Annotated in this window: 47 protein-coding genes, 1 other RNA gene and 1 pseudogene; 17 read left to right on the top strand and 32 right to left on the bottom strand. The window is 64.0% G+C overall.

Features of this window, described 5'->3' with window-relative positions:
- Nucleotides 1–90: 90 nt before the first annotated feature.
- A complete protein-coding gene (locus ABF648_RS01155; RefSeq protein WP_415630456.1) occupies nt 91–843 on the bottom strand; it encodes a ferritin-like fold-containing protein in 753 nt (250 codons plus the stop codon).
- A gap of 131 nt (nt 844–974) precedes the next feature.
- Here ABF648_RS01155 and ABF648_RS01160 point away from each other — a divergent pair, with 131 nt between their 5' ends.
- A complete protein-coding gene (locus ABF648_RS01160; RefSeq protein ID WP_415630457.1) occupies nt 975–2,627 on the top strand; it encodes a DEAD/DEAH box helicase in 1,653 nt (550 codons plus the stop codon).
- Between the two features lie 181 nt (nt 2,628–2,808).
- Here ABF648_RS01160 and trpS read toward each other — a convergent pair whose 3' ends face one another.
- From trpS to ABF648_RS01190, 6 genes are all read right to left on the bottom strand, one after another.
- A complete protein-coding gene (gene trpS, locus ABF648_RS01165) occupies nt 2,809–3,939 on the bottom strand; it encodes a tryptophan--tRNA ligase (protein WP_415630458.1) in 1,131 nt (376 codons plus the stop codon).
- Nucleotides 3,940–4,042: 103 nt separating this feature from the next.
- Entirely contained in the window at nt 4,043–5,863 is a 1,821-nt protein-coding gene (locus ABF648_RS01170; protein WP_415630459.1) for a biotin carboxylase N-terminal domain-containing protein, read from the bottom strand.
- Nucleotides 5,863–7,596, bottom strand: a complete 1,734-nt coding sequence (locus ABF648_RS01175) for a carboxyltransferase domain-containing protein (RefSeq protein ID WP_415630460.1) — start codon at nt 7,594–7,596, stop codon at nt 5,863–5,865. The genes ABF648_RS01170 and ABF648_RS01175 overlap by 1 nt, the downstream gene beginning before the upstream one ends.
- A gap of 2 nt (nt 7,597–7,598) precedes the next feature.
- Nucleotides 7,599–8,429: a putative hydro-lyase gene (locus ABF648_RS01180; protein ID WP_415630461.1), complete on the bottom strand. Its 831-nt coding sequence runs from the start codon at nt 8,427–8,429 to the stop codon at nt 7,599–7,601.
- Complete coding sequence (locus ABF648_RS01185; protein ID WP_415630462.1) at nt 8,426–9,211, bottom strand: LamB/YcsF family protein; 786 nt, start codon at nt 9,209–9,211, stop codon at nt 8,426–8,428. Before ABF648_RS01185 ends, ABF648_RS01180 begins: the two co-directional genes overlap by 4 nt.
- 82 nt (nt 9,212–9,293) lie before the next feature.
- Nucleotides 9,294–10,565 carry an NRAMP family divalent metal transporter gene (locus tag ABF648_RS01190; RefSeq protein ID WP_415630463.1) on the bottom strand — a complete coding sequence of 424 codons (1,272 nt, stop codon included), beginning with the start codon at nt 10,563–10,565 and terminating at the stop codon, nt 9,294–9,296.
- Nucleotides 10,566–10,804: 239 nt separating this feature from the next.
- Here ABF648_RS01190 and ABF648_RS01195 point away from each other — a divergent pair, with 239 nt between their 5' ends.
- Nucleotides 10,805–11,461 (top strand): GntR family transcriptional regulator, encoded by a 657-nt coding sequence (locus ABF648_RS01195; protein WP_415630464.1) that lies wholly within the window; start codon nt 10,805–10,807, stop codon nt 11,459–11,461.
- Nucleotides 11,462–11,518: 57 nt separating this feature from the next.
- Here ABF648_RS01195 and ABF648_RS01200 read toward each other — a convergent pair whose 3' ends face one another.
- The 3 genes from ABF648_RS01200 to ABF648_RS01210 all read right to left on the bottom strand — a co-directional run bounded on the left by ABF648_RS01200 (nt 11,519) and on the right by ABF648_RS01210 (nt 17,978).
- Entirely contained in the window at nt 11,519–11,962 is a 444-nt protein-coding gene (locus ABF648_RS01200) for a VOC family protein (RefSeq protein ID WP_415630465.1), read from the bottom strand.
- A gap of 49 nt (nt 11,963–12,011) precedes the next feature.
- Nucleotides 12,012–12,893, bottom strand: coding sequence for a PHP domain-containing protein (locus tag ABF648_RS01205; RefSeq protein ID WP_415630466.1), 882 nt, complete (start codon nt 12,891–12,893; stop codon nt 12,012–12,014).
- Nucleotides 12,894–13,163: 270 nt separating this feature from the next.
- Nucleotides 13,164–17,978: an NAD-glutamate dehydrogenase gene (locus tag ABF648_RS01210; protein ID WP_415630467.1), complete on the bottom strand. Its 4,815-nt coding sequence runs from the start codon at nt 17,976–17,978 to the stop codon at nt 13,164–13,166.
- A 255-nt stretch (nt 17,979–18,233) separates the two neighbouring features.
- Between ABF648_RS01210 and ABF648_RS01215 the strand changes: the two genes are divergently transcribed.
- On the top strand, nt 18,234–18,707 hold the full coding sequence (locus ABF648_RS01215) for a DUF2505 domain-containing protein (protein ID WP_415630468.1): 474 nt from the start codon (nt 18,234–18,236) through the stop codon (nt 18,705–18,707).
- Between the two features lie 85 nt (nt 18,708–18,792).
- On the opposite strand, the gene ABF648_RS01220 is transcribed toward ABF648_RS01215, so the two are convergent.
- Both ABF648_RS01220 and ABF648_RS01225 read right to left on the bottom strand, forming a co-directional pair.
- On the bottom strand, nt 18,793–18,987 hold the full coding sequence (locus ABF648_RS01220; protein WP_415630469.1) for a hypothetical protein: 195 nt from the start codon (nt 18,985–18,987) through the stop codon (nt 18,793–18,795).
- A gap of 1 nt (nt 18,988) precedes the next feature.
- Nucleotides 18,989–19,480 carry a DUF6912 family protein gene (locus ABF648_RS01225; protein ID WP_415630470.1) on the bottom strand — a complete coding sequence of 164 codons (492 nt, stop codon included), beginning with the start codon at nt 19,478–19,480 and terminating at the stop codon, nt 18,989–18,991.
- A gap of 254 nt (nt 19,481–19,734) precedes the next feature.
- On the opposite strand from ABF648_RS01225, the gene ABF648_RS01230 reads away from it, so the two are divergent.
- Entirely contained in the window at nt 19,735–20,109 is a 375-nt protein-coding gene (locus tag ABF648_RS01230; RefSeq protein ID WP_415630471.1) for an Rv3235 family protein, read from the top strand.
- Here the strand turns inward: ABF648_RS01230 and ABF648_RS01235 are convergent.
- The 14 genes and pseudogenes from ABF648_RS01235 to prfB form a co-directional block, all read right to left on the bottom strand.
- The gene (locus tag ABF648_RS01235; RefSeq protein ID WP_415630500.1) at nt 20,082–20,477 is read right to left on the bottom strand and encodes an SEC-C metal-binding domain-containing protein; all 396 of its coding nucleotides are present in this window, start codon (nt 20,475–20,477) and stop codon (nt 20,082–20,084) included. The two genes, ABF648_RS01230 and ABF648_RS01235, sit on opposite strands and share 28 nt — an antisense overlap.
- Nucleotides 20,457–22,952, bottom strand: a pseudogene (gene secA / locus ABF648_RS01240) (preprotein translocase subunit SecA); the annotation flags it as partial. The gene ABF648_RS01235 and the pseudogene secA, both read right to left, overlap by 21 nt.
- A 333-nt stretch (nt 22,953–23,285) precedes the next feature.
- Entirely contained in the window at nt 23,286–23,888 is a 603-nt protein-coding gene (hpf, locus tag ABF648_RS01245; RefSeq protein WP_415630472.1) for a ribosome hibernation-promoting factor, HPF/YfiA family, read from the bottom strand.
- Between the two features lie 205 nt (nt 23,889–24,093).
- Nucleotides 24,094–24,678, bottom strand: a complete 585-nt coding sequence (locus tag ABF648_RS01250; protein WP_415630473.1) for a ComF family protein — start codon at nt 24,676–24,678, stop codon at nt 24,094–24,096.
- A gap of 235 nt (nt 24,679–24,913) precedes the next feature.
- Nucleotides 24,914–25,480 carry a YqgE/AlgH family protein gene (locus ABF648_RS01255; RefSeq protein WP_415630474.1) on the bottom strand — a complete coding sequence of 189 codons (567 nt, stop codon included), beginning with the start codon at nt 25,478–25,480 and terminating at the stop codon, nt 24,914–24,916.
- 62 nt (nt 25,481–25,542) lie between these two features.
- Nucleotides 25,543–26,595, bottom strand: coding sequence for a hypothetical protein (locus ABF648_RS01260; RefSeq protein WP_415630475.1), 1,053 nt, complete (start codon nt 26,593–26,595; stop codon nt 25,543–25,545).
- Nucleotides 26,596–26,915: 320 nt separating this feature from the next.
- Nucleotides 26,916–27,281: a transfer-messenger RNA gene (gene ssrA / locus ABF648_RS01265) on the bottom strand.
- Nucleotides 27,282–27,478: 197 nt separating this feature from the next.
- A complete protein-coding gene (locus ABF648_RS01270; RefSeq protein ID WP_415630476.1) occupies nt 27,479–28,147 on the bottom strand; it encodes a DUF1707 and DUF4870 domain-containing protein in 669 nt (222 codons plus the stop codon).
- A gap of 75 nt (nt 28,148–28,222) precedes the next feature.
- Nucleotides 28,223–30,139 carry a DUF2207 domain-containing protein gene (locus ABF648_RS01275; RefSeq protein ID WP_415630477.1) on the bottom strand — a complete coding sequence of 639 codons (1,917 nt, stop codon included), beginning with the start codon at nt 30,137–30,139 and terminating at the stop codon, nt 28,223–28,225.
- Nucleotides 30,136–30,612 (bottom strand): SsrA-binding protein SmpB, encoded by a 477-nt coding sequence (smpB, locus tag ABF648_RS01280; protein WP_415630478.1) that lies wholly within the window; start codon nt 30,610–30,612, stop codon nt 30,136–30,138. The genes ABF648_RS01275 and smpB overlap by 4 nt, the downstream gene beginning before the upstream one ends.
- Nucleotides 30,613–30,766: 154 nt before the next feature.
- On the bottom strand, nt 30,767–32,134 hold the full coding sequence (locus tag ABF648_RS01285; RefSeq protein WP_415630479.1) for a M23 family metallopeptidase: 1,368 nt from the start codon (nt 32,132–32,134) through the stop codon (nt 30,767–30,769).
- A gap of 57 nt (nt 32,135–32,191) precedes the next feature.
- Entirely contained in the window at nt 32,192–33,109 is a 918-nt protein-coding gene (ftsX, locus tag ABF648_RS01290) for a permease-like cell division protein FtsX (protein ID WP_415630480.1), read from the bottom strand.
- 48 nt (nt 33,110–33,157) lie between these two features.
- On the bottom strand, nt 33,158–33,844 hold the full coding sequence (gene ftsE / locus ABF648_RS01295; RefSeq protein ID WP_415630481.1) for a cell division ATP-binding protein FtsE: 687 nt from the start codon (nt 33,842–33,844) through the stop codon (nt 33,158–33,160).
- A 241-nt stretch (nt 33,845–34,085) separates the two neighbouring features.
- Nucleotides 34,086–35,198, bottom strand: coding sequence for a peptide chain release factor 2 (gene prfB, locus ABF648_RS01300; RefSeq protein WP_415630482.1), 1,113 nt, complete (start codon nt 35,196–35,198; stop codon nt 34,086–34,088).
- 116 nt (nt 35,199–35,314) lie between these two features.
- Between prfB and ABF648_RS01305 the strand changes: the two genes are divergently transcribed.
- On the top strand, nt 35,315–35,776 hold the full coding sequence (locus tag ABF648_RS01305; RefSeq protein ID WP_415630483.1) for a GatB/YqeY domain-containing protein: 462 nt from the start codon (nt 35,315–35,317) through the stop codon (nt 35,774–35,776).
- 1 nt (nt 35,777) lies between these two features.
- Here the strand turns inward: ABF648_RS01305 and ABF648_RS01310 are convergent, their stop codons facing one another.
- Nucleotides 35,778–37,274: an FAD-binding protein gene (locus ABF648_RS01310; RefSeq protein ID WP_415630484.1), complete on the bottom strand. Its 1,497-nt coding sequence runs from the start codon at nt 37,272–37,274 to the stop codon at nt 35,778–35,780.
- Between the two features lie 165 nt (nt 37,275–37,439).
- Here ABF648_RS01310 and ABF648_RS01315 point away from each other — a divergent pair, with 165 nt between their 5' ends.
- Genes ABF648_RS01315 through ABF648_RS01325 form a run of 3 tightly spaced genes read left to right on the top strand, consistent with a single transcriptional unit; the run spans nt 37,440 to nt 39,648 of the window.
- Nucleotides 37,440–38,585: a helix-turn-helix transcriptional regulator gene (locus ABF648_RS01315; RefSeq protein WP_415630485.1), complete on the top strand. Its 1,146-nt coding sequence runs from the start codon at nt 37,440–37,442 to the stop codon at nt 38,583–38,585.
- A 17-nt stretch (nt 38,586–38,602) separates the two neighbouring features.
- Nucleotides 38,603–39,439, top strand: a complete 837-nt coding sequence (locus ABF648_RS01320) for a PhzF family phenazine biosynthesis protein (RefSeq protein WP_415630486.1) — start codon at nt 38,603–38,605, stop codon at nt 39,437–39,439.
- A 56-nt stretch (nt 39,440–39,495) separates the two neighbouring features.
- Nucleotides 39,496–39,648, top strand: a complete 153-nt coding sequence (locus ABF648_RS01325; RefSeq protein WP_415630487.1) for a hypothetical protein — start codon at nt 39,496–39,498, stop codon at nt 39,646–39,648.
- Nucleotides 39,649–40,132: 484 nt separating this feature from the next.
- Here ABF648_RS01325 and ABF648_RS01330 read toward each other — a convergent pair whose 3' ends face one another.
- The 4 genes from ABF648_RS01330 to ABF648_RS01345 all read right to left on the bottom strand — a co-directional run bounded on the left by ABF648_RS01330 (nt 40,133) and on the right by ABF648_RS01345 (nt 45,154).
- Nucleotides 40,133–41,677 carry a multicopper oxidase family protein gene (locus ABF648_RS01330; RefSeq protein WP_415630488.1) on the bottom strand — a complete coding sequence of 515 codons (1,545 nt, stop codon included), beginning with the start codon at nt 41,675–41,677 and terminating at the stop codon, nt 40,133–40,135.
- Between the two features lie 40 nt (nt 41,678–41,717).
- Nucleotides 41,718–42,200, bottom strand: coding sequence for a hypothetical protein (locus ABF648_RS01335; protein WP_415630489.1), 483 nt, complete (start codon nt 42,198–42,200; stop codon nt 41,718–41,720).
- Nucleotides 42,201–42,342: 142 nt separating this feature from the next.
- Nucleotides 42,343–42,984 (bottom strand): response regulator, encoded by a 642-nt coding sequence (locus tag ABF648_RS01340; protein WP_415630490.1) that lies wholly within the window; start codon nt 42,982–42,984, stop codon nt 42,343–42,345.
- Entirely contained in the window at nt 42,977–45,154 is a 2,178-nt protein-coding gene (locus ABF648_RS01345) for a sensor histidine kinase (RefSeq protein ID WP_415630491.1), read from the bottom strand. Before ABF648_RS01345 ends, ABF648_RS01340 begins: the two co-directional genes overlap by 8 nt.
- 332 nt (nt 45,155–45,486) lie before the next feature.
- Here ABF648_RS01345 and ABF648_RS01350 point away from each other — a divergent pair, with 332 nt between their 5' ends.
- From ABF648_RS01350 to ABF648_RS01390, 9 genes are all read left to right on the top strand, one after another.
- On the top strand, nt 45,487–45,828 hold the full coding sequence (locus tag ABF648_RS01350) for a hypothetical protein (RefSeq protein WP_415630492.1): 342 nt from the start codon (nt 45,487–45,489) through the stop codon (nt 45,826–45,828).
- A gap of 532 nt (nt 45,829–46,360) precedes the next feature.
- Entirely contained in the window at nt 46,361–47,956 is a 1,596-nt protein-coding gene (locus ABF648_RS01355; RefSeq protein ID WP_415630493.1) for an MFS transporter, read from the top strand.
- A gap of 301 nt (nt 47,957–48,257) precedes the next feature.
- Nucleotides 48,258–48,662 carry a VOC family protein gene (locus ABF648_RS01360; protein WP_415630494.1) on the top strand — a complete coding sequence of 135 codons (405 nt, stop codon included), beginning with the start codon at nt 48,258–48,260 and terminating at the stop codon, nt 48,660–48,662.
- Nucleotides 48,659–48,940: a winged helix-turn-helix transcriptional regulator gene (locus ABF648_RS01365; protein WP_415630495.1), complete on the top strand. Its 282-nt coding sequence runs from the start codon at nt 48,659–48,661 to the stop codon at nt 48,938–48,940. Before ABF648_RS01360 ends, ABF648_RS01365 begins: the two co-directional genes overlap by 4 nt.
- A 160-nt stretch (nt 48,941–49,100) precedes the next feature.
- Nucleotides 49,101–49,787: a type 1 glutamine amidotransferase domain-containing protein gene (locus tag ABF648_RS01370; protein WP_415630496.1), complete on the top strand. Its 687-nt coding sequence runs from the start codon at nt 49,101–49,103 to the stop codon at nt 49,785–49,787.
- A 30-nt stretch (nt 49,788–49,817) separates the two neighbouring features.
- Nucleotides 49,818–49,955: a hypothetical protein gene (locus ABF648_RS01375; protein ID WP_415630497.1), complete on the top strand. Its 138-nt coding sequence runs from the start codon at nt 49,818–49,820 to the stop codon at nt 49,953–49,955.
- A gap of 176 nt (nt 49,956–50,131) precedes the next feature.
- Nucleotides 50,132–50,440, top strand: coding sequence for a helix-turn-helix domain-containing protein (locus ABF648_RS01380; RefSeq protein WP_415630498.1), 309 nt, complete (start codon nt 50,132–50,134; stop codon nt 50,438–50,440).
- Nucleotides 50,441–50,993: 553 nt separating this feature from the next.
- Nucleotides 50,994–51,629 (top strand): hypothetical protein, encoded by a 636-nt coding sequence (locus ABF648_RS01385; RefSeq protein ID WP_415630499.1) that lies wholly within the window; start codon nt 50,994–50,996, stop codon nt 51,627–51,629.
- A gap of 480 nt (nt 51,630–52,109) precedes the next feature.
- Nucleotides 52,110–52,457, top strand: a complete 348-nt coding sequence (locus tag ABF648_RS01390) for a helix-turn-helix domain-containing protein (protein WP_415630501.1) — start codon at nt 52,110–52,112, stop codon at nt 52,455–52,457.
- Here ABF648_RS01390 and ABF648_RS01395 read toward each other — a convergent pair.
- The coding region (locus ABF648_RS01395; protein ID WP_415630502.1) for a hypothetical protein at nt 52,411–52,625 on the bottom strand (215 nt) is incomplete at its 5' end. The genes ABF648_RS01390 and ABF648_RS01395 overlap by 47 nt on opposite strands.

The raw sequence follows: 52,625 nt of genomic DNA on the forward strand, positions 1-52,625 counted from the left end.
CTCCCCTCCGGGCGTGGTGGTGGGTCGTGGTGGCGGTCTTCCGGCCGGCCCCCGTGCCGCCAGCCCCCCCCCCCGGCCCTGTTGCTCCGCTCAGACGCCCAGGCCGAGCCGGGCCATCCGGCGGGCATGACCGTCCATGAGTTCTTCCAGCAGTGCGCTCATCGCGCCGAGGTCGTCGAGTTCGCTGGAATCCTGTGTGCTTCCAGATCCCAGGCTCTGCGCGATCAACCGAGTCAGATCGGTTTCGCGAGCAGCGATTCGCTGGCACTGACCCACCGCTTCAGCCGCGAGCCGGCGGCCGAAAAGAGCCAGTGGGCCTGCGATGTCTGGATTCGCGTCGATCCCGTTCTGGACCGTTCGGCTTGCGAAATCGGTGGTCTGCCATGCGGCGGGGCCCGGCGCGAGCAGCTGCGCGATGCCTTCCGGCAGTTTCGGCGCCAGACGGGCGGAAAAATCGGCGCGCAGGCCTGTCACCAGAAGCGCCCTGAATTGCGCCATCAGCCAGTTGGCCGGTTGCGTGGCCCGTGCGAAGCTGTCGACAGCCTCGCGAAAAGGCTCCAGGCACTCATCAATGGCGATGCCCTGAAGGTGCAATTCATCGCTGATTCGTTCAAAACGGTCGAATTGCGCCGCAGCCAACTCGGCGACCGTGAGCCGTTCGTCCAGGCTGGGCGCCATGGTGCCCGAGGAGGCGAGCATTTCGAAGTCCACAAGATCGCCCTGCGCCACGAAGCCCAGCAGCTCCCGGCCACCGGCCGGCATGCCCAAGGGGGCCCGCCCCGGCTGGCTCGACGAGTCATCGAGGGGTGCGGAGGACTGATTCACAGGATTCTGCTCGCTCACGGGGCAAGGCTACCGGTCCGGCTCGGCATTCCAGCCCAGGACCGGCCTACCGCTAGACTGGCCCGGGCGCACAACCGTGCGTCCGTGTCGTTGCGCCCAACGTGTGCGCCCGCGCCGCTTCCGCGGTGGTCATGGGCCGACGCCGACGGATCTCGCATGCGACCCTCACGGGTGCGCGTCCTGGTTCTGTGCGGCGTGACAGGGATGCGACGATACCGAGACTTTGTCCCCCGCTTCGACGCGGGAGCTGGAGAACTGAATTCATGACGCTTCCGAACACTGAATCCGGAGCCACCGAAACGGAGAAGCCCACCTTCGCCGACCTCGGCGTCAATTCCGCGATCGTCACCGCCCTCAGGGACGAGGGCATCGAGCATCCCTTCCCCATCCAGGAGATGGCCATCCCGATCGCGCTCACCGGCGTGGACATGATCGGGCAGGCTCGCACCGGCACCGGGAAGACGCTTGCCTTCGGCATCCCGATTCTGGAGCACATCGTGCTGTCCGGCGATGAGGGATTCGGCGAACTTCCTGCACCTGGCAAGCCCCAGGCGCTGGTGATGACCCCGACCCGAGAGCTGGCCTCGCAGGTCGGCAACGACATCGCCACGGCTGCGAAGGTGCGTGGCGCCAGGGTGCTCACCATCTATGGCGGTGTCAGCTACGACGATCAGCTCGATGCGTTGGCAAAGGGTGTCGACGTTGTCGTGGGCACCCCGGGGCGTCTGCTCGACCTGGCCCACCGCCATGATCTCGACCTGTCCCATGTGGGCGTTGCCGTGCTGGATGAGGCGGACGAAATGCTCGACCTGGGCTTCCTGCCCGATGTCGAGGCCCTCTTCGACCAGACCCCGGCGAGCCGTCAGACGCTGCTGTTCAGCGCCACCATGCCGGCCGTCATCATGTCACTGGCACGCAGCAGGCTGAACCAGCCGGTCAACATCCGCGCCGAGGGCCGTGATGCCCAGGCGACGGTGCCGAAGACCACCCAGTTCGTCTACCAGGCGCACTCGCTGGACAAGCCTGAGATCATCGGGAAGATCCTGCAGTCCGATGACATGCACCGGATGATGATCTTCACCCGCACCAAGCGTTCGGCGCAGCGGCTCACCGACGAACTGTCCGACCGGGGCTTCGATGTCGCACCGCTGCACGGTGACCTCAACCAGGTGCAGCGCGAGAAGACGATGAAGCGATTCAAGGCCGGCAAGGTACACGTGCTGGTGTGCACCGATGTGGCTGCCCGGGGAATCGACGTCGACGATGTCACCCACGTCATCAATTACGAGGTGCCGGACGATCCCGAGCAGTATGTGCATCGAATCGGGCGTACCGGGCGGGCGGGACGCACCGGCATCGCCGTCACCCTGGTGGACTGGCAGGACGTGACGCGCTGGAAGGTCATCAACAAGGCGCTCGACCTGCCTTTCTTCGAGCCGGTGGAGACCTATTCGACCAGCCCGAATCTGTTCAGCGATCTGAACATCGCCGAGGGCACGAAGGGCCGCACCGCGGAGGCAGCGGAACACCCCAAGGAGCACTCGCACTCCGACGACAGGCATCACTCCAAGGACAGCAAGCACGGACATCGTCATGATCGTCATGACGGTCGTCACGGCGATCATGACGAGCCCCGTGAGGACCGTCATGGCAAGCACGATGGCGCTGCCAAGGCGTCCACCGAGGAGCATGGCCAGCGTCGCCACCGCAAGCGCCGCCGCACTCACAACGGCCGGCCCGTGGAGAAGAAGTCTGACAGCGGGCAGAAGTCCGAGAAGGCGTGAGAGCCATCGGGCAGCCCTGTTCTCCGAGACCAGGGCTGCCCGATGGCCTCGATGCTGCAGTTCGGCGTCGTATCAGGGTTCGGTAGGACATCCGCACTGGATTGCTCATGTCCCGGAACTTCCGAGACCCACACGTCCGGGTCTGCTCCGCCAGATCACCCGAGCGCTTGACCCCCGGCTCTCAATAGATCATCGACATGGCGGTGCGCACATCGTGCAAGGTGGCGTCGGCCACCTCGTTCGCCCGCTCATTGCCTTCGCGCAGCACCTGACGCAGATATCCCTCATCACCGGCCAGTTCGGCACGACGGGCCCTGATCGGAGCGAACAGTTCGTTGACGGCCTCGGTGCAGGTCTTCTTCAGGCCACCGCCACCACCGTCACCGATCTGCTCAGCGACTGCCTCGGGCTCCTCGCCCCTCGCCAGCGCAGCAAGTAGCACGAGATTGGAGACCTCCGGGCGGTTCTGCGGATCGTAGGTGATGTGCCGGTCGGCGTCGGTCTTGGCCTTCTTGATGAGTTTGGCCGTCTCGTCGGCGCTCATCGAGATCTCGATCGTGTTGTGCCGGGACTTGGACATCTTCGTGCCGTCCAGTCCGAGGATGAGCGGTGCGGCGGAGAGCAGCGCGTCAGGGGCCGGGAAGACCGGGTGCGCCGGATCGGCTCGTCCGTAGCGTTCGTCGAAGCGGCGTGCGATGAGCCTGGTCACCTCGATGTGCGGCAGCTGGTCCTTGCCCACCGGCACGAGGTTGGCCTTGCAGAACAGGATGTCGGCCGCCTGGTGCACCGGGAAGGTGAGCATGAGACCACTCATGGCGCGCCCCTGAGTGTGCTCCAGCTCGTCCTTGACCGTCGGATTACGGTGCAGCTCCGACTCAGTGACAAGGCTCAGGAAGGGCAGCAGCAGCTGGTTGAGCGCCGGTATCGATGAGTGCGTGAAGATCGTGGTGCGAGACGGGTCGATACCACTGGCGAGATAGTCGGCGACTCCGCTGAGCACATTCTCCTGCAGATTTCCCACACCATCGCGGTCGTAGATCACTTGGTAGTCGGCGATCACGAGCATTGATTCGACACCGAGGTTCTGCAGCCGGACGCGATTGCTGATCGACCCGAAGTAATGCCCGATGTGCAGCTTTCCGGTGGGACGATCGCCGGTGAGGATGCGGTACTTCCCGGGGTTGACCTTGAGGTCTGCTTCGATGACATCGCTGCGCAGCTGACTGGCCTGCAGCGAGCGATCCGGCTCCGGCGACCCTCCGTCCAGATCGTCGTTTCCTGAAGTGGACTCGATGTGGGGGGCCGTGCTCATGGTCGCAGTCTACAGACGCCGCCGAGGACGCGAATGCGGCGCCGAGCAGGGATGACCCGGTGCCGGACGCTGTGGGTGCGGGCTGGCCAGCCCCTTCGGCTGGTCAGCCGATTGAGGCGATGGCCGCACCTGCCCGGCAGGGTGATCCGCCGGCTGGCACCAAGATCTTGAGCATGCCCGTGACCGGTGCTGTAACAGGGGTTTCCATCTTCATCGCCTCCATCACGGCGATGACATCCCCCTCATGCACCTGTGCACCATCGTCGGCCTTCCACACCACGATCGTGCCGGTGATGGGTGCGGGCACGCTGGGGTGTCCCTGCGCGGAGGCCTCAGCCGATTCGACAGCGGAGGCCTCAGAGTCCCCCGGTGCCGGGTCGGCCGACAGCCTCGCACCGGAGCCGATCAGGGGCCCGGCCAGCTTCGCTGCAAGAGCTGACGGAAATCCGATGGGCAGCCGGCGCCCGTCGATTTCGATCCACGAACGGGCGAGTGCCTGGGATGCGTCCTCACCGGCGCCATCGAAGGCGAGACCAGGAAACTCGCCCAGTGGCCGCACCAGATCGTCGAGCCAGGCGCATTCGGTTTCGATCCAGGTGGTGTGAACCGCGAAGTCGTCCGGACCGGTCGCCACGAATGCCGGATCGGTCACGATCTGCCGATCGAAGTCCAGCAGCGTCGGCACGCCCTCGATGCAGAACTCCTTCAGGGCCTGGCGTGCCCTGCGCAGGGCCTCGTCGCGGTCCGGGCCCCACACCACGAGCTTGGCCATCAGGGAGTCGTACAGTGCACTGATCGTGCTGCCCGCCACCACTCCCGACTCCAGCCTGATCCCGGGGCCGCTCGGGGCGTCGAACCGGGTGATCCTGCCCGGTGAGGGCAGGAAGCCCCGCCCGGCATCCTCGGCATTGATCCGGAACTCGAAGGCATGGCCACTTGGCTGCGGCGTCTCGGTGATCTCCAACGGCAGACCATCGGCGACCCGCAGCTGCTGGCGGACAATGTCGACACCGGAGGTCATCTCGGTGATCGGATGCTCCACCTGCAACCTGGTGTTCACTTCGAGGAAGGAGACGACGCCGGTGGTTCCGATGAGGAATTCGACAGTTCCGGCACTCACATATCCGGCTGCCTCGCAGACCGCGGCGGCACCTCGCTCGACCGAGTGGCGCTGCTCGTCGGTGAGAAAGGGCGCGGGCGCCTCCTCGACGACCTTCTGGTTGCGCCTCTGGAGCGAGCAGTCCCTGGTGCCCAGCACCACCACATGGTGGTCGTTGTCGGCGATGACCTGCACCTCGACATGGCGGGGACGGTGCAGAAACTGTTCGACGAAGCACTCCTGCCTGCCGAAGGCCGCAATCGACTCGCGCACCGCGGAGTCGTAGCGGTCGATCACTTCATCCAGACGCCAGGCCACCTTCATGCCGCGTCCGCCGCCGCCGAAGGCGGCCTTGATGGCGATCGGCAGGCCGTGCTCCTGGGCGAAGGCCAGCGCCTCTTCACCGCTGCTGACCGGTCCTTCGGTGCCCTGTACCAGGGGCACGCCGGCCTCGATGGCCAGCCGGCGCGCCATCAACTTGTCACCGAGATCGCTGATCGTCCGCGGCGACGGCCCGATCCACGTCATGCCGGCATCGATCACCGCCTCGGCGAAGTCTGCATTCTCGGACAGGAAACCGTAGCCGGGGTGCACGGCATCGGCGTGTGCCTTCCTGGCCACCTCGATGAGTGCCGCGATGTTGAGATAGGTGTCCGCAGGCCGCGCCCCTGGCAGCGCATAGGCCTCGTCCGCGCTTCTCACGTGCAGCGCATCGGCATCGGGGTCGGCGTACACCGCGATGGATGTCACACCGTAGGCTGCGCAGCCGCGTGCGATGCGCACCGCGATCTCGCCCCGATTGGCAATGAGGACTCTGCTGATCATTACCCGTTCTCCTCATCCGGCGCACCCAGCGCCCCATTTCCGGCCTGTTCGTCACTCTGCGCAAGTCTGAATCTGATCCTGGCACCGATGGGCACCTGGCCGGCTCTGTTGAGATCCCAGCTGGCCACCGACCCGATGACCGGATAGCCGCCAGTCAACGGGTGATCCGCCATGAACACCACGGGCTGGCCGCCCGGGGGCACTTCGAGGGCACCTGACGCCATTGGCTCGGACTCCAACTCGGAGTCGTCGGTCCGCTCCAGTGGCTGGTCACCATGCAGCCGCAGACCCACCCGATTCGACTGCGGTGTGACCTCCCACTCCTGTTCGAGCAGGGCCGTTACCGCGGCCTCGGTGAACATCTCGTCGCGGGGTCCCAGCACCACGTCGAGGCTTACGCCCTCATCTTGGCCGAAGAGGCCGTGAGGTCGATGGGCATCGGAGCCGCAGATGCTCGAACCCGCATCGTCCTCCGAAACTGCCACTACGCCGGAGGTCCAAGCCCGCACTGGCAGCTCGTCTCCGGCGCGCAGCGGACGCGGACCCAGATCGGACAGGATGTCGCTGGAGAGGCTGCCGAGCACCGGTTCGATGTCCAGGCCGCCGCGTATCCCCAGGTAGGCCACTGCTCCCTGTTTCGGGAATCCGATGTCGAGGACTTCCCCGTCACCGAGGGCGAAGGCATGGCCGTGGGGAGCAGGTCGTGACCTGTCAGTGTCAGCATCCCCCGCATCGATCCTGCTCGCATCGATCGTGGCATCCACCTCAGCGCCGGCAATGGCGAGCACCTGCTCACCCATTGCACGTACCCTCAGACCGCCGTAGGTCTCGATGCATGCCGCATCGGAGTGGTTGCCCACCAGGCGCGAGGCGCATCTCAGCGAATCGTGGTCCAGTGCTCCGGAGCGGGAGATTCCGAGGTCGGCGTGGCCTGGCCGGCCGAGGTCCTGCACGGTGGCCGCCAGGCCAGGCTCCTCGATGACAAGTGTCCTGGCCGCTGTTGCGGTGGCCGCTGCGCGATCCGCGGGCAGCTGGGCCGGCATGTCGGGTGCATCCTTGGCCTGATCCGATGTCTGCGCCTGGTGACTTTCCACCGATGGTCCGATACCTGCCAAAGATGCCTGCTCGGCAGCGGTGAACTGCACCCGCATCCCCGGTCGCAGCAGCACCGGCGGGTCATTGGCCAGGTCGAACATGGGCACATCGGTCTGACCGATGATCTGCCAGCCACCGGGGCTGGTGCGGGGATAGATGCCGGAGTAGATACCCGCCAGCCCCACCGCTCCGGATGGAATTGCGATGCGGGGCACCGCACGACGCGGCACATTCAGGCACGGGTCCCCACCCACCAGGTAGACGAATCCTGGTGCGAAACCGGTGAAGGCCACCGTGTAGATGGCGCCGGTATGCCGGGCGACCACTTCGTCGGGGCTGAGACCGGTGAGCCGGGCGACCTCGCCTAGGTCCTCCCCGGTGTAGTGCACCGGCACCCTGACGAGTTCCCCGTCGGAGGCGAGCGGCGCACTGACATCTCGTTGGCCGATGAGTTCGGCAAGGTGTGTCGCCCTGATCACACTGGGATGGAAGCGGATCATGACGGTGCGCGAGGCCGGGACGACCTCGTGGACACCTGGGATCGGCGTCTGCATCAAGGAGTGATGCAGGGCGATGGCCTGGGCGAGATCGTCGAGTTCGACGACCACGATGTCGGTGTTGACGGTGAGGACGCGCATGCTCAGATCTCGTATCGGGTGTCGCTCACATCGCTGATGAACATGTACCCGGGTGCATGCGTGATCGCGAAGGGGATGTGGGAGGCCATCACGGCGGCCTGCGGTGTCACTCCGCAGGCCCAGAAGACCGGCACCTCGCCTGGTCTGATCTCGACGGAGTCCCCGAAGTCGGGGTGGGACAGGTCAGCGATGCCGAGCGCCGCAGGATCGCCGACATGCACAGGTGCACCGTGCACCGAGGGGAAGCGTCCCGAAATCTGCGCGGCCTCGGCCACCCGGTCGCCTGGAATGGGCCGCATCGACACCACGAGCTCGCCGTGGAATCGTCCCGCGGGCCGGCACTGCACATTGGTGCGATACATCGGCACGTTCCTGCCGCTGGTGATGTGGCGTACCTCTATTCCCGCCCTGCGCAGCGGTGTCTCGAAGGTGAAGGAGCAGCCAAGCAGGAAGGCCACCAGGTCGGGGTGCTCGCTCCATGCCTTCGTGGCATCGGTCGGCTCGTCCACGAGTTCGCCATCGCGCCACACCCGGTACTTCGGAATGTCGGTGCGCAGGTCCGCACCGGGGGCCAGCGCGGTGGACGGCGAACCCGGATCGCTCACATCGAGAACTGGACAGGGTTTCGGATTGCGCTGGGCGTACAGCAGGAAGTCATAGGCGTATTCCTTGGGCACGACGAGCATGTTGGCCTGAGTCATGCCAGGCGCGATGCCGGCGGTCGGGCGGCATTCGCCCCGCCGGTACCTCGCCCTGGCCGCCCTGGCCTGCTGTGTTGCCGACGATTCCATGACGCCCTGCGTACCCAGGACCGTGTTCGTCCGTGTGGTCACCGGTCAGCCTCTCCTTCCGGCTGGTTCAGTGGCGAGGCCACCGAGATCCCTTCATCGGTGAGTCCTTCGCGCACCGCCTTGGCCATCGCCAGGGCACCGGGCGAGTCGCTGTGCACGCACACCGAGTCGGCCTGCAGCGTGATGACCGAGTCATCGGCTGCCACCAGCGTGCCGTCCTCGGCCAACCGGACGATCCGTTCGATGACGGCCCTGGGATCGCTGAGAACCGCGCCGGGCTCGCGCCGGGAGACCAGCGTGCCGTCGGGGCGGTAGCCCCGATCAGCGAAGGCCTCGGACATGACACGAAGCCCGGCATCGGCCGCGGTACGGGCGAAGACCGAACCGGCAAGAGCCATCACGGCCAACCCGGGGTCATACGCCTTGATGGCCTCCACCACGGCCTTCGCGGGGCCCGGATCGAGGGCGATGCGGTTGTACAGCGCACCGTGCGGCTTCACATAACGTGCCTTCGTGCCAGCAGATCTCGCCAGCCCGTCCAGCGCGGCGATCTGGTAAAGCACATCGGCGGTGAGCTCGGCCGGAGCAACCTCCATCGCACGACGGCCGAAGCCCGCGAGATCACGGTAGGCCGGGTGCGCGCCCACCACGACGCCGCGTTCGGCTGCTGCCCGCGTGGTGGTCAGAATGCCGATCGGGTCACCGGCGTGGAATCCGCAGGCGATGTTCGCACTCGTCACGGTGTCCAGCATCGCCTCGTCGTCGCCGAGCGACCAGCGCCCGAAGCTCTCCCCCATGTCGCTGTTCAGATCCATCGAGATCATGATCCATCCCTCCATTGACGAATACCCATCGAAGGTCGTTGCAATCCTGGTCACCCAGGCTGGTGACCCGCCGAAGTCGTGGTCATCGGAGCAGGGCGAAGATCGGCCCGATCGAATTGATGCCCATGTACCAGGTCAAGATGCAGACCAGGCCGCCGAGCACCAGCAGCCACTTCGGGAAGTGATAGCCGCCCAGCAGATCACTCTTGAAGAGACCGATGTACACCATGATCGTCAGGCCGATCGGCAGGATGAGCCCATTGAAGCCGCCGGCGAACACCAGCAGCGCAGCCGGCGCGGTGCCCACCGCCAGGTAGGTGATGAGGGCAATGGCGATGAAGATCACGGTGGCGTAGTTGCGGGCGCGGCTCTTCATGAAGTTCTCGTTGAAGACTCCGAAGAAGGAGACGGAGGTGTAGGCGGCGCCGATGGTGGAGGTGGTACCCGCAGCCCAGAAGATGATGCCGAAGATCCTGAAACCCCATTCACCGAGCGCCACCTGGAAGGCCTGCGCGGCGGGATTCGCCGTCTTCGACGCCAGGTCGATGGTGACTCCGCTTGCGGCAACGCCCAGGATGGCGAGGAACAGCAGGTAGCGGATCGCGCCGGTGATGAGCACGCCGGCCAGGGATGCCTGGCTGACCGCCTTCATGTTCTTGGGCCCGGTGATGCCGGCGTCCAGTAGACGGTGCGCGCCGGCATAGGTGATGTAGCCGCCGACCGTTCCGCCGACGATGGTGGTGAGCGCGGCGATGTTGATCGAGTCCGGCATCACGGTCTCGTGAAGGGCATGGCCAACGGGCGGATGCACGATGAACAGCACGATCAGAACGATCGTCACCTTGATTGCGGCCAGGCAGATGACCACCCGGTCCATCGCACGATTGGCCCGCTTGTACAGGAAAATGCCGATCGCCAGCAGCGTGCCGATGAGGCCGCCGATCTTGGGGTCGAGGCCGATGGCGGCATTGAGGCCGAGCCCGATACCGGCGATGTTCCCGATGCTGAACACCAGTCCGCCGAAGATCACCAGCACGGCGAGCAGATATCCGGAGCCTGGCACTGCCGCGTTGGCCAGGGCACCTGCAGTGCGTCCCGACGCCCCGACGATGCGCCAGACATTCATCTGCACGATGAAGTCGATGATGATCGACAGCAGGATACCGAAACCGAATGCGGCGCCGAGCCTGATCGTGAAGGTGGCGGTCTGGGTGATGAAACCAGGCCCCACCGCGGACATTGCCATGAGGAATATCGCGCCCAGCAGGGAGGTGCGTCTGTTCCTCAAGAACTCCCTGCTCTGCTCCCCCACGCCGGGAGCCGGCCCGGATCCGTTCTCGACCTCAGTGCTCATGACCCACTCCGTTCATCGCGACTCCGTCACCCGGCAATCACAGCGTCACGAGCATGAGCGCAAAGATTGTTGAGCAATACAGAGTTATTGTTGAACAAAAATGTAGGCACTGTGTATCTCCTGCTGGTTTCACCTGTGTAACGACTGTGTCAACGATGACTGGCCTGTTTCGGGCACTCGTCTGCTGGCGCCGGGCACCGGGACCCACGACGAACCGGAGTGTTCGTAGGGTGAGTGCCATGGCCAAGCCGAGCGTGACATCCCTGCCCGTGACAACTGCAGACGAGATTCGCGAGTTGATCACGACCGGACAGGTCGTTCCAGGTCAGCAGCTCGCCGAGGTCGAACTGGCCGCAAAGCTCGACATCTCCCGCAATACCTTGCGGGAGAGCTATCGCATCCTGGCACAGGAGGGGCTGGTACGGCACATTCCCAATCGTGGAGTGTTCGTCAGCACCCCATCGCCCCAGCAGGTGCATGACCTCTTCCACGTGAGACGACTCATCGAGTCCGACGCCCTGACCTACGCCAAGCCGGATCATCCAGCGGTGGCCGGCATGCGTGCTGCGGTGCAGGCAGCCCGATCCGCCATCGGCCGGCAGGACTGGCGAATGGTGGGCACACAGGACATCAAGTACCACCAGTCCATCGTCCGTCTGGCCGACAGCCCGATACTCGACAAGCTCTACGGCGCACTGGCCGCTCAGCTGCGACTGATGTTCGGCGTGCTCGGCAGCGTGAGATCCATGCACGAGCCCTATGTGGAGCGCAATGCGCTGATCGTGCAACTCGTCGAGAACGGCGACGGGCCGGGAGCTGCGAAGGTGATCAGGAACTATCTCGACGATGCCCAAGCTCAGATCTCAGCTGCCTATGCGGCCTCCCTCGCTGAGTGAGTGTCGAGCAGGGCTCGGATACCGGGCGGTACATGGGCGTGCCAGATCGGGCCACGCTCACTGCGTGTGCTCGCGGATGTCCTGGGCGAGCATGACGATGATGCCGCTCGGACCACGCAGATAGGTCAGCTTGTAGATGCCCCGGTAGTTGGCAACGCCGCGCAGCGGATGGCAGCCGTGACGGGCTGCCACTTCGAGTGCTGCATCGATGTCATCGACGCTGAAGGCGACGCGATGCATACCGATCTCGTTCGGCAGGGTCGGCTCGGTTTCGATCGCGTCCGGATGGATGTATTGGAACAGTTCAAGCCGACCGTGCCCGTCGGGCGTTTCCAGAGTGGCGATCCGTGCATGGTTGCCGTCGATCCCCACCGCAGTGTCAGCCCAGTTGCCGCTGACCTCGTCATGGCCGGTCACGGACAGGCCGAGGTCTGTGAAGAAGGCGATGGCCTCCTCGAGGTCGCGCACCGCAATGCCGATGTTCTCCAGAGTGATGACCATGGGTAAACGCTAGGCGGCGCAACGCCACGGCAGCGCCTGCCGCAATGAATCAGATCCGCCCAAGCACCTGCTCCACGCCCCCCAGCGAACCGCCACGAGCGGTGATGCGGGTGGCCAGTTCGCGCAGCGCCGTGGGACGGCTGGTCTCGCAGCCCAGCTCGTGCCCTGTCTTGCCAGTGCCGTGGTAATCCGAGGAGCCCGTACGGATGAGGCCGAGCCTGCCGCCGAGCTCGAACAGCAGGGCCCGGGTCTCCTGATCCTGGGCCGGATGGTCCACCTCGATGCCCTCCAGGCCATGCTCGGTGGTCAGAGAGGCCAGCAGAGCGGGGGTGACGACTTCTCGGCCCGATCCGATCCAGGGGTGCGCGATGACGCATGCACCGTGCGCACCGTGCACCAGATCGATGGCGGTGGGCAGTTCGAGGCTCCGGCGCGGCACGAAGGCCGGCCCCTTGTCATCGAGGAAGCGGTCGAAGGCCTCATTGCGATTCTTGACATATCCGGCTGCCACCAGGGCATCGGCGACATGCGGGCGACCGATCGAGGAAGCGTGCCCGGCCTGCGCCGCCACATCGTCCTCGCTGATGTCCACGCCCAGCTCGTGCAACTTCGCCAGCATCAGCGGAACACGTTCGGCGCGGCTGACGCGCATGTCGGCCAACGCCTCGCGCAACGCGGGATTCCAGGGGTCAGCGCCGTAGCCCAGCAGGTGCACCTCGGTGTGGCCCACGTGGGTGCTGATTTCGATGCCCGGCAGCACGAAGACGCCGAAGCGGCGTCCGGCCTCCAGCGCCTCGCCGATGCCGTCGAAGGTGTCGTGGTCGCTCAGCGCCACCACCTGCACGCCCAGCTCCTGCGCCCTGCGAACCAGTGCCGTGGGGCTGTCGGTGCCGTCGGAGACATTGGAATGGGTGTGCAGGTCGATTCGCATGCCCACATTGTGCCCGCTACCGCGCAACCGGCCCCTGGAGGTGCCGCTCAGCGCGACAAGACGAGAGATGCACCCCTTGCGGAACAGGAGATTCGGGAACCCGGGATCAAGAGGACAATCGCTGGACGTAGATGCACCAGCGTCGCGATTGCCGGTCAGTTCATCGCCGGTGCAATCCTGCGAAAGCGTGAGATCCAGGCAATCTTGAGGCCGTGGGCCCAATGACATCAAGAGGCCAGGGTTGCCAGGTGGTCAGCAGGGCTGCAAGCCTCACAGGATGAGCTGGCGCAACTCCCGCAGGCCCACCGAGGCGCGTGCCAGGTCCATCGAACCGCCGCTGAGCTCAGACAGCCGCTCCGCGCAGCGGTCGACGCCTCGCTGGCGACCCCACCATTCGTCCACAATCTGCTCCGGATCAGCCTCGGCAGTATTGCTGGCGGAGGACAGCACCTGCCGGCAGATGGTTTCCCTGGCGGCCTGCAACTCGTCACGCATGGCCGCCCGGGCCATGATGTCCCAGCGGTTCTGCCGGGGCAGGGCGTCCGCCTTGGTGAGCAGGGCATCCATGCCGAGCTTTTCGGAGACCAGGAAGAAGACCTTGGCGGTCAGCTCAACCACGTTGGTGGTCCTCCGGGCAACCCTCACGATCGGCAGCGCCTCGTGCAATCGCGGCCAGGCCGCGGAAGACAGGAGGTCGTCGGGCACGCCACGGGCACGCAATGCGGCGACTTGCGACTCGTAGTTCCCACGGCCCTTGTCGGTGAGTAGTTCGGGCAAGGCGCCGATCACTGCGGCGACGCCCTCGCGATACTGCCTGCTCAACGTCTCGATACCCACCTGATCGGGATTCAGGTCTTCAAGATGGTTGTGCAGAAGCCATCTGGTGGCGCGCTCGACGACACGGCGCAACTGCATCCGCAACTCCAGTCGCCCGGTCTCCGGGATCGCCTGGGAGCGCACCATCCCTTCGAGTCCGGCGATCGCGAAGATATTGCGTGCTGCCAGCTGGCCCCGGATCACGTCGGCATTGCTGGCCCCGGATTCGTCAGAGAGTCTGGACGCGGCGGAGATGCCCTGGGAGTCGACGAAACGGTTCACCACGGCGGTGGTGATGATCTCGCGGTGCAACCTGTGGTGCAGCATGGCGTCGTCGAAAGTCGCGCGCAGCGGGGCCGGGAAGTATCCGAGCAGACGTTCTGCCGCATAGGGATCTTCAGGAAGGTCTGAGGCGAGGATTTCGTCCTCCAGGGCGATCTTCGTCCAGGCCAGCAGGGTGCAGAGCTCAGGGTTCACCAGACCTGCACCGTGTGCGATCCGCCGGGCCATCTCGACGCTGGAGGGTAGCGATTCGAGCTTGCGGTCCAGGTATCCGGCATGTTCGAGCTGGCGCATCAGTTCCTCGTGCACCCCGGCGTGGTCGGCAGCGCTGGACAGTGAATTGGCGAGAGTGATGTTCTGCTCGATGTTGTGCAGGAGCACATGCCGGGCAACCTCGCCGGCCATGGTGGGCAGCAGCTCATTGCGCTCGGCGACGGTCAGCTCCCCGGCGCGCACCTGCGCGTCGAGCAGGATCTTGATATTGACCTCGTGGTCGGAGGTGTCCACGCCTGCGGAGTTGTCGATGAAGTCGGTGTTGATGCGCCCGCCGTGGAAGGCGTATTCGATGCGCCCGGCCTGGGTCCAGCCGAGGTTCCCGCCCTCCCCTGCAGCGCGGGCTCTCACCTGCGAGCCGTCGACCCGGATGGCGTCATTGGCCTTGTCCCCGACCTGTGCATTCGTTTCGGTGGATGCCTTCACATAGGTGCCGATCCCGCCGTTCCACAGCAGGTCGATCGGGGCTTGCAGCACGGCGTGCAGCAATTCGGCGGGGGTCATGGTCTTCGCATCTGCCGGCAGGCCGAGCGCAGTGCGCACCTGGTCGCTGATCGGCACGGATTTTGCGGTGCGGGGGTACACCCCGCCGCCAGTGCTGATGAGCTCAGGATCGTAGTCGGCCCAGGTGGAGCGAGGCAGCTCGAACAGCCGCTTGCGTTCGGCCCAGCTGGTCTCAGGATCAGGGCTGGGGTCCAGGAAGATGTGCAGATGGTTGAAGGCGGCCACCAGTTTGGTGTGGTGGCTGAGCAGCATGCCGTTGCCGAAGACGTCACCGGACATGTCCCCGATTCCGACGCAGCTGAAGTCTTCTTCCTGGGGGTCGATGCCGATCTCGCGCAGATGACGTTTGACCGACTCCCAGGCACCCCTGGCGGTGATACCCATCGCCTTGTGGTCATAGCCCACCGATCCGCCGGAGGCGAAGGCATCGCCCAGCCAGTAACCCTGGCCCTGGGCGATCTCATTGGCGATGTCGCTGAAGGTGGCCGTGCCCTTGTCGGCAGCGACCACCAGATAGGGATCCGCATCGTCCCAGGCATGGACCCGGCCGGGGTGACGGCTGTGGCCGGCCACGACATTGTCGGTGACCGACAGCAGCGAGGACACGAAGATCTTGTAGGAGGCGACACCCTCAGCGGCTCGCTCGGCGCGGCCCATCGCCTTGTGCAACCGATGGGGGAAGAAGCCTCCCTTGGCGCCCACCGGCACGATCACCGAGTTCTTCACCATCTGCGCCTTGGCCAACCCGAGAATCTCGGTGCGGTAGTCCTCTGCGCGATCACTCCAGCGGATACCGCCGCGAGCCACCTTGCCGAAGCGCAGGTGCACTCCTTCGACTCGCCGGTTGTACACGAAGATCTCGTACAGAGGCGCGGGGTTGGGCAGGAAGTCGATATCTCGAGCACGCAGCTTGATTGCAAGTGCCTGGGCGCCGGGCACCCAGAAATTGGTGCGTACTGCCGCCGTCATGACCGTGAGGAATTGGCGAAGGATGCGGTCGTGGTCCAGCGAGGCGACATCGTCCAACTCGGTGTGAAACTCATCGACCAGGGAATCGATGCTGCTCTGCCGCTCATTCTGGGAAATGTCGAGATCCGGATCGAAACGGATGCGGAAGATCTCCGCCAAATGGGTGGCGATGGCCGGATTGTCCACCAGGGTTCTGGCGATATAGGTCTGCGAGAAGGGTGAGCCAGCCTGCTGGAGATAGCGGGACACCGCTCGCAGCACCTCGACATCTCGCCAGCCCAGATCGGTCTCCAGCACGAGAGCGTTGAGGCGGTCGTGATCAGTCTTCCCGTTGATGGACGCGCTGAATGCGTCCTTGAATCGTGCCCTGGCAAGCTCGTCGCCCGAGCGCATCGCCTCGCTGGTGTGGGTCAGGCCAAGGCCGAAGTCGTAGACCATGGCCTTGCGGCCGCGCAGCCGCACGACATAGGGACGTTCCTCGCGCACATCGACGCCGAAGCTGGTGAGGTGCGGCATCACGTGCGAAAGATCCAGCGGTTCGCCCAGAGTGAACACCTTCAGCCTCACATCGATGCCCTCGGCGTCCTTGGAGGACGGGGAGAAGACGCTCAGCGCCATGTCGTCACCGCTGGTCAGTGAGTCGAAGGCCAGCAGGTCCTCCACCCCAGCCGCGGGGGGATAGTCCTGCTTGTAGGCGTCGGGGAAGTCGATGCCGCGGCGTTCTGAGTCGAGTGCGTCGGCGATGGCGATGAAATCGTCATCCCAGTCGTGGATGTCCTCTGCCAGCAGCTTCTCCAGTTCGGCTGCATCCAGAACCCCCTGGGAGTCACGATCAGGATCCAGTTGCACTGTGAAGTAGAGCCTGGCGAGCACCGAGTCCGAGACGGCAGCGCGGTAGTCGATGCTCTCGCCGCCGACGAAATCCAGGATCGTGCGCTGCATCCGCAGGCGCGCTTCGGTGTTGTACCTGTCGCGGGGGAAGTACACGAGTGCGCTGAGGAATCTGCCCCATCGCCCGGGCCTGAGGAACAGGCGGAGCTGGTGGCGCTCGCCGAGCCTGGCCACTGCCTCGATGGCTGGCATCAGCTCCTCAGCCGAGGCCTGCAGCAACTCGTCGCGCGGATACGCGTCGAGAGTGGCGCGCACGGCCTGGCCCCCATAGGAGTCGGGGGCGTAGCCGATGGCTTCCATGATCTCTCCGGCCTTGCCGCGCAGGATCGGCACCTTCAGCACCGATTCGGCATAGGCACTCGCGGTGAACAGGCCGATGAATCGATGCTCCCCGATCAGATGCCCGTCCTGGTCTCGGATGCGCACGCCGAGGTAGTCCCGATAGCCGCCGCGCACCAGGGTGGACCGCACGGAATCCTTGGTACAGACCATGAGTTCCTGCGAATTCGGAAGTGGCACGGCGTCGAAGCCGCTGGGGTCCACCAGATCGTCGCGCAGCACGCCGAGCCCAGTACCGGATACCGGGGTGAACTGCTCGTGGTCTGGATTCACGAGGTATTCGCGGTAGCCCAGGAAGACGAAGTGGTCCTCCAGAAGCCAGCGCAGCATGGCGCTGGTGAGGGCACGTTCTCGTGGCTCGGCAGGCCCAGGGGTACCCAGCACCGAGTCCGCATTTCGCACGGCTTGCACTCGCATCGCCCGGGTGTCCTCGGTTGCGGCGGTCAATCGGGCCATCGCCTCGTGCAGATCGGCTTCGAGGACGGGCGCTTCCTGTGAGGCGGCGCTGCCCCAGGCCGGGTACAGCTCCAGATCGATCCATGATTCGCCCGTGCCGCGATAGGAATCGACGCCGAGCAGTCGCCCTTCGTCATCGCGGAGCACGCTCAGCTGCGGGTGCACGATTTCACGAATCGACCACCCTCGCCGAGTGGCGCCGAGGCAGAGCGTGTCGACGATCCACGGCCGGTCGGTGGCGACCACCTGCACGGTGGTGAACCCACCGGCCTGCGTCGGGGGATGCACGCTGATCAGCGTCTCGTCGCCGCGCCGCAGCTGCCCGAGTTGCAAGTGGTCGCGCAGCCGCTGACCCACCAGATTCTCATCGACGGCCTGTCCGAGTGCATGGGCGTCGTCGTCCACATGGCCCACATAGGCAGTCACGAAATCCGTGGCCGCCGTGCCCGTCAGGATTCCGTCGGCGGGACTGACATGTGCCATCAGGCGCTCGGTGAGATCCAGATGTTCTGCGATTCGCCCCACCGACCCAGCGCCGTGTCCCACCTCGGTCATAGCGACTCCCCCTTCGGTGTCGGCCACGCCTGCTGCACCCCAACGGACAACCCGATGAGTTCCACCCTAGACGCGCGTGGGTTGCACTGCTGAGCAATGACAGGGCTGCGGGTGATGACAGAGCAGACCGTGGATCGCCCGGGTCTTCGGCCCGGCCCTGGAAATGAACCGGGATGCATGCCCGACCCAAACAAAAACCCAGGCCGCAGGTCAGGTGGGGAACGAAGAACCCGGAAGTGAGGCAAGCTGGAGCCCATGGAAATCTCTGCGCATCACGAATACACCGCCGACCCAGCCACCGTCCACGCCATGATGACTGACCCCGACTGGTACGCGGCTGTCCTCGACAAGAGTGGTGCAGACCATCACGATGTGCACGTCGAGGGCGATTCGGTGAGCATTCACGCCGAGGTCTCCGCGCCGAACCAGGTGCAGCGGTTCACCGGTGCCACCCTTGCCATCGAACAGTCCTTCGTCTGGCACCAGGTTGCCGAGGGATGGGACGGCGTCGTTGAGGCGAAGCCGGCCAGGATGCCAGCGAAGATGACTGGTACGGCCACCATCCGGCCCGGAGGCCCGGGGACGATCGTGGAATACGCCGGTGACTTCACCGTCTCGGTGCCGCTGCTCGGCGGCAAGCTGGAGAAGCTTGCCAAGCCGAAGGTGATGTCAGTGATCGACCTTCAGCAGGAAGTCGGCAACGACTGGCTCGCAGGTAAGCGAGCCTGACCTCTCGCACGAACAGCCGTCCGGAGGCGGTGATCCCGTGGGACGTCCTGCCGGGGCCGAGGGCCGCCGAGACATTCTCTGCAGTTCAACCGATCGTGACCTGCGCACCGCGGGGCACCAGGTCGCCGAGCTCCTCGGGCGCGGCGGGGGTGGCCACGAGGTAACTCTCGTGGCCCTCGTCGCGTTCAGTGATGAGAGCCACCTCCTGCCCGGCTGCTTCGATCGCCTGCGCGAGGCTCACTGCCGCGTCATGGTCGGGGAGCAGAATTCTGGTGGTCATCTCAGGCATCCTCCACGGCGATGTGGCGTGCCAATTCGGACACGTCGTGCCACAGCATCGGATGCTCCGCCAATTCCGACTGCACCAGGGGCAGTTCCCACGCCTCATCCGGGCTGAGCCCGTGGGCTGCCTGTGAGGCCTGCTCGGCCGCGCCAGGGTTTTCATGGGTGAAGAAGGCACCCGCATCACGGAGCGGCAGGCCATCCAGCACGACTTCTCCGTCATGAGCGGCTGGGCCGGGTTGCTGCGCCGCGCCCGCCTGTGCAGAGACCACGAAGTGATCCGCCCCGCCTGCCAGGGCCATGACACATGCCACCTGGAAAGCAGCGAACTCGGCTGCTTCGCTGCCCGGTTCCGTGTCGAAGGTTTCACAGAGCGCCGCATTGGCCGTCACTGCGGGCAGTGGGCCAGGCAGATGCCCCTGCGTGACCAGCGCAGCCGCCTGTTCCGGGCTCATAGGAACCAGCACGACGATGTCGTGAGCCTGCGCCATGTCATCTCCTTCCAGGGGACCTCCGCCTCGTGGCGTCCCCTGCCGATTCATCCACAGACTATCCGGGCGGGGTGGTTACCGGTGTCCACGACGGGCAGGCTGGCGCGATGAGCATCCACGAGGACACCCGCTCCCCTACCTCGTCCACTCGCAGATGGACGACCAGTCACGGCGAATTGCAGCTGGTCATTCACGGATCTGCGTCCCCGGAAGCGTGTACAACCCGTCCCCCACGCACTTCGCAGAGCCTAGCGATGGACGTCACCGCCCGGTTCGCGGAGATGGTGGCCGAATCGCTGCGCGGGGAAAGACCTGCTGGCCAGCTGCGCGGCATGATGAGCGAGCAATGCCTGGCGCCTCTCATCGAGGCGCAGCGCCGAGGCGGGCTGTTCGCCGCCCGATGCGTGCGGATCCGGTGCAGCATGCCCCGTTCCGACGCAGTCGAGGCGGTTGCGTGCTACACCTGGCACGGGAATGACAATCATCAGGCCCGACACACCATGGCAGTGGCCTTCCGGCTGAGCCGCACCGACCTCGTGTGGCGTTGCGTGCGGCTGGAGATCATCCAGCCTGGCGTGATCACCACCCACGAGAACCAGGATCAGGCGATGTTCGGGTTGCGCCCGTGACAGTTCTTGAACTTCTTGCCCGACCCGCAGGGGCATGGCTCATTGCGCCCGGTGCCTGCGTAGGGATCCTCGTCCAGCTGCGCCGCACTGGCGCCGGCACCGATCTGTTCCGCCTCACCCGTCTCATCGGGTGCGGTGTAGGTCATCGGTGTTGCCGCACGCCCGCCCCCCGGGACGATGGGATGACCCGGGGTACTCGGGACGGGTCGCGTCCGGTCCTTGACCGCGGTGCCGCTGCCTGGTGTGCGCGAGACCGGACGTCCCCTGCGCGCATCCTTTCCACCGACCGCACCCTTGCCGGCCTGTCCGGACGACGTGGCGCCGGCGGCAGCCAGTTCAGGGACATCGCCGGATTCCAGGCCGGCCATGCTGTCGACATCAGGCACCTGCACCTGGATGCTGAACAGATAACCGACGACCTCTTCCTGGAAGGCATCACGCATCGCGTCGAACATGTCGGCACCCTCGCGCTTGTACTCCACCAGCGGATCGCGCTGCGCCATGGCGCGCAGGCCGATGCCCTCGCGCAGATAGTCCATCTCGTAGAGGTGGTCGCGCCATTTGCGATCGAGCACTGTCATCCAGACCTGACGCTCCAGCTCGCGCATGGTCTCCTCGCCGAGCATCTCCTCACGGGCGTCGTAGGCTTCCTGCGCGTTCTTCTGGAAGTCCTCGATGAGTTCGGCCGGGTCATCGACCGCGTCGTAGTCGGAGGGGTCCAGGGTGACCGGATAGATCTGGCGCATGTCGGTCCACAGCTCGTCGAGATCCCACTCGTCGGCGAAGCCCTGGGTGTGCAGACGCACCGCGCCCTCGACGACACGGTCGACGGTGGCGCGCAGCATGGTCTCCACATCGGCGCCCTCGAGAACCTTGCGACGGTCGCCATAGATGACATGGCGCTGCCGATTCATCACGTCGTCGTACTTCAGAACGTTCTTGCGCATCTCGAAGTTCTGGCCCTCAAGCTGCTTCTGTGCACTCTCGATCGACTTCGACAGCAGCCGCATCTCGATCGGCTGGTCGTCGGGCAGCTGCATCGTGGTCATGACGCGCTCGACCATTTCCGGCTTGAAGAGCCTGAGCAGGTCGTCCTCGAGCGAGAGATAGAAGCGGCTCTCCCCCGGATCGCCCTGACGCCCTGACCGGCCGCGCAGCTGGTTGTCGATGCGGCGCGACTCATGACGCTCTGAACCGACGACGTACAGCCCGCCGGCCTCGACGACCACGTCATGCTCATCGCTGACCTGGTTCTGCAATTTCTTCAGGGCCTGGCCCCACTGGGCCTCGTACTGCTCGGGTGACTTCACCGGATCGATGCCGCGCTCACGCAGCTGTTGATCGGCAAGGAATTCAGGATTTCCACCGAGCATGATGTCGGTGCCGCGGCCAGCCATGTTGGTGGCCACCGTGACGGCTCCTTTTCGCCCTGCCTGTGCCACCACGGCGGCTTCGCGGGCGTGCTGTTTCGCATTCAGCATCTGGTGGGGGACCCCTGCGGAATGCAGCCGCTTGGAGATCTCCTCACTCTTGACCACCGAGGCGGTACCGATGAGCACCGGCTGCCCTGCCTTGTGGCGTGCCTTGACATCATCGACGATCGCGGTGAACTTGGAGTCCTGGGTGCGGTAGATGAAGTCGGGCTGGTCCTCGCGGATCATCGGCTTGTTGGTCGGGATGACGACCACGCCGAGACCGTAGATCTTCTGGAACTCGTCCTCTTCGGTCTTGGCCGTGCCGGTCATGCCGGCGAGCTTGTCGTACATCCGGAAGTAGTTCTGCAAGGTGATGGTGGCCAGTGTCTGGAACTCGTCCTTGATCTGGACCTGTTCCTTGGCCTCCAGCGCCTGGTGCAGGCCTTCGTTGTAGCGCCTGCCCACCAGCACGCGGCCGGTGTGCTCGTCGACGATGAGCACCTCACCGTCGAGCACCACATAGTCGCGATCGCGCTTGAACAACTCCTTGGCGCGGATCGAATTGTTGAGATAGCCGATCAGCGGGGTGTTCGCACTCTCGTAGAGGTTGTCGATGCCGAGTTCTTCCTCGGTGATCTCAATGCCGTGCGCAAGTACCGACACCGTGCGCTTCTTCTCGTCGACCTCATAGTCTTCGTCGCGGTGCAGCCGAGTGGCCAGTCGTGCGAACTCGGGATACCAGTGCTTGTCCTCCTGGGCGGGCCCGGAAATGATCAGCGGCGTGCGGGCCTCGTCCACGAGGATGGAGTCCACCTCGTCGACGATCGCGAAGTGGTGACCGCGCTGGACGCAGTCGTCCAGGCTGAGCGCCATGTTGTCGCGCAGATAGTCGAAGCCGAATTCGTTGTTCGTGCCGTAGGTGATGTCGGCGGCGTAGGCCTCGCGGCGTTCGGTGGGCGACATCTGGGCGAGGATCACACCGGTACGCAAGCCCAGGAAGTGGTGCACACGGCCCATCTGCTCCGACTGCGAGCGAGCCAGGTAATCGTTCACGGTGACCACGTGCACACCCTCACCGCCCAGTGCATTGAGGTAGCTGGGGGCCAGAGCCACGATGGTCTTGCCCTCGCCGGTCTTCATCTCGGCGATGTTCGCCTGGTGCAGCGCGGCGCCCCCCATGATCTGCACATCGAAGGGCCGCTTGCCGAGCACCCTGTTCGTCGCCTCGCGGACAGTGGCGAATGCCTCGGGCAACAGGGAGTCGAGGCTTTCACCGTTGTCCAGACGCTGGCGGAAGTCACCCGTCTGGCTCCTCAACTCGTCGTCGTCCATGGCGACGTAGTCGTCCTCGATCGAGTTCACCTGATCTGCGATCTGGGCCAGATGCTTGAGGGTCCGGCCTTCGCCCGCATGGAGCATGCGATCCACGAAACTCACGAGTTGTCGTCCTTGTGTCGTCGTACCTGCGTCAGCTATCACATGTCAGTGCCGCGATGGCCTTGCCGACGCACCAGGGCACGAGTCCTGGTGGCGTGGGAAGCACGCGCCTCAGGACCGTTCCATCCTAGACGGCCCGCCCAGCCGCATCGTCCATGCTGCCCTGGGCTGAGCGCCGGTGGCGACGCAGGCAGGACCGTCATCGGCAGCTGGAACCGCCCACCGGGGGGTCCCATTCTGCAGGACCCGCCCGGTGGGCGGTATTCGGATTCAGGGCTGGCGGCACCGATCAGCCGGCCTCTTCACCGGATGCGGGGATGTCGATCACCTCACCTCGAGGCTGATCACACCGTAGTTGTAGGCCTTGCGGCGGTAGACCACGCTCGGCTTGCCCGTGGCCGCGTCCTGGAACAGGAAGAAGTCGTGCCCGACCAGCTCCATCTCGTCCAGGGCTTGCGCAAGAGTCAGCGGTGTCGTCTCGAAGGTCTTCTCGCGCACGACGAGCGGACCCTCGCCTTGCACCTTGAGCCCTGCGACGTCGTGTATGTCGTTGTCGGGTGCGGTGCTCACGGGCACTTCCTCGCCGGACATCACGGGCAGTTCGCCGAGTCGCAGACCTCGGTGCTTCTTCCGGCGATCAGCGGCACGGCGCAACTGCGAGCGGAGCCGGTCGGACGCGAGTTCGAAGGCGACCATCTTGTCCTCAGCGAGGCCGCTGGCACGGACCACCGGGCCCTTGCCCCGCAGCGTGATCTCGCAGCGCATCGACGAGGAGGGGTCCCCCTTGGAATCGTTCGCCGTGAATTCCACTTCGGCGCGGATCACACGGTCCTTCCACTTGACGATCGACTCATTGACTCGTTCGGTGACCATCTCGCGGGTGCTGTCGCTGATGGTGCAGCGGCGGCCGGTGACGATGACGTCCATCTTGATCCCCTCTCCATGGATATGTGCCTGGCGTGGATGTGGCAGGCAGAACAGGTCCCCTCGCGGGACTCGCCGTGCGAGCCCGATCGTGATGCGCGGGGAAGACAATGGCACGACCAGCGAGCGCCCTGGAACACCTGCCAGGAGCTCGTACGTCGTGCCATGTCAAAACGCTACCGGTTTTCATGCCGTGAGGGCAGCCCTTTCAGAGGTGGCGTGGTGAATTGAGGTTCGACAAGGGAGAATTCGGGCTTTTCAAGGGGGTATGGGCTGCACAGACGACCCCTGCGACATGGTGACCGGCGATACGCAATGCACGGATCGCCTCGATGGCTGTGGCCCCTGTTGTCAGGACATCGTCGAGCACCACTACTGCCGGTCCACCTGCCGGCTGGTGCGCCCGCGAGGGCCTGCTGTGCGCTGCCATGGTGCCTCGTTGAGCCTCGCCACGAGCCATGGCACCAAGGCCGATCTGGTCGGCAGACTCACCGCGACGCGTCAGAAGCGGCTGCCATGGCACAGCTGATCGACGGGCCAGCGCCGAAGCCAGCGCACGTGTGTGGTCGATACCTCGTTCCTGGGCTCTGCGCCGGGAACCAGGCACGGGAACGATCAACAGCTCGTTGCGCTCGGCCATCTCGAGATCATTGACCAGCGCGCCGAGGGCACTGTGTGCAAGGTCGGCGAGCGACCCGCGCAAACTCCACGCTCCCCTGTCCTTGAAGGCGATGACGAGCTTGCCGGCCACCGGCCGGTAGGACGCCCCGGCCCAGACGGGAACCGTCGTCATGCGGCCATCAACAGCAACTCTCAGCGATTTCGCGCGAATGGCTGGCACGCGGAGCTGTTGTGCACAGCCCGGGCACAGCACCCGCCCTGGTCGCCCGCAGGCCGCGCATTCCGAGCCGAGCAGGAGATCGAGTGCTGCGGACAGCCCAGTTGGCGACTCCATGCCTGGAGTGTGCCGGTGAGCTGCTCACATGGGCCTTCCGCTTGAAAGCTGTGGACCAGTGCCGGCCTCAGAATCAGTTGCGCGAGGGATCCTCGGTGAATGCGCTGAGCAGTGCCGCCTCGCCGCCCTGCCTGCGTAGCACCCTGCGCCACAGCCCCTCGGTGCTGGTGCCGAAGATGTCCTCCTCGTGCAGCGTGGAGAGGAACCACACGCCGCGCTTCAGTTCGCCCTCCAGCTGACCGGGCTCCCAACCGGCATATCCGGCGAACACCCGGACATCGGAGTAGGCGCCGTTGACGATCTCCACGGGCGTATCCAGGTGCAATAGCCCGACATCCCCGACGACCGGGCGCCAGCCAGGAGGCTCCTCGCTGCGATCGAGCACCTTCGCCAGGCAGATGGCGCCATTCGGGGTGACCGGGCCTCCGGCGAACAGCACTGGTGGCGGATTCAACTGATCGGCCCAGGCCGGGAGCACATTGGAGACAGGTGTGGTGGACGGCTTGTTCAGCGCCACTCCTATCGCCCCGCTCTCGTCATTGTCGAGCAGCAGGACGACGGCCTGGTCGAAGAAGCCAGCACCCTGCCCTGACGAGCACACCAGCAGCTCACCGGCCTTGGGTACCGCAGAGATGTTCACAGGGCCAGTCTGGCACGAACGCTGAGAACATCAGGGCGATGAACGCTCATGGAGAAGCTGGATCAGGCTGGCCGCCACAGCAGCGGGTCGTTCACGGTGGTCCTGGTGCAGTACATCGGCGTGCCGTCGGGCGAGGTGCCGGTGGCCTGGAATGCCGGGCAGGACGTGCCCTGTACCGCAGTGCCGACAGTGCCGCTGGTGGCCTGCGAGGTGTAGGTGTTCGTCGCACTCGAGGTGTAGGTGTTCGTCGCACTGGGCTGGATGGACACAGTGGTCTGGCTCATGGTGGGTGTTGCGGTCACCGTGACCGGGGGCGCGGTCACCGTGACCGGAGGCGGAGTGACCGTCTCGGTCACTGACTGTGTCGGACCCGGGGTTGTGCGCACTGTGGGACTGCCCAGCCCGAAGGCTCCGATGATCAGGCCAAGGACCAGGAGCAGAACCCCGGCAAGAATCATTGCCAGGCGTGGCAGGACGTGCCCGCCGCCGCCAGCTCCGCCGCCGCTCGAGGCGCTCTCGCCCGAATTGCCACCGTCGCCTGAATCTGCGCCGCGCACAGTGCCACCCTCGGCGGGTGCAGCAACCGCTGATCCAAGCGCCCCTGTTCCGGCTCCGGCTGCAACCGCACCCGGGGCAGCCGTCTGGGCAGTCCCATGCGCTGAACCTTCCTGACCGTCGTTCGCCCCGAGTGGGGAGTGATGTGCGGCCAGCTCGGTGGACGAGGGGAATTGGCTTCCCGCTGGTATCGGCGCGATGTCCTCGCGACCGAGTTCGGTTGGTTTCGGCGTGTCGAACATCGGCGCGGCCGGTGGGGTCACGAGCTGCGGTGCTGTGGACGCCGCAGAATCATCGGCCACAGGTGCGACAACCGGCGGATTCAGCGGTTCCGGCGGTGTTGCGACAGGCTCGGGTGCAGGCATCTGAGAGACGGGCTCAGCAGGAACGATGTCGGGTTCAGTCCCAGGCTGGCCGGTGGGGGAAGAACCAGATGCGGGAGGAGTCGGGTCGGAGCCCTTCGTCGCAGACGTGTCCGGTTTCTTGTCGCCCTCGTCTGCCGTTGGCCGGTAGGAATAGTTGGCCGGCCGGAAGTGGAACTGGCGATTGTCCTGACTCATCCTCGATATGTCCCCTCACACATTGTGCAGGCCGCGATCCTTGCCGGCCAGAATGCGAGATGCAGCCTCAGCTCACGACTGCTGGTCCCATGACCCTCGCAAACTTGCACTGGTCGCCAAACGCCCCCAGTATGGTTCCGCTCAGGCGGGCAGGCAACCGACCCAGGAATTATCCCCTAGCCGTGCCCCCAGCGTGCCCTTTCCGGGAGACAGTGGACGAGCCCACTGACACATTTGCACACACTGTGCGGCATTCAATGGCAGTGCGAAGCCCTCGCGAACGAAGAGACCCGCCCCTGACAAGGGACGGGTCTTTCTCTTTGTGGAGGTGGCGGGAATTGAACCCGCGTCCTGACGCGGCGAAACAGGTATTCTCCGGGCGCAGCTGACACATCGGTCTACTTGGCCCCTGCACTCACGTCAGCAAGTTGCAGCCAGGCCCAGTCCGAAAAAGTCCTCTGTGGTCCCTCGGACAAGGACCACAGAGCAAGCCTTCTAAATGAGGCCAGTATCCGGACCGAAGGCTAAGTCCGGGCTGACCCTTCGATCACTGCTCAGGCAGCGAGAGCGAAGTCAGTGCGATTTGAGTCGGCACTTATTGGTTCCCAGAGGACATCACGAGATGACTCTGGATTCTCGGCCCGCTTCTCCTGGAACTACCACTCCAGTCGAAACCAGTCACCCCCATGTTTAGTTGTCAAGTCTGCGACATCCCGCAGCAGCGACCAATCGCAGCACTCGCCTTGTACGACCTCTGGAACTGGGCATCACGGACATCGCCAGCACTGAGGCCTCCGTACAACGCTACTACTGCCGCCGGTATTCCGCACCCGGACGCCTGGTCCGGCGGAATCGCGATTCGCTCCTCAGGCCGAGTGGGCTCTCAACGCGGCAATGGCCGACGGCCACCGCTCTCGTCGACCAACCTGATCGGCACGACTCTCTGGATCGGGTTCATCCAGCGCTCTCCGTCCCGGGCATGAATTCCGGAGATCACCGCCACAACCGCCGCGATGACCCACCAGGTCCAGACCAGCCAGCCAAGACCCAGCACATGCCCGACGATGCTGAGCGCGATCCACACGGCAGCGACGCCGATCTGGGTGTTGAAGGCCTTTGCCGCTTCGGCTCGCGCGTAACTGCCACGGCGTGCAACTGAGTACATCAAGGTCGGGCCGATGATCCAGGTGACCGGGCCAGACCAGTGCGCCACCGCACCCATCCAGCGGCCCACCTCGCCGTCACGATCCTGATTGACCAGTGGACGGTAGACCGGGTGCACACCCACGGCTTGTTCTGCCAAGGGCACCCGGACGAATCCCTCGAAGGCCGCATTGAGCTCTCGACGGTTTCGCGCACTCAACACTTTGCTGATCCTAGAGTCGAAATCCTCTTTGGAAAGCCTTCCCTGGGCGTAGCAGTCCTGCAGGTAACGCACAGAACGGTCCCGCTGGGCGGGGGTGATCGGAAGATTCAGCTGGTCAGTGACCCATCCCGGTGTCATGGAATCCCGCACTTGGCGGAATGGGTCATATGACGAGCTGGTGGCCATGATCCAAGCATGCCCCTCCGCAAGCATGACCCCCGGTTCAGTAGGCCTGGACGCGACCCTGCAATCTCCCTGAACTCACCAGCTGCCAGCACCGCCACCGCCACCGCCACCGCCGGCGAAGCCACCACCGCCACCGAAGAAGCTCGATCCGGAGCCGAATCCGCTGCCCGACGATGATGATGGCGGAGGCGGAGGCGGTGCCACTGCAGTGTTCATCGAGCTGAGCGCAGAGCCAGCGAAGTAGCCATAGCTGAACATGTAGGGATTTCCGTAGTACCAACCAGGAGCGGTCGCAGGCAGCCTTCCCATCTCAACCAGTTTCTGGCACACCTTGGCCCACCGGTCGGCAATCCCGAAGGCGATCGCCCACGGCAGGTACCGGCTGAAGATGTCCTCGCCCTCCTCGAAGCGGATCTGGTCTGCCTCGGCGGTGTTGAGATAGGTGTAGAAACCGTCCACCTGGTCGGTGAGTGCCCTGCCGGTGGCCGTGCGTTGACCTCTCCTGGTGATGTACCGGTACACGAGCCCGATCACGATGAGTGGCACCACCACCCCGATCCCGATGGCGACCGCCGGTGAGGCGAGCAGGGACGCAATGCCCGCTGAGGTCGGGAAGAGGACCAGGAGAAGCAGCACGACGATCCAGATCATCCTTGAACCGGAGAATGAGGACTGCCTCACCCCGCTGCCGCCGACTGGACCGACATGGTGCATGAGCCCTTGGCCGAGAGCGATGTCGCTGACACTGCTCGACAGCTCATCGCTGGCGTCGGTGAGGGCGCCAGGCTTTGACAGGTCGATCTCCAGGCCGCTGGGCCTGGTGACCTCATTGCGGCCGAACAGGGTGAGGATCAGCTGCTGTTCGAACGGCTGGGTGGCCACCGCTGGGTTGACGAGCCGGGCATACAGCTTGGGGTCGCGTGTGGTTCCCTGCTCAGCGTCGTTGCGCAGCTGGAGGGCGCCGCGCACCGCGAGGTCGACCAGCGTGGCGGAGGTCTCCCGGGCACCGATCTCGCCGTCGATGAGCAGGCCGCCCAGGGGTACGGGCACGTCTGGCGGCGAATAGCGGACTGGAATGGTGTCATGGCGCGACGCCGGAACCACCGCTGCCGATTGCGGGGAATCGGGCACGCTGCCGGGAGGCAGCCCGGCAAACCGCTCGTCACGACGGCGGCGCCCGATCCAGATTAGGTACAGGGCACCGAGAACTGCTGTCACGCCAGCGCTGGTTCCGGCAGTCTGCAGACCCGTCACCAGGGGACTCTTGGCCTTCGGCTGGAGATTCGGGGTGGCATTGCTGACCAGCCCGGCCCCCATCTGGGTGCCGATGGTCAGGATGTCGCCCTCCGGCTTGGTGGTCTGGGTGAAAGTGGCAACCCCATTGCTCACGGTCGAGGACGTGCACGGGTCTTTCGACTGTGCTGCCCCCATGTAGCACTGGGAATTCTGTACGCCGCCGGGAACCGTTACCGTCGCAGTGACATTGCTCACCTCAGGGGTCTGGTCATTGAGCAGATCCCAGTCGAATTCAGGCTTGTCATCGAAGGTTCGCAGCGCACCGTGGATGTCATAGGTCAGCGTGTAGGTAGCCGTGGGTGCGGTGATCTGGGTATTGGCATCACCGATGGTGATGGTCAGGTAGCGCTCCCTGGGCGAGCTTTTGGTTGCCTGGTCGTCTGTTCGGAAGGATGCGGGAGCATCGGGGCTGGACACCTGGATGTTGTTGATTGTGTACACGACGTCCTGGTTGCTGTTCTGACCGTCAGGCTCTCGAGTGAGCAGAGTGCGCTTGATGCCATGACGCCCGGAGCTATCCCCGAAGCGCCACACAAGAGTTTCACTGACGTGCACCACGCCGTCGGTGTTGACCGTGTAGTCCATCTTCCAGGAGTCCACCTCATCGGCGCTCTGGGCCATTGCCTTCTGCGGTGACAGCCAGCCGAGCACTGCCAGGATGACAGCGACCAGCACCACCATGATGCGCTTCTTCATCGCCGCCTCCTTGAGCGATCCGCGAGATCCCTTTCGGCCTCTCTTCTCATGTCCCGTTCCCGGATGGTCTGGCGCTTGTCCCATTCCTTCTTTCCGGTACCCACGGCGAGCTCGACCTTGGCATTGCCGTCGCGGAAGTACAGGGACAGCGGGATGAGAGTGCGCCCGGAGTCACCCAGCGCGCGTTCAAGCCGGACAATCTCAGATTTGTGCAGCAGCATTTTCCGTTTGCGCAGGGCAACATGATTGCGCCAGGTACCTCGGGAGTACTCGGGAATGTTGGCATTGCGCAGCCACACTTCGCCGTCATCGATCGTGGCGAATGCGTCGACCAGTGACGCATGGCCATCGCGTAATGACTTGACTTCGGTTCCGGTGAGGACCAGACCAGCCTCGATCTTGTCGGTGATCGAGTAGTCGTGCAGCGCCTTCTTGTTGCGGGCGATCATTTTCTCGCCCTTTTCCCTCGGCATGGCGCACCTCCGGTGAGGCCGGGATCAGTGACACATCCATGTCACCATTCGTCAACCCTACACAAGCCCACCGACAGGCCGCCCATCCCGAGAAGCCCTGACACCTGCCCCTGAAAAAGCCCCGAAAGACCAGTCAACGGGGAGAAGAGGCAAGTCAGCTGACGGTGATCCAGGTCTGCGGATCGACTGCCTTCCCGTTCACGTAGGTGTGGAAGTGCAGGTGGCACCCGGTGGCCAGACCGGTCGCGCCGACATAGCCGATCACCTGCCCCTGGGAGACCTGATCGCCTACTTTGACGATGTATCCCTCGGCATGGTTGTAGCCGGTGGCCAGGTACACGCCATTGACCAGACCATGATCAAGCACCAGCCTGTTGCCCCAACCCGCCGACTGGTCGGCTGGAATGACCTGTGCGACGGTGCCCGAGGCAGAGGCATGGATCGGAGCACCGCAGGAAGCCCCGAGATCCACACCATCGTGCAGTTCCTTGGTGTTGAGGATCGGGTTGATCCGGTACCCATAGGGCGAGGTCACCGGAGCACCCGGCACCGGGTCAATCAGCACGGACTTCGTCGAGGAGGGCGTCGATGTGCCCGCTGCCGCGGCAGCGGCAGCCGCTGCGTCAGCCGCCTTCTGGCGGGCAGCTTCTGCGGCCTGCTCCTCATTGCGCTTCTGGATCTGCTGGGTCAGGGCCGCCTGCTGGGCCTTGAGCTCGGTGTTCTTCTTCAGCGCAGCTGCCAAAGCCTGCTGTTCAGCTGCCTCGTCGCTGTTGCTTTGCGTGACCAGCGCCTGGACCTTCTGCTCGGCTGCCTGCGCGGCATCAGCGGTCTGCTGCGCGGTTGCCAGCGCGGATGCAGCCTGCTGACGCTGTGCATCGGCCTGCTTCTGGGCCTCCTGCTGCTTCTGCTGCGCCGCCTCGAACCTGAGCTCGGCCGCACTCAAGGAGTCCAGCTTGGACTGTTGGGCACGGAACGCCTGATCGGTCCACTGCACCCGGTTCGACAGGCCGGTGCTCGTCTTTCCCCCGACGAGCAGGCCGATCGTCACCAGCTCGCTGTTCTGTTGAGCACTGGCGCGGACAGTGGAACCCACAGCCTCACGCTGGGCCACCACTGCTGCCTGGGCTGCAGCCAAGTCGCCGTTGGCCTTCGTCAACGCATCATTAGCAGCATTGAAGGCCGCCTGCGCAGCGGAATCCGCTGTGGCCGCCGCGTCACGCGCGGACTGGGCCGCCGCGAGCTGCGCCTGCGCGGTGGCGAGTTGCTGTTTCGAAGAAGCTAGGACGGTCTGCGCGGAGATCAGCGCCTGGTCCTCAGCCGTGACCTCTTCATTGCTGGCTGAGACCTGCTGGGCCACAGCAGCCTGCTGGTCATCCAGGTCGTCGCCCTTCGCCACCCCGGGCGCACTCGTGAATGCCAAGCCGCCCAGCAACAGGCCGCACAGGGCGGTCATGCCACCGCGTCGCAATACCGAGTGCCGGCGGCGGGCCATGCTGGGATCTCCACCTGACAATGGCGTCACGATTGTTCTCCTTTGTACATCAGAATTTCTGGCGCGAGCTGAATCATTGAGGACACCTCAGACCCGTAGATATCTTCGGGTGGCGAGCAGTGTCGGAATGATGGAAAGCAGGATCCCCAGGACCGCGACCGCGGCGACGGCCCACCACGTGTCTGTCCAGGTGATCCAGCCAAGACTTTGAATCGCGAGTTGAGACTGCAGCCCGCTGACGACAAAGCCACGCAACGCCACCATGGAGGCTCCGGCGAGCACAATTCCGATGACACCCGCGAAGAGTGCTTCCAGCACGAACGGCAACAGGATGTAGCCATTCGAGGCGCCGACCAGTCGCATGATGCCGATCTCACGGCGCCTCGAGTAGGCAGAAATTCTGATGGAATTCCCGATCTGCAATGCCGCTGCGAGGAGCAGCAGGGCTGCCGTGACCAGCGTTCCCCACTGCAGTGCGTTGAGGACGCGGAAGAACGGATCCAGCACCGTGTGCAGATCCTGCACAGCCTGCACGCCCGGCATGTCCTGCACCGCATCGACCACCTGCTGGTAATTCTGCGGGTTCTTCAACTTCACCCGGAAGGATTCCTGCATCTGCTCGACCGTCAAGGAATTCTGAATGGGATTGTCCGCAAAGGTCTGCTGGAATTCATCGAAGGCCTGCTGCTTCGACTCGTAGAAGACGGTCTGCACCGTCGGGTCCGATTCGAGCGTCGACTGGATCGCGGCACGCTCGTCGTTGGTCACCCCTTGGTCGGACTGGCAATTGCCCCCTGGATCGCTCGAAGCCGAGCCAACGGTGCACAGAAAGACAGACACCTCGATCCTGTCGTACCACTGCCCCTTCATCGCATTGACCTGCTGCATTGTCATGATGCTTGCGCCGAACAGTGCAAGGGAGATCCACATGGTCACGATGACCGAAATGGTCATCGACATGTTGCGTTTCAGACCTGAACCGGTCTCGCGGAACGTGTAACGCACTCCAGATCTCCCTTTTCCTCTCGTCCCCGACGTGTCCCGTGGCCTGACTCAGACATTTCCGTAAGCGCCCTGGCGTTGATCGCGGACGACGAGTCCTTTTTCAAGTTCTATGACCCTGCGGCGCATCTGATCGACGATTGTCGAATCATGGGTGGCCATGATGACCGTGGTGTCGCGCCGGTTGATCCTGTCCAGCAATTTCATGATTCCGACGCTTGTCGCTGGGTCGAGATTTCCAGTCGGCTCGTCGGCGATGAGGATTTTGGGCTTGTTCACCACGGCGCGAGCAATGGCGACACGCTGCTGCTCGCCGCCGGACAATTGCTCGGGCAGCCGCTCCGCCTTGGAGCCAAGACCGACCAATTCGAGTGTGCCCGGCACCATCTCGTTGATTTCGCGATTGTTGCGCCCCAGCACTTGCAGCGCAAAGGCCACATTGTCAAACACGCTCTTTCCGGGCAACAGCCTGAAGTCCTGGAACACTGTGCCGATCTGGCGGCGCAGTTTCGGGACTTTTCCGTTGCGGATGCGGCCGACGTCCTGGCCGTCCACGAAGACCCGTCCATCCGTAGGCCGGTATTCGCGCAGGATGAGATGAAGGAACGTGGACTTCCCGGAGCCGGACACGCCCACGAGAAAGACGAATTCTCCCTTGTCGATGTCGACGCTGACATGGCTGAGCGCCGGTGCGCTCTGGCGCGGATAGAACTTGGACACGTCTTCAAAAGTGATCACAGCGATTCCTGACCGGGTTGATGGAGGGGAAGAACGCTGAGAAATCTCAGCCCGGACGTCGCTGAGTCTATGGGGCAAGACGTCGCTGAAGGCGTCACGGCGCGCCCGGCCCCTCAAGTTCTGCCAAAGATTTGTGCGGGCTGTGAGCTGACGGCAGGCACCCTGGGGATCTGCCGGGCCGGGTGTGATCCCAGGGCCCGCGATCTCCGGTCGGGCACCGACAGGAGGGCCCCGGTCGGAATCAGACGGCTGCCTGCTCCTCCTGGCGGCGCCAGCGGATGCCTCGGTCAATGAAGGTGTCGATGTCACCGTCGAAGACGGCATCGGGATTGCCGGACTCGTAGTTGGTGCGCAGGTCCTTGACCATCTGGTAGGGGTGCAGGACATAGGAACGCATCTGGGAACCCCAGGAGTTGCCGTCCGACTTCAGCGCGTCCATCTCGGCTTCGCGTTCCTTGCGGGCCACCTCGAGCAGCTTGGCCTGCAGCACTCGCAAACAGGCCGCCTTGTTCTGGATCTGGGAGCGCTCGTTCTGACAGCTCACCACGATGCCGGTGGGCAGGTGCGTGACGCGCACCGCCGAGTCCGTGGTGTTGACGCCCTGACCACCAGGCCCGGAGGCATGGAAGACGTCCGTGCGAATGTCCTGCTCGGGAATGTCGATGTGGTCGGTCTCCTCCACGACAGGAAGCACCTCGACCCCGGCGAAGCTGGTCTGGCGGCGGCCCTGGTTGTCGAAGGGCGAGATCCGCACCAAGCGATGGGTGCCCTGCTCGACCGACAGGGTGCCATAGGCATACGGACACTTCACCGTGAAGGTGGCGGACTTGATGCCGGCCTCTTCGGCGTAGCTGATGTCGTAGACCTCGTAGGAGTAACTGTGCCGCTCGCACCAGCGCTCATACATGCGCAGCAGCATGGACGCGAAGTCCGCGGCGTCCACCCCACCGGCCTCAGAGCGGATGGTGACCAGCGCATCGCGGTCGTCGTACTCCCCCGACAACAGGGTGCGCACCTCGAGGGCGTCTATCTCCTCGCCCAGTGCGTCGAGTTCCTTGGTGGCTTCGTGAACGGAGTCCTCGTCGTCCTCCTCGGCGGCGAGTTCAAGCAGCACGCTGGCATCGCTGAGGCGACTGCGCAGCCCCTGCACACGCTCGACATCGGACTGCAAACGAGACAGCTTGGAGGTGACGGACTGGGCATGCTCCTGGTCGCTCCACAGATCGGGTGCTGCGGCCTCTTCTTCGAGGGCCGCGATGTGCTTGAGCTTCGCAGGCACGTCGACAACAGCCTCGATGGAGGTCAGGGACTGGTCGAGGCGAGCAATTCGTTCGGAGAGTTCATCGAATGCCACGCTGCCCCACTCTACCGGGTGAGCGCTGCCGGGAGCATGATTGAGGACTGCGACGGGGCGGATCAGGCGCCGCCAGGATGCATCCGCCTACCGGTGCGGCACGAAAGGACAACTCGATGGCACAGCTCAAGGATCAACTCAAGGCCGACCTGGTGGTGGCGATGAAGGCCCACGACGACGAGGCCAAGTCGACACTGCGGATGGCGATCGCAGCGATCATGAACGCCGAGGTGGCCGAGACCGCCCACGAACTCACCGATGCCGAAGAGCTGGCGATCATCACCCGCGAGGTGCACACCCGGGAGGATTCCGCCAAGACCTATGCCGAGGCGGGACGCCAGGAACTTGCCGACAAGGAGACTTCCGAGGCGGAACTGCTCAAGCACTACCTGCCCGAGCCGCTGGGCCACGATGAGTTGCAGGAGATCGTCGACGCCGAAGTCGCCGCAGCTTCCGAGGATGGCAAGCCCACCATGAAGCAGATGGGCAGGATCGTTCGTGCCGTGAACGATCAGGTGAAGGGCAGAGCCGAGGGCCGCGAGGTCGCTGCCCTGGTGAAGAAGGCACTGACCAGCTGATTTACGGCTGATGTCCCTCGGCACTGCCGATCTCACGGTTCACCGGATGATTCGACCGGATGATGCCGTGCGGATCGACCCGCTCATGGATGCGGCGCAACCGCTCCAGTGCGCCACCGAACAAGGCTTGGGGCTCACGCGCTTCCTCCGCGAAATTCAGGTAGTCGGTGTCGCATCGCCAAGGACCAACGGCCGACAGGACCGTCCTGATTCCTGCGTGGACGGCCGCTTCCAACGACAGCACGGGAGTCATCCCCACCGCGTAGAGGGCTGCTTCCGCGTCGAACCCTGCGATCGCTCCACCCTCTCCCCGGGAGGTGGACAGCTCCCCGCCGAGCAGTCTGAGTTCGACCGACAGGAGGGCCGCTGCCTGCTCACCGCGGGGGCCCGCCGCAGTGACCAGCGCATCGATGAGTTCCGGCGAGACGGTCCTGATGAGTGCGCCGTCCCCCACAGCTGGCACCGGTTCCGGTGGGTCCATGTGAAGGCCCTGCAATGCGTTGACCGCAATGATGGCGAAGGTGTCGATCTCAGGACCGAGTGCTCGCAACGGCGCCAGCAGTTCCGTGCCAGTCCTTCCGGACTCCTGCGCAGCGGCTTCGACGACGACCAGCGACTTGCCGCTGAGGTGGGATGGCAGCTCGGGCATGGGCGGAAACCGCATCAGCCTCACTGCCGTGGTCACTGAGGGCGGCAGGTCCTGGACCCATTCCCGCCAGGCGTGCAGGACCTCGCCGGCCCGCTCCGAGGGCCACATGAGGGAGCCGGCGTACAGATCTGTCATGGGATAGAGCCGGAATTCGAGCGCGGTGACCACGCCGAAGTCACCACCACCGCCGCGCAGGGCCCACAGAAGATCGGCATCCGTGTCGTCGCTTCCCTCGTCACCTGGATTCTGGTCAGCCTCGCCGGGCAGTCCCTCCGCCGGCACTTCCAACCGCCTGGCCGTGCCGTCAGCAGTGACGACTTCGATGGCGGTGACGCTGTTGGCAGCCAGCCCGTGGGATCGAGCAAGCCACCCGATGCCGCCGCCGAGCGTGTACCCCACGACGCCGACGTCGGAGGACGTGCCCGCCGGCGCGGCGAGCCCCATCGCAGCGGCGGGCTCGACGACATCGCGCCACAGCACTCCGGCGCCGACCCGGGCGATCATCCGGTCTGGATCGATGTGCACCTGGTTCATGCGCAGTGTCCTCAGCACCAAGGTGCCGGCCAGATCGCCAAGACTGGCAGCACCGTGCCCTGTGCTCTGAGGCGCCACCTGGAGGCCCAGCATGCCTGCGGCACGCAGGACGGCAGATACGTCTTCTGCGGTCTCCGGTTCGACAACTGCCACTGGATTCTGCTCGACGGCGAGATTCCAGGCCTGTCTTGCCCGGTCCCATTCGGGATGAGCCGGTGTGAAGCAGTCCCCGTCGATCCCCTTCAGCAGCATGCTGAGTTGGGTGGCCTTGCCAGAGGTGGATTCGTCGGCTCGCGGATCAGCGACAAGTGACATGATGTGCGACTTTCCTGGGAGTGGGACGAGAGCGAGTGGGTCACGCCCCCCGCTTGTCACCACTGTGGGGGCGCTCCCCGGGGGGAACCATCCCCCATGCCTGGTCAATCCAGAACCCAGAAATCTGGGGTTCTTTGCAGTCCGTGTTGACGGCACACTTGATGGATGGGGCGCTACCAGACGCAGTCCGCGAGAGTCGCGCTCGACACTCTCGCGGGCGCCGGGCTCGGTCAGATCGACTACTTCTTCGCTGCTCTCGAGCTGATCCGAAGAGCTGTTCCCTATGACGCGATGTGTATGGGATCAATCGATCCCGCCACCAATTTCATCACTGATTCCGCAAAGGTTGGACTGCTCGATTCGGGAGATCGCGAATTCCTGTTCCACGAATATGCACTCGAAGACGTCAATCAATTCAACGACTTGGCACGTCGTGACATGCCCACCGCGGTGCTGCTGGACGCGACGAATGGCGATCCGATGCGCAGTTCCCGCTTTCGCAATGTCGTCAGGCCGATGCTCGGCTTCGAACATGAATTGCGGGGTGTTGCCCGCGTCGGTGGGCTGATGTGGGGTGCGTACTCGATCTATCGGGAATCGGGCAGCCCTGGCTTCAATCAGGCCGAGGCTGAATTCATGGCTCAGCTCGAGCACGCCATCGCCCTGGGATTGCGGGCCAGCATGATCGCCACCGTGGCGCACAATGGGCTGGGCGCCGAGACCGGGCCGGCGGTGCTCATCTTCGATGGGCAAGGCGTGCTCCAACAGGCAACAGCAACCGCTGAGGAGAGAGTCCGCGACCTGGGCGGAGAGCTGTGGGGGCCTCCCTCCACAGCAGTGACCACTGTCGTCGCGGTCGCTCGGGGAGCAGGAAGGCATCGGTACGCATCGGCGCGGCTTCGGGCCCGGGGCGCCGGAGGGCAGTGGTTCACCCTGCATGCGGCACCATTCACCACCGGCGCCGATGTCACGAGCATCGCCGTGACCATCGAGCTGGCCTCCCCTCCGGAGGTACTGCCGCTGATCGTGGCCGCACATGGATTGACCGACCGGGAGGGCGAGGTGGTCATGCAGATGCTGCGCGGCGAATCGACGCACGCCATCGCCCAGAAACTTCACCTGTCGCCATACACCGTGCAGGACCATTTCAAGTCAATCTTCGACAAGGTGGGGGTCTCCAGCCGTCGTGAGCTGGCATCCCGGGTCTTCTACGGCCTTTACGTCGATCGAGACGGTGGGACGGGCAGCGCCGTTCACGGCTTCGTCCGAGCCCCCCTGGGGTCTCACGCCAGCGTGCCGGATCCCAGGTGATTGCCTAGCCTGAGGTCATGGTTCCCAGACGGTTCTCCCAGGTCGATGTGTTTTCCGAACACCCTCTCGGCGGCAACCCGGTGGCGGTGGTGCACGACGCCGATGGGCTCTCGGAAGGACAGATGGCGGCCTTCGCGCGATGGACCAATCTGTCCGAGACCACGTTCCTTCTTGCGCCAACAGTCTCGGCAGCCGACTACCGGCTGCGCATCTTCACTCCCAGTGGGGAGTTGTCATTTGCGGGGCATCCCACCCTCGGCAGTGCGCACGCATGGCTCACGGCACACGATCCCGATCGACGGGGCCAGCTCATGCAGGAGTGCGCGGCAGGGTTGGTTGAACTCGAGGCAGGTGCAGACAACGTGGCCTTCGTGGCTCCGCCCTTGATCCACGGCGATGTGGCCGATGACGAAGACATTGCTGTGGCTGCTCGGCTGCTGGACGTCCAGCCAGACCGCATCCTCGACGCCCGGTGGGCCGACAACGGACCGGGGTTCCTGGGTGTCCTGGTGGCGGATGCTGCAGCAGTGCTGTCCCTGCGCCCTCGTCTGGCAGAAGCGTGGCCCTGGCCCATCGGCGTCGTCGGGACGCACGCACCTGATGGCCCTGCCGATGTCGAGGTCCGGGTCTTCTGCCCCGGACTGGGGGTTCCGGAGGATCCGGTGACCGGCAGCTTCAATGCGGCAGCGGCTCCCTGGCTGCTGGAACGTGGCACGGTTGCTTCGCCTTACACTGTCGCCCAGGGCACGTTGCTTGAACGGACTGGTCGGCTGAACATCCGCCGCGACGGGGCGGGACGTGTCTGGGTGGCGGGCCGCACCATCACTCTGATCGAGGGAACTGTCCGCATCTAGCGCACTCGAGTCAGATGCACCCGAGTCCACACAAGGGCCCACACGATGTGGAGGAAATGGTACACATCGAGGACATGTTCCCCGACGTGGCGATCATCCGCCGCACCGGCATCATCCATGCCTACCGGAACCCGGCCTACGGGCTGCGCTGGGAAGGTCCTCACCGGGACGGCCGCACCCGCATCAGTGATTCACAGCGCAATCATTGATGCGGTTCTCGCATCCACTCGGTGAACGCGGGGCACTGTGATCGGAGAGTTCTCATGGCCGTGCACAAGACGACCACGACTGACGTCGATCCAGACGACTTCATTTCCACCGTGAAGCAGGATCGTCATCGCAGGGAATCCCAACGTCTGCTGGCCATGATGCGCGAGGTGACGGGTGAGCAGCCCAGGATGTGGCGCCCATCGATGGTCGGCTTCGGCGAGCATCGCTATCACTACGAGAGCGGACGGAGGGCGAGACTTTCGTCGTTGGTTTCTCCCCCGGATCCGGAAAGTTCGCCCTGTACGGCTTCCTGCAGATCGCGGGCACGGCGTCATTGTTGGAAGGACTCGGCAAGTACAGGCGTGGCGCCGGTTGCCTCTATGACACACCTGGAAAATATCGATGAGCAGGTGCTGCGCGAACTGGTCACAGCAGCTTGGACGAGCCACCACTCGAAGTACATTCCGCTGTGTGGGATGCACCTCAACTTCCCTCAGGGCTGTTCCCCGCGTCCCCGCCGATCTGGAATGGCGTGGTGTAACCGTTGTACATGAGGTGGGTCGACAGGCCCTGGGCGGCGTGCACCAAGGTGTGGCAGTGGTCCATCCAGATGCCGGGGTTGTCCGCCCGGAAAGCGACTACATAGCTCTCGCCGTTGGAGATGTTCAGCGTGTCGACGACCCAGGGGCTCCCCGTTGCCGGCACGCCATTGCGCGACAGCACGGTGGCATGGTGCCCGTGCAGGTGCATCGGATGAATCAACCCGCTGGTGTTGCTGATCTTGAACACGACCAACTCACCCGGATTCACCATGAACACGGGCACGTCGGGAAACATGTGGCCGTTGATCGTCCAATGAAGACCCGGACGCCCATCGAGCACACCGAATCGCCGTCCCACCTTGTAGCCGAAGGTACGGTCAGCATTCGCCGGATCGATCCTTGTGGGACCGGGTGAGCCGTAGGAGAGCAGGTCGACGAACTCTCGTGGCGCGCTCCCAGAATCAGGCCCAGTGGCCGAACTCCCAGCAGGAGCGACCCGGATGCTGGCACCCGCCATCGCTATGGTCACCGGTGCCTCATCGGTGGATGTGACACCGAGGTCGACCCGCCCACCTGCCGTCACCATGATGGCCTTGTCGCGCACCGGCGTCGGCTCGTTCACCTCCGTGCCGTCCACAGCGAGCACCCGATAACTCGCCCCGGGCACCCACACAGGCATCGGCCCTTCGTCGCTGTTGATCAGCCGAATTCGCATCTGCTGCCCAGCAGGCGCATCGACGTCGATCTTGGAGGCTGTGCCGTTGATGGTGCGCACTCCCCCGTACTGGTGCACCACCGTAAGCGCATCCGCACCTGCCGGGCTGTCTGGTGCACGAACCACCACCGCGCCCAACAGCCCACCGGGAACCTGAACGGTCGAATCCTGATGCGAGTGGTACCAGAAGGTGCCCACCTTGTCAGCGATGAATCGGTAGGTGAAGGACGTGCCCACTCTGACGGCGTCCTGGGTGACCCCGGCGACCCCGTCCATCGCATTGGGCACGTCGATGCCATGCCAGTGCAGAGTCGTTCCGCTGGCGATGTTCTCGTTGACCAGCTTCACCTCAACCAGCTGGCCGAGCTGCGCCTCGATGGTCGGACCTGGACTCCGCCCGTTGATGGTGAAGCCCTGCACGTGGCGTCCATCGGTCAAAATGATCGTTCCTTGACGGGCTGTCAACGTGTAGGACACATCGGCAGGACGTGTCGTCTGCACCGTCAACGCCGAAATGTCGTTGCCGGTCGCCTGCGAGGCGGCGTGCAGGTGGTGGATCTCACCGCCGCCGTGATCATGGAAGCCCATGTTCGTCACGGAATAACTCCAGGGCAGCAGGCTCGCTGCCCACAGAGCAGCCGCCACGCCCAGCACGACGGCCGCAGCACCCATGCCGGCCCAGCGCTTCCACTTCCTGCGGAAACGCTGGGCCGACGTGGCTGTTGATGCGGGAGCATCCGACGTCGGAGGATCAGCCAGCTTCCCGGTCATGATCGCGATCCGATCCTGAACGGCCTGCGCCCGTCGCCGCCTAGACCGCAGTGGGAGTTTCAGCGGCTGACGTCACCTTCCGCACCGGCTCCTTCCGCGCCCTCCCGGCGATCAGTTGCGCATAGAAGGCAGCCGCAGCCAATGCCAGCGCGTTCAGGCCATGGAAGGCGCCGAGAATGGCCAGGCCATGGCTGAGCATGCCCAATGTCACCTGCAAGGCCACGAGAACGAGCACCACGACGGCCCAGAAGGTGGCACGGGGGAATTTGGCGAAGAACGAGATCACCAGCAGGGCAATTGCCACGGCAGGAATGAGCAGCGTGCCGCTCATTCCATGCACGATGAATCCATAAACTCCGACGAACGGAACACTGCCGCTCTCGTCGGTGAACAGGGACTGGTCGATCACGCTGCCGCCCATGACATATTCGCCCATACTGCTGTCGCCCCAGGCGATCGCGGCTGCCTGCACGCCGACCAGTACGACGATCGCGATGGCCAGAATTCGATATGTACGACGCATCGGAACTCCAATGTTCGCGGTTGCCCCACGCTGAGCAGTGCAGGGCGTGGTCCAGATGTCTGGTTCGAATCCATTGTTCGTGCGACCTGACCCGGGCGTCACGGGACGCTGTCCCGAGCCATCCGGGAGAATTGTCCCGGCATCACCCGAGGCCAGAACCACGAGCCACGGATATTGCCGATGCCCGATCTGCCACGTGCAGTTTGGCGAACACATTGGACACGACATTGCGTACGGTTTTGTCGCTGATTCCGAGTTGGCGTGCGATATCTGGATTGTCGCGGCCGTGGCACATCAACCGCAGAACGTCCTGCTCCCGGGGTGTGAGATTTCCCAACGAGGTCTGCGTGCGGTCGAGGGAGGAGAACCATTCCGTCATCCGGCTTGCCAGGGACGCCGAGAAGACCGCCTCGCCGTGTGCCACTGATCGGATCGCGGCGAGAATCGTGTCCGGGGATTCTGATTTCACCAGATAACCGCGGGCGCCGGCACGCATCGTCTGGATGACAGTGGCATCGTCGTCGAACATGCTCAGCACCAGCACAGCCGTGCCCGGGCTCAGCGTGACGATCTCACGTGTTGCGGACAGGCCGTCCATGCCCGGCATCTTCAGATCGAGTACGGCCACGTCGGGATGCACGTCGCGGCATTGTCGGACGGCCTGTTCCCCGTCGGATGCCTGGGCGACCACCTCGAGATCGTCGGTCACCTGGATCAAGCCCGCCAGCCCAGCCCGGTACACAGGATGGTCGTCGGCGAGCACCACCCGCACCGGGTCAGTCATGGGACACCTCCAGCGGAAGCCGAACGGCGACCAGTGTGCCGCCGCCGGTGCGTTCGCCCACCTGGCATGATCCGCCGAGCTCGGTGGCGCGCTCGTGCATCGACGCCATTCCCACGCCCTCGCGCCGCAGCGCGGGCAGGCCCACTCCGTCGTCGGCCACGACTACGTGCAACTGGTCGTCCTGGAGCGACATGCACACCTGGCAGTGGGTTGCGCGGGCATGCCTGCCCACATTTGTCAGTGCCTCGATGGCGATGCGAAATGCTGCCACCTCCACCGCTGCTGGCAACTCGCCCAACTCGTCGTTGACGTCGACCACGACCTCGACTCCCTCGAGACGGGCCGCGAAATCGGTGAGCGCCGGAACCATGCCCTTCTGGTCCAACGCGGCGGGACGCAGGTCGTATGACAACTCCCGGACCTGCCCCGATGCGGCGACTGCCTCATGAGAAATGTTCTGGAGCACGGATTCAGCAGAGCCCGGATCGCGGATGAGTAATCGGCGTGCCGTTTCCGCCTCGAGTGAGATGCCGGCAAGGGTGGGTGCCACGTCGTCGTGCAGCACGCGGCGAAGCGCCTTTCGCTCCTCTTCCCGGCTGTGCAGCAACTGCTCATGAGATCGGATGAGCTGGTCGCCGAGCCGGCGATGAGCAACCGCAGCGCCGATCTGGCTGCTCACAGTGTGCAGCAGATGCAGCTCTGCGGACGTGAAGTGATCGTCGAGGCCCCTGGTCCACACCACCAGTTCATCAGCCGGATCGCCTCCTTCCAGTGGGAAGACCACCGAGCGAGAGGCCCTCACCGGGAAGCCGCTGACATGACTGACCCGTACCGGAGGTGCGGTGATCCGCACCCGAGGAGTGTGCAGCGCCCTGGCGATGTCAGCGGCGACAGTGGCGAAGTCGACGCTGCGGCGCGCCAGGTGCTCGCTCAACTGACTGAGCACCTGGTAGGGGGTTTGCTGTCCGCGATAGATGGCCCAGTTGGCGACTCGCTCCAGCACATTGCGCAGCGGAACAGCGGCCACCGTGGTGATCACCACGGCTATCAATCCGGCCTCCAGGGCGGTGAACCTCAGCCCTGCCATGCGCACCAACCACACGACAAGGTCGAATGCGGCCACAGCCAGCAGCAACAGGCCGGTCAACACCAGCACCTTGACCAGCAACCACTCGAGTTCGAACATCCGCCACCGGAATGTCGCGATGGCCAGGCCAGCAACGAAGATGAATCCTGGAATGCCGATCAGCTCGGAAGGGGCCACGGAGTCACCCACCAGCGCGGTGGGGACGATCCACAGGGCGAGCAAGGCCATCGTGGTGGCTGCACCCGATACGCCCACCCAGAGCAGTTGCTGGCGTGAAGCCAGCTCCGTGGTGGTGTCGCCCATCCGTGAGATCCTCACGAAGGCCACGACCAAGGTGGCGGCCAGCGAAAATGCTGTGAGCACCGAGTTGGTCTGGGTCGAGAAATGGAACAAGGCCGTGAAACGCGGGTGAGTCATAAGGATCACGCCCGAGAGGACAGTCCAGATGACCAACTGTCCACCGCCCATCAGCATGCGGTTCATCCCCCGGGCAGCAGTGGGACTCAGCGAGGAGGGGAACAGGACCGCAGTAGCCAGTGCTGCTCCCCAGGCGACTGCGAACACACCTTGGGTCCCCAGCAGAAACACCCACCGTGCCCAGCCGTTGAACGTCTCCTCGGCCGGAAGTCCCGCGACAGTGATGAAGGTGCTGGACAGCAGCGCGGTGGAGAACACCAGGAATGCGCCGCTCCCCCGATCTGACGGCCTGCGAGCAAATCCGATGGCGCAGATGATGAAGAGGCCCACCACGAAGCCAAGCGTCCAGCCGTTGACGAGCAGCCGAGACAGCAGCTGGACGGGGCTGTCCTGCAGAGCCAGATCGGCAAGATTGCCATCAGCGTAGGTCAACATCACATTGTCGGAGTTGAGTTGAGAGTCCACCACTGTGCCGTCAGCAAGCTCGCAGCCCGGTGCTGAGCGGACCTGGATTCCCTCAATGAGCCAGGCATCTGCGCTCGGTCGCAACACCAGGCAGCTGGATGCTGTGAGCACCCGCCATGTCATGAAGATCCCGCCGATCACCAGCATGAGGACGGTCACGACCGCGACGTCCCACTGCATGGCAGCTGAGGGGCGCTTCATCGGGCAGCCTCCCTGTGCGGTCGAGGACTGCCTCCAATTGTGATGGAGGAGCTCGGTCATCTACAGCGGCAGCGCCGAAAGTTGTGCTGACGGCAGAGTCATCCAGGCATTGACGGGAGCAGGAGCTCGCAGTGGAAATGACATACGCCTGATCTCGGTCCATGACTCCTCAGCCAGAGTCGCAACCCGGCCGTGCCACTGTGTCGCTGGGTGCTGGCTTCGCCCTTCACAGCGGAATGACGTGCGGTCGACCAGTTGTCGGATGGTCAATGATCTCTGCGTCCACCGAGTAGATCTCGCGCACCCGTTGGATGGTGATGACCTCACGAGGCGTGCCGAAATCGACAAGTTGCCCGGCTTTCAACAAAGCGATCCGATCGCAAAACCGGGAGGCCATCGCACGCACCTGCACGATGCATGCCGCGTCTTCGGCTCGGCTGCTTCAGATCGTTTCGATCCAGATCGAAGCGACGCGGATTCCACCGGTTGATTTCCTGCCTGATGGCCCTGGAGGAAGCAGCCCGTATTTATCTTTGAAGGCGGAGCTGGAACGCAGCCTTGGCCGCGACGTCGATCTCGTGAAATCGGCAACCGTACGCCATCCCTACTTCGCCGAGCGCTCCTTGAGAAAAGCCGTCGACGTCTATACAGCCCGAGTTCCAGATAGTCCCTGATTACTCTCTGTCCCACGGTGAAGGTGCGGACAACCGCTTTGCCCGCAACCTGCACATACGAACAGAAGATTCTCCCCGATCCCTACGCCTGATGCTCGCGCTGAGGAGTTATTCGTCTTGGGCTCGCAGAACACCCCCCACAGTGAACGAGGGCCCCCGCGTAGCGGAAATAGGGCGGGCGGCCTTCGACAGAAGAACACATGACGTGCAGGTCTGCAAGGGCCGCAACGTCGTGGGGCGCTCCTCCAACGTCCTCGAGCGATGGCATGCACTGGTCACCTGATATGACAAACTTGCCACCGCCTACCACACCGCAGTAGTCATATCCTTGCCGTCGTACTCACACATGGCTGCGCCATGGCAGGCATGTGTGCCAGACCGCGACGGCTGTGCTGTCCGTGTTCCGGAGTCCCAATGTCTGTCTCATGTCTGTCGCCAACCGCATAATGCGGCGGTGGGTGCGCAGATGGAGATGTCCGGGTGCGGGTTCGAGCAGCTCAACTTGGCGTACTGAGAGGGACGGAACACGACGATGGCCACGGAATCCGCTCATCATGCACCGCAGGTTCCCCCCGGGAACAATGGTGCGCCACCGCGCGCGGGTCTCGTGCTCACGGCGCTGGTCCTGACGGCGATGGTCTGCAATCTGAACATCTCGGCGGCCAATGTCGCCCTTCCCAGCATCGGGAGGGCATTTGACGCCTCGCAGATCGTGCTCAACCTCGTGGGGGTCGGATCGGGTCTGGGACTGTCGATGTCCGTGCTGTATTTCGGGGCGATCGCTGACCGTTACGGCCGCAAGCAGGTGCTCACGCTGGGTCTCGTGTTCGTCGTCCTGGCCAGCCTGCTCTCTGCGTTCGCCCCGAACGTCGGGGTGCTGTTCGCCGCGCGGGTCTTCACCGGACTCGCCGCGGGCATGGCCTATCCCACCACCCTTTCGCTCATCACGGCACTGTGGGCTCCCGGGCCGGGGCGCACCGGCGCCATCGCCGTGTGGTCGGGTGTGGGTGGTATGACATCGGTCGCAGGCGGGGTGCTGGCCGGAACCCTGCTCATCTGGTTCCCCTGGGGTTCAGTGTTCTTCCTGAGCGTGCCCGTCGCCGGCCTCGCGTTGGGGCTGGTCGCGGCCGTCGTTCCCAGCCATGTCGGTGAATCCGCCGAGCCAGTCGACCATCTCGGCGGTATCCTCTCGGCGCTGGGGATCGCGCCGCTCATCCTCGGCGTCAGCTTCGTCTTCGACCCCGATCTCGGGACACTCGGGATCTGGCTGCTCGGCATCGCCGCGGCGGTTCTGCTGGTGTTCGTCGTGCGGCAGGTGTTCGCGCGCAACCCGATCTTCGACCTGCACATCGTGGGCCGGCGCATGTTCTGGGTGCCCGCGCTGACCGGCGGCATCATCTTCGGGGGAATGATCGGAGCGATCTTCGTCGGCGAGCAGTTCATGCAGAACATCCTGGGATATTCCGCGCTCGGGGCGGGTCTCGCCGTGATCCCGGCTGCTGTGGGGCTGGTTTTCTCGTCCCCGGTCGCGGCGAAGCTGGTCACCAGTTCGGGTACCAGGACCACGATGCTGACCGGCTACAGCATCGTGTTCGCCGGGTTCATCACGATGCTCTTCTGGCGCGAGCACAGCCCCTACGTACTGCTCGGAGTCGGTTTCCTGGCCATCGGTTCGGGTGCAGCGTTCGTCATCACCTCGTCGTCCAGGGCACTCACCAGCAGCGTGCCGGTGCGCCGGGCGGGCATGGCTTCAGCCACCTCCGATCTCCAGGCGGATCTCGGCGGTTCTGTGATGCAGGCCCTGCTGGGGGCGATCCTGGCGCTCGGCTTCTCGAGCGCCATCGGCGCCAGGATCGACCAGACGGGCCAGGCCGATGCGATCGGCACGGACATCACCCGGGCCCTGCGCTCCTCATTCGCCTCGGCCGCGCAGGTCGCCGACCAGTTCCCCCAGTACAGGGACGCGATTCTCGAGGCTGCGCGCCAGAGTCTGGTCGACGGCGCGCTGGCCGCCTATCTGGTCGGAGGCCTGTCCATTCTGTGCGGAGCGATACTGGTGGTGACCCTGCTGCCGTCCAACGCAAGGGAAAAGGAACTCCTGGCCGGGTATGCCGCAGATCAGGACTGAGCCGCTGCACACCGCGGACTCCTTGGACCCACTGGCGGCACCGCCGAGGGCAGGAATCCCGGGCGCCGCACCGGCAAGCCCATCCACACGACACGAGGGACTGCCTGCGCCGTGGGGTGCTTGAAAACATGAACACCGGCCATGGCCCAGGACATTCAGGCGCTGCCAGATGGTGGACCTTCCTGGGCGATGCTCACGTCTCACCTCACCGGATACCAAGGCACCTCCATCAACCCGGTGTACCCGGAATGTGCGGCCAAGGGCTTGACGCGCGCACTTTCATTTTGAAAGCATTGGTCGTATGAGCCTCTTCATCACCTGTCCGGTCGAGAGCGTCGAGCGCGCGACCGCCTTCTACACAGCCCTCGGCTGGACCCTCAACGCGGAGATGTCTGACCACAACGTCTCGTGCTTCGCGATCGCACCCGACCAGTACGTCATGCTCGGCAGCCGCAAGATGTACGCGAGCGTCGGCGGCTCCGAGGAGCTGATTGGTGGACCCGACACCCCCTCAAAAGTCACGGTCTCGTTCGACCTCGACAGCCGCGAGGCGGTCGACGAGCTCGTTGAGCGCGCCGGAGCCGCCGGCGGGCGGATCGGTGAAACGGACGACTACCCCTTCATGTACCAGCGCCAGTTCGACGACCCCGACGGATACCACTACTCGCCATTCTGGATGAAACCTGACGCCGATCCGACCGCGTGAGCGATCTCGCAGCGGCCCTCGACATCGTCGGAGCGCGGTGGGCCCTGCTCATCGTTGAGCGGCTGCTCGACGGCCCGCAGCGATACGGCGATCTGCAGCGCGACCTCGGATTGGGGACGAACATGCTCGCTACCCGTTTGCGCGAGCTCGAAGCGGCCGGCGTGCTGTCCCGTCTTCCCCTGCGACACAACACCCGGGCCTACGTGCTGACCGAGCGCGGGCTCGCCTTGCGTGAGGCGATCGTGGCCCTCGGACGCTGGGGCGCCGAGCAGAACTAGGCGGCTCGCGATCTGCCACGTGCGCTCCGCCCTGCGTCGACCCGCGCTGTTCCGGCTCCCGTGACGACCAGGATGACGAGCGGGTCCGCGCCGCCGGCACCCTGCACGAATACCTCGCCGCAGTCATCCCCCTGTAGTCTGAACGAGAGTCGAGGAAGCCATGAGCACACGCATCCTGATCGTCGTCACCAACGTCGACCACTACGAGACCGACCCGTTGCATCCGACCGGACTGTGGCTCTCGGAGCTGACCCACGCCTACGACATATTCGAAGCACACGGTTTCGAGCAGACGATCGTGAGCCCCACCGGCGGCAAGTCCCCGCTGGAGCCACGATCGTTGACATTCCCCAACTACGACAAGTCAGCGAAGTCCTGGCACGAGAACCCGGCGCGAATGGCGCTGCTGGAGATCACCGCCAGCCCCGCGGAGATCGACGCGGCAGGCTATGACGCGATCTACTTCACCGGCGGCCACGCCGTGATGTTCGACTTCCCCGGCAGCACCGGCCTGCAGCGGATCACCCGCGACATCTTCGAACGCGGCGGTGTCGTCAGCGCGGTCTGCCACGGCTACTGCGGCCTGCTCGACACCACCCTCTCCGACGGCTCCTTCCTCGTCGCCGGCCGCAATCTCACCGGCTTCTCCTGGCGTGAAGAGGTCCTCGCCCGCGTCGACAAGCTCGTCCCCTACAACGTCGAGGATCGCATCCAGGAACGTGGCGCGCACTACTCGAAGGCGCTGCTGCCGTTCGTCTCCAACGTAGTCGTGGACGGCAACCTCGTCACCGGCCAGAACCCAGGCTCCGCCAAGGAGACCGCGACCAAGGTCGTCGCGCTGCTCTGACCGCCGACGCCCAACGCGAAGGACAGCACCATGCAGACAGTGCTGGGAGCGGGCGGCCAGATCGCCGAGGAGCTCACCCGAGAGCTGCACCGCAGCTTCACCCGCGACATCCGCCTGCTGCCGACCGACGACGCCACGACAGGCTTCACGATCGCGTCGTGGGTGTGAACATCGAACTTTGGGTGGTCCTCCGTAGGAGCTTCTCAAACCACTCCAAGGCTCTGGGATCGTTGATTTCCCGGGCTTTGCGTGGGAACAGGCGGCTTGTGGCTCGCCGTCGTTCTGCGATGCGGGCGGATACCCGTGGCCCGGTGGCCGAAAAATCGTCTCAGACTCAAACCCGTTTGAGTTTCCCGAATCGAGTTGAGGTTGTCTTCGACTACCGGCGGGGCGACACAGTGAAGGACATCGCCACCCACTATGGCATCCACCGGGCAACTGTGACGGAGATACTGCGTAGAGCTGAGGTTCCCACGAGACGATACGGCCTGCCCGAGCCGGTGCGCGAGGAAGCGGCTCGGCTCTACGTGCAGGGTTTGAGCATCCGTGCCGTTGCGGAGCACCTCGGGATCAGCTACGAAGGAGCGCGTGTGGGCATCGTCGCCTACGGCGGGGTGCTGCGTCCGCCTGGTCGCCATCCGCAACACTCGTAGCGGCATCGCCCACGAGGAAGTGTCATCGAGATGTTCTCTCAATTGCCTTTTGCTTTGTCACTGTGACGTCAGTCGTCGACAGGGTTGGGCCGACGCGGCGGGGCCGGCGAGCTCCGGTATTCGGCGCCAATGATGTCGCCTCACGAGCAAGGGGTCGCTTCAAGACCTCGCCGGGGAGCTGGGGTTGGCAGGAAACACGTTACACAAGTAGTCTACTGGCAGACCCGCGTAAATAGCGGCGAGGTCAAACGCTACCCATACCGCGGAATACCACGCCGCAATTCAGTAAGGAGCTGATCTCATCGAGAGAGCCATGACATCCGGCGATACAAAGGGTTGACCGACCATATAGGTGGTAATTTGAGGAACTTGACGGAGCTTGCCACGGCCGTCAGAATGCCTCAATGCAGGCATTCTGCGAGATTCGGCTTATGGGCGGTCAGCACAAGCTGTAGCTTCACCGACGCTTCGCTACGGGCGTGTCGAAGGGGCAACACGCTGTGCCCGACAATGCGGTCATCACTGGATACATGACGAAGGTAACATATAAAGTGTGAATGACGATTCTCCCACAAGCGACGAGCTTGAACAATTTGGCCGTTTAGTCCACCAGAGGTTAACTAAAGATGCTCCATTCGGATCACTTTCTAAATCAGAACTAGAGTTAACGATTTTCAGTTCACTTGTCGAAAGCCAAATTCTCAATCTCGACCTCAGTTCTTTCGATCTTGCACGAAGTCTTCGCTGTACTCCGACGCGTGCTAACTCTCTGGTTTTCAATTATCATCTGCGAACTAGTTCTTCAAAAAATTTCAATGACGAACTCGCGGCAGCAGTACATATTGTTAAAGATAAGGCCGCCGCAGAAGACCATAAGGTCGTGCTCAACGTCGAACAGAAGTTCTGGCGGGAAATGCTGGTGAACGAGCTCAAGAAACATGAAACGTTCACTGATACTTCGTTCAATAGAGAGCGGCTCACCTTGGATGAGAGTCAATTTCTCGACGCATGTGAGACATTGTTTGGCTCTCGCGGAGAGATCATCGCCAAGGAGGTCAAGAAGAAGGACAAAGGGGCCGAGAAAGTTGCCAAAATCATTCAGGGAATGCTCATTGAGGGGTTGGAAAAAGCTGGTAGCCATGCGATCTCGGTTGGTTTACCTATGCTTGCCGAAATGATCATTCATTAGGCATCTTGAACAATAAGAATACAAACCGGGTCCGTGTCTCGCTTGATACCATCGAGGACCCGATTCGGGCCAGTCGTGTGGAATGCGCGTTCGTGCATGTCAACCTCGACGACTCATCAGCTCTGCTGTAAAACATGCAAGGCATCTATGCGAGCTCGGACGATGCAAACAGCCAACCCCGGAACCGGAAACTATTAAATGTGGTGTACATCGACGAGGACAGCTACATCCGGGACGGATAATGAGAATGTTCGAGTACTCAGTGACGCCGACTTCCAAAGTGACGCCCTAAACTGAGCCACCAAAGCATATAGATGAGATGAAGTCCCAAACGAATCAAGTGCGATTCCCCTGATGGAAGGTTTGAATTTGGTCCAACTGTGGTCCTGCTTGATTCAATTCTTGAACCTTGCCCCGCGCTTGAAATCCCTTGTCACACGGTGGAAGCGTCGTCTCTACGGTACCTCGCAGCGTGCTGATATGCCCCGGATTCGTGACATTCGGGGCCAGGTGGTTCGGCGGGTTGGCACTCCTCAAACCTTTCTCACGCCCACAGAGGTGACGAGGCTGGTCGAGGAGCAGGGCGGAGCTGGCGTGGCGCGTCTGGCAGAGACGTACGGGATTCATCGTTCGACCGTCTCTGCTCATCTGACTCGACGTGGTGTGGCCAGACGGGTACCGGGACTCGGTGCTGAGGAAGCTGCTGAGGCGGTTCAGCTCCATGAACAAGGTCTGTCACTCCGCGCCATCGCCCGGATAATGGGAGTAGGTAGGAGACATGTCACTCAAGCAGTCCACGGTGCGCGAACACGCGTGTTGGCGGAGTGAAGGCTTCGGCAGGCAGATGTGGAGAAGTGCCCTCATCCACGCGCCCTAGACCGCACTGCGTCAAGGTTTCGACATTTACGAATGGATCGTCCTGCCTCAATTCGGTAGTGCCCTGATATGGACTGGGTTTTGTTCCTGATTTCCCCTCGATAAGGAATGATGGAATTA

Origin of the sequence: Propionibacterium sp. (assembly GCF_047719395.1) — a bacterium.
In the GTDB taxonomy this organism is placed as follows: domain Bacteria; phylum Actinomycetota; class Actinomycetes; order Propionibacteriales; family Propionibacteriaceae; genus Propionibacterium.

What these genes read in the sequence shown, in the direction of transcription:
- ABF648_RS01160 (WP_415630457.1), top strand. Translation starts at nt 975, where the DNA reads ATGGGCCGACGCCGACGGATCTCGCATGCGACCCTCACGGGTGCGCGT.
- trpS (WP_415630458.1), bottom strand. Translation starts at nt 3,939, where the DNA reads ATGAGCACGGCCCCCCACATCGAGTCCACTTCAGGAAACGACGATCTG.
- ABF648_RS01170 (WP_415630459.1), bottom strand. Translation starts at nt 5,863, where the DNA reads ATGATCAGCAGAGTCCTCATTGCCAATCGGGGCGAGATCGCGGTGCGC.
- ABF648_RS01175 (WP_415630460.1), bottom strand. Translation starts at nt 7,596, where the DNA reads ATGCGCGTCCTCACCGTCAACACCGACATCGTGGTCGTCGAACTCGAC.
- ABF648_RS01185 (WP_415630462.1), bottom strand. Translation starts at nt 9,211, where the DNA reads ATGATCTCGATGGATCTGAACAGCGACATGGGGGAGAGCTTCGGGCGC.
- ABF648_RS01190 (WP_415630463.1), bottom strand. Translation starts at nt 10,565, where the DNA reads ATGAGCACTGAGGTCGAGAACGGATCCGGGCCGGCTCCCGGCGTGGGG.
- ABF648_RS01195 (WP_415630464.1), top strand. Translation starts at nt 10,805, where the DNA reads ATGGCCAAGCCGAGCGTGACATCCCTGCCCGTGACAACTGCAGACGAG.
- ABF648_RS01200 (WP_415630465.1), bottom strand. Translation starts at nt 11,962, where the DNA reads ATGGTCATCACTCTGGAGAACATCGGCATTGCGGTGCGCGACCTCGAG.
- ABF648_RS01205 (WP_415630466.1), bottom strand. Translation starts at nt 12,893, where the DNA reads ATGCGAATCGACCTGCACACCCATTCCAATGTCTCCGACGGCACCGAC.
- ABF648_RS01210 (WP_415630467.1), bottom strand. Translation starts at nt 17,978, where the DNA reads ATGACCGAGGTGGGACACGGCGCTGGGTCGGTGGGGCGAATCGCAGAA.
- ABF648_RS01215 (WP_415630468.1), top strand. Translation starts at nt 18,234, where the DNA reads ATGGAAATCTCTGCGCATCACGAATACACCGCCGACCCAGCCACCGTC.
- ABF648_RS01220 (WP_415630469.1), bottom strand. Translation starts at nt 18,987, where the DNA reads ATGACCACCAGAATTCTGCTCCCCGACCATGACGCGGCAGTGAGCCTC.
- ABF648_RS01225 (WP_415630470.1), bottom strand. Translation starts at nt 19,480, where the DNA reads ATGGCGCAGGCTCACGACATCGTCGTGCTGGTTCCTATGAGCCCGGAA.
- ABF648_RS01230 (WP_415630471.1), top strand. Translation starts at nt 19,735, where the DNA reads ATGGACGTCACCGCCCGGTTCGCGGAGATGGTGGCCGAATCGCTGCGC.
- ABF648_RS01235 (WP_415630500.1), bottom strand. Translation starts at nt 20,477, where the DNA reads ATGGCCGGCCTGGAATCCGGCGATGTCCCTGAACTGGCTGCCGCCGGC.
- hpf (WP_415630472.1), bottom strand. Translation starts at nt 23,888, where the DNA reads ATGGACGTCATCGTCACCGGCCGCCGCTGCACCATCAGCGACAGCACC.
- ABF648_RS01250 (WP_415630473.1), bottom strand. Translation starts at nt 24,678, where the DNA reads ATGACGACGGTTCCCGTCTGGGCCGGGGCGTCCTACCGGCCGGTGGCC.
- ABF648_RS01260 (WP_415630475.1), bottom strand. Translation starts at nt 26,595, where the DNA reads ATGAGTCAGGACAATCGCCAGTTCCACTTCCGGCCGGCCAACTATTCC.
- ABF648_RS01270 (WP_415630476.1), bottom strand. Translation starts at nt 28,147, where the DNA reads ATGGCCACCAGCTCGTCATATGACCCATTCCGCCAAGTGCGGGATTCC.
- ABF648_RS01275 (WP_415630477.1), bottom strand. Translation starts at nt 30,139, where the DNA reads ATGAAGAAGCGCATCATGGTGGTGCTGGTCGCTGTCATCCTGGCAGTG.
- smpB (WP_415630478.1), bottom strand. Translation starts at nt 30,612, where the DNA reads ATGCCGAGGGAAAAGGGCGAGAAAATGATCGCCCGCAACAAGAAGGCG.
- ABF648_RS01305 (WP_415630483.1), top strand. Translation starts at nt 35,315, where the DNA reads ATGGCACAGCTCAAGGATCAACTCAAGGCCGACCTGGTGGTGGCGATG.
- ABF648_RS01310 (WP_415630484.1), bottom strand. Translation starts at nt 37,274, where the DNA reads ATGTCACTTGTCGCTGATCCGCGAGCCGACGAATCCACCTCTGGCAAG.
- ABF648_RS01315 (WP_415630485.1), top strand. Translation starts at nt 37,440, where the DNA reads ATGGGGCGCTACCAGACGCAGTCCGCGAGAGTCGCGCTCGACACTCTC.
- ABF648_RS01320 (WP_415630486.1), top strand. Translation starts at nt 38,603, where the DNA reads ATGGTTCCCAGACGGTTCTCCCAGGTCGATGTGTTTTCCGAACACCCT.
- ABF648_RS01325 (WP_415630487.1), top strand. Translation starts at nt 39,496, where the DNA reads ATGGTACACATCGAGGACATGTTCCCCGACGTGGCGATCATCCGCCGC.
- ABF648_RS01330 (WP_415630488.1), bottom strand. Translation starts at nt 41,677, where the DNA reads ATGACCGGGAAGCTGGCTGATCCTCCGACGTCGGATGCTCCCGCATCA.
- ABF648_RS01335 (WP_415630489.1), bottom strand. Translation starts at nt 42,200, where the DNA reads ATGCGTCGTACATATCGAATTCTGGCCATCGCGATCGTCGTACTGGTC.
- ABF648_RS01340 (WP_415630490.1), bottom strand. Translation starts at nt 42,984, where the DNA reads ATGACTGACCCGGTGCGGGTGGTGCTCGCCGACGACCATCCTGTGTAC.
- ABF648_RS01345 (WP_415630491.1), bottom strand. Translation starts at nt 45,154, where the DNA reads ATGAAGCGCCCCTCAGCTGCCATGCAGTGGGACGTCGCGGTCGTGACC.
- ABF648_RS01355 (WP_415630493.1), top strand. Translation starts at nt 46,361, where the DNA reads ATGGCCACGGAATCCGCTCATCATGCACCGCAGGTTCCCCCCGGGAAC.
- ABF648_RS01360 (WP_415630494.1), top strand. Translation starts at nt 48,258, where the DNA reads ATGAGCCTCTTCATCACCTGTCCGGTCGAGAGCGTCGAGCGCGCGACC.
- ABF648_RS01370 (WP_415630496.1), top strand. Translation starts at nt 49,101, where the DNA reads ATGAGCACACGCATCCTGATCGTCGTCACCAACGTCGACCACTACGAG.
- ABF648_RS01375 (WP_415630497.1), top strand. Translation starts at nt 49,818, where the DNA reads ATGCAGACAGTGCTGGGAGCGGGCGGCCAGATCGCCGAGGAGCTCACC.
- ABF648_RS01390 (WP_415630501.1), top strand. Translation starts at nt 52,110, where the DNA reads ATGCCCCGGATTCGTGACATTCGGGGCCAGGTGGTTCGGCGGGTTGGC.